The 56,765-nt window shown below is 72.5% G+C and carries 53 protein-coding genes and 1 tRNA gene (1 of these 54 running past the window's edge); 27 read left to right on the top strand and 27 right to left on the bottom strand.

The features are described from left to right. Positions 1-308: the 3' end of a glycoside hydrolase family 6 protein gene (locus ACZ6TV_RS46810; RefSeq protein ID WP_465306615.1), read on the top strand. 1,090 nt of this gene lie to the left of the window's left edge; the window shows 308 of its 1,398 coding nt (coding positions 1,091-1,398); its start codon lies off the left edge, out of view; it ends in the stop codon at positions 306-308. Between the two features lie 56 nt (positions 309-364). Here ACZ6TV_RS46810 and ACZ6TV_RS46805 read toward each other — a convergent pair whose 3' ends face one another. From ACZ6TV_RS46805 to sthA, 3 genes are all read right to left on the bottom strand, one after another. Further along, a complete protein-coding gene (locus ACZ6TV_RS46805) occupies positions 365-1,876 on the bottom strand; it encodes an NTF2-like N-terminal transpeptidase domain-containing protein (RefSeq protein WP_465306613.1) in 1,512 nt (503 codons plus the stop codon). Positions 1,877-1,965: 89 nt separating this feature from the next. Continuing rightward, positions 1,966-2,433 (bottom strand): GNAT family N-acetyltransferase, encoded by a 468-nt coding sequence (locus ACZ6TV_RS46800; protein ID WP_465306611.1) that lies wholly within the window; start codon positions 2,431-2,433, stop codon positions 1,966-1,968. Between the two features lie 31 nt (positions 2,434-2,464). Next, positions 2,465-3,868 (bottom strand): Si-specific NAD(P)(+) transhydrogenase, encoded by a 1,404-nt coding sequence (gene sthA, locus ACZ6TV_RS46795; RefSeq protein ID WP_465306609.1) that lies wholly within the window; start codon positions 3,866-3,868, stop codon positions 2,465-2,467. 62 nt (positions 3,869-3,930) lie between these two features. On the opposite strand from sthA, the gene ACZ6TV_RS46790 reads away from it, so the two are divergent. After that, positions 3,931-4,440, top strand: a complete 510-nt coding sequence (locus ACZ6TV_RS46790; protein WP_465306607.1) for a type II toxin-antitoxin system PemK/MazF family toxin — start codon at positions 3,931-3,933, stop codon at positions 4,438-4,440. A 142-nt stretch (positions 4,441-4,582) separates the two neighbouring features. On the opposite strand, the gene ACZ6TV_RS46785 is transcribed toward ACZ6TV_RS46790, so the two are convergent. The 4 genes from ACZ6TV_RS46785 to ACZ6TV_RS46770 form a co-directional block, all read right to left on the bottom strand. After that, positions 4,583-5,326, bottom strand: a complete 744-nt coding sequence (locus tag ACZ6TV_RS46785) for a septum formation family protein (protein ID WP_465306605.1) — start codon at positions 5,324-5,326, stop codon at positions 4,583-4,585. A gap of 47 nt (positions 5,327-5,373) precedes the next feature. Continuing rightward, a complete protein-coding gene (locus ACZ6TV_RS46780) occupies positions 5,374-6,030 on the bottom strand; it encodes a hypothetical protein (RefSeq protein WP_465306603.1) in 657 nt (218 codons plus the stop codon). 74 nt (positions 6,031-6,104) lie between these two features. Then, positions 6,105-6,857: a hypothetical protein gene (locus ACZ6TV_RS46775; protein ID WP_465306601.1), complete on the bottom strand. Its 753-nt coding sequence runs from the start codon at positions 6,855-6,857 to the stop codon at positions 6,105-6,107. Then, entirely contained in the window at positions 6,857-7,465 is a 609-nt protein-coding gene (locus ACZ6TV_RS46770) for an RNA polymerase sigma factor (protein WP_465306599.1), read from the bottom strand. Before ACZ6TV_RS46770 ends, ACZ6TV_RS46775 begins: the two co-directional genes overlap by 1 nt. Before the next feature lie 119 nt (positions 7,466-7,584). Between ACZ6TV_RS46770 and ACZ6TV_RS46765 the strand changes: the two genes are divergently transcribed. Then, on the top strand, positions 7,585-7,935 hold the full coding sequence (locus tag ACZ6TV_RS46765; RefSeq protein ID WP_465306597.1) for an STAS domain-containing protein: 351 nt from the start codon (positions 7,585-7,587) through the stop codon (positions 7,933-7,935). Positions 7,936-8,007: 72 nt separating this feature from the next. On the opposite strand, the gene ACZ6TV_RS46760 is transcribed toward ACZ6TV_RS46765, so the two are convergent. Together ACZ6TV_RS46760 and ACZ6TV_RS46755 are read right to left on the bottom strand one after the other, a co-directional pair. Beyond that, positions 8,008-8,673 (bottom strand): DUF3159 domain-containing protein, encoded by a 666-nt coding sequence (locus tag ACZ6TV_RS46760; protein WP_465306595.1) that lies wholly within the window; start codon positions 8,671-8,673, stop codon positions 8,008-8,010. A gap of 69 nt (positions 8,674-8,742) precedes the next feature. Further along, complete coding sequence (locus ACZ6TV_RS46755) at positions 8,743-9,888, bottom strand: FUSC family protein (RefSeq protein ID WP_465306592.1); 1,146 nt, start codon at positions 9,886-9,888, stop codon at positions 8,743-8,745. Positions 9,889-9,927: 39 nt separating this feature from the next. Between ACZ6TV_RS46755 and ACZ6TV_RS46750 the strand changes: the two genes are divergently transcribed. From ACZ6TV_RS46750 to ACZ6TV_RS46730, 5 genes are all read left to right on the top strand, one after another. Then, a complete protein-coding gene (locus ACZ6TV_RS46750; RefSeq protein WP_465306590.1) occupies positions 9,928-10,668 on the top strand; it encodes a tyrosine-protein phosphatase in 741 nt (246 codons plus the stop codon). Between the two features lie 62 nt (positions 10,669-10,730). Further along, a complete protein-coding gene (locus ACZ6TV_RS46745; RefSeq protein WP_465306588.1) occupies positions 10,731-12,098 on the top strand; it encodes a DUF2252 domain-containing protein in 1,368 nt (455 codons plus the stop codon). A gap of 77 nt (positions 12,099-12,175) precedes the next feature. Further along, entirely contained in the window at positions 12,176-13,069 is an 894-nt protein-coding gene (locus tag ACZ6TV_RS46740) for a septum formation family protein (RefSeq protein WP_465306693.1), read from the top strand. Positions 13,070-13,139: 70 nt separating this feature from the next. Further along, positions 13,140-14,033 (top strand): septum formation family protein, encoded by an 894-nt coding sequence (locus ACZ6TV_RS46735; RefSeq protein ID WP_465306586.1) that lies wholly within the window; start codon positions 13,140-13,142, stop codon positions 14,031-14,033. 1,389 nt (positions 14,034-15,422) lie between these two features. Next, complete coding sequence (locus ACZ6TV_RS46730) at positions 15,423-16,418, top strand: LacI family DNA-binding transcriptional regulator (RefSeq protein ID WP_465306584.1); 996 nt, start codon at positions 15,423-15,425, stop codon at positions 16,416-16,418. Between the two features lie 89 nt (positions 16,419-16,507). Here the strand turns inward: ACZ6TV_RS46730 and ACZ6TV_RS46725 are convergent, their stop codons facing one another. Further along, positions 16,508-17,635 carry an FAD-dependent oxidoreductase gene (locus tag ACZ6TV_RS46725; RefSeq protein WP_465306691.1) on the bottom strand — a complete coding sequence of 376 codons (1,128 nt, stop codon included), beginning with the start codon at positions 17,633-17,635 and terminating at the stop codon, positions 16,508-16,510. Between the two features lie 27 nt (positions 17,636-17,662). Then, positions 17,663-19,570, bottom strand: coding sequence for a PPC domain-containing protein (locus tag ACZ6TV_RS46720; RefSeq protein ID WP_465306582.1), 1,908 nt, complete (start codon positions 19,568-19,570; stop codon positions 17,663-17,665). A 217-nt stretch (positions 19,571-19,787) separates the two neighbouring features. Here ACZ6TV_RS46720 and ACZ6TV_RS46715 point away from each other — a divergent pair, with 217 nt between their 5' ends. The 3 genes from ACZ6TV_RS46715 (at position 19,788) to ACZ6TV_RS46705 (ending at position 23,822) form a co-directional block, all read left to right on the top strand. After that, on the top strand, positions 19,788-20,753 hold the full coding sequence (locus ACZ6TV_RS46715; protein ID WP_465306580.1) for a phosphotransferase family protein: 966 nt from the start codon (positions 19,788-19,790) through the stop codon (positions 20,751-20,753). Positions 20,754-20,800: 47 nt separating this feature from the next. Further along, a complete protein-coding gene (locus tag ACZ6TV_RS46710; RefSeq protein ID WP_465306578.1) occupies positions 20,801-22,573 on the top strand; it encodes a PAS domain-containing protein in 1,773 nt (590 codons plus the stop codon). Positions 22,574-22,640: 67 nt separating this feature from the next. Further along, positions 22,641-23,822, top strand: coding sequence for a metallophosphoesterase (locus ACZ6TV_RS46705; RefSeq protein WP_465306576.1), 1,182 nt, complete (start codon positions 22,641-22,643; stop codon positions 23,820-23,822). A gap of 154 nt (positions 23,823-23,976) precedes the next feature. On the opposite strand, the gene ACZ6TV_RS46700 is transcribed toward ACZ6TV_RS46705, so the two are convergent. Genes ACZ6TV_RS46700 through ACZ6TV_RS46690 form a run of 3 tightly spaced genes read right to left on the bottom strand, consistent with a single transcriptional unit; the run spans position 23,977 to position 27,242 of the window. Continuing rightward, positions 23,977-24,417 carry a universal stress protein gene (locus ACZ6TV_RS46700; protein ID WP_465306574.1) on the bottom strand — a complete coding sequence of 147 codons (441 nt, stop codon included), beginning with the start codon at positions 24,415-24,417 and terminating at the stop codon, positions 23,977-23,979. Positions 24,418-24,460: 43 nt separating this feature from the next. Further along, the gene (locus ACZ6TV_RS46695) at positions 24,461-25,732 is read right to left on the bottom strand and encodes a cytochrome P450 (RefSeq protein WP_465306572.1); all 1,272 of its coding nucleotides are present in this window, start codon (positions 25,730-25,732) and stop codon (positions 24,461-24,463) included. 37 nt (positions 25,733-25,769) lie between these two features. Beyond that, positions 25,770-27,242, bottom strand: coding sequence for an MFS transporter (locus ACZ6TV_RS46690; protein ID WP_465306570.1), 1,473 nt, complete (start codon positions 27,240-27,242; stop codon positions 25,770-25,772). 219 nt (positions 27,243-27,461) lie between these two features. On the opposite strand from ACZ6TV_RS46690, the gene ACZ6TV_RS46685 reads away from it, so the two are divergent. After that, positions 27,462-29,231, top strand: coding sequence for a galactose-binding domain-containing protein (locus ACZ6TV_RS46685; RefSeq protein WP_465306568.1), 1,770 nt, complete (start codon positions 27,462-27,464; stop codon positions 29,229-29,231). A gap of 75 nt (positions 29,232-29,306) precedes the next feature. Here ACZ6TV_RS46685 and ACZ6TV_RS46680 read toward each other — a convergent pair whose 3' ends face one another. Continuing rightward, on the bottom strand, positions 29,307-31,517 hold the full coding sequence (locus ACZ6TV_RS46680; protein WP_465306566.1) for a peptidase M6 immune inhibitor A: 2,211 nt from the start codon (positions 31,515-31,517) through the stop codon (positions 29,307-29,309). A gap of 244 nt (positions 31,518-31,761) precedes the next feature. Continuing rightward, positions 31,762-32,961, bottom strand: coding sequence for a hypothetical protein (locus tag ACZ6TV_RS46675; protein WP_465306564.1), 1,200 nt, complete (start codon positions 32,959-32,961; stop codon positions 31,762-31,764). A gap of 162 nt (positions 32,962-33,123) precedes the next feature. On the opposite strand from ACZ6TV_RS46675, the gene ACZ6TV_RS46670 reads away from it, so the two are divergent. From ACZ6TV_RS46670 to ACZ6TV_RS46660, 3 genes are all read left to right on the top strand, one after another. Then, positions 33,124-33,831, top strand: a complete 708-nt coding sequence (locus tag ACZ6TV_RS46670; protein ID WP_465306562.1) for a carbon-nitrogen hydrolase family protein — start codon at positions 33,124-33,126, stop codon at positions 33,829-33,831. 73 nt (positions 33,832-33,904) lie between these two features. Beyond that, on the top strand, positions 33,905-34,579 hold the full coding sequence (locus ACZ6TV_RS46665) for a FadR/GntR family transcriptional regulator (protein WP_465306560.1): 675 nt from the start codon (positions 33,905-33,907) through the stop codon (positions 34,577-34,579). A gap of 34 nt (positions 34,580-34,613) precedes the next feature. Continuing rightward, a complete protein-coding gene (locus ACZ6TV_RS46660) occupies positions 34,614-35,456 on the top strand; it encodes a fumarylacetoacetate hydrolase family protein (protein ID WP_465306558.1) in 843 nt (280 codons plus the stop codon). Positions 35,457-35,477: 21 nt separating this feature from the next. On the opposite strand, the gene ACZ6TV_RS46655 is transcribed toward ACZ6TV_RS46660, so the two are convergent. The 3 genes from ACZ6TV_RS46655 to ACZ6TV_RS46645 all read right to left on the bottom strand — a co-directional run bounded on the left by ACZ6TV_RS46655 (position 35,478) and on the right by ACZ6TV_RS46645 (position 39,075). Then, on the bottom strand, positions 35,478-36,374 hold the full coding sequence (locus tag ACZ6TV_RS46655; RefSeq protein ID WP_465306556.1) for a class I SAM-dependent methyltransferase: 897 nt from the start codon (positions 36,372-36,374) through the stop codon (positions 35,478-35,480). Positions 36,375-36,440: 66 nt separating this feature from the next. Further along, entirely contained in the window at positions 36,441-37,592 is a 1,152-nt protein-coding gene (locus tag ACZ6TV_RS46650; RefSeq protein ID WP_465306554.1) for an AbfB domain-containing protein, read from the bottom strand. A 10-nt stretch (positions 37,593-37,602) separates the two neighbouring features. Continuing rightward, positions 37,603-39,075 (bottom strand): family 43 glycosylhydrolase, encoded by a 1,473-nt coding sequence (locus ACZ6TV_RS46645; protein ID WP_465306552.1) that lies wholly within the window; start codon positions 39,073-39,075, stop codon positions 37,603-37,605. A gap of 254 nt (positions 39,076-39,329) precedes the next feature. Here ACZ6TV_RS46645 and ACZ6TV_RS46640 point away from each other — a divergent pair, with 254 nt between their 5' ends. Both ACZ6TV_RS46640 and ACZ6TV_RS46635 read left to right on the top strand, forming a co-directional pair. Next, positions 39,330-40,034, top strand: a complete 705-nt coding sequence (locus ACZ6TV_RS46640) for a winged helix-turn-helix transcriptional regulator (RefSeq protein WP_465306550.1) — start codon at positions 39,330-39,332, stop codon at positions 40,032-40,034. Between the two features lie 49 nt (positions 40,035-40,083). Continuing rightward, positions 40,084-40,746 (top strand): Uma2 family endonuclease, encoded by a 663-nt coding sequence (locus ACZ6TV_RS46635; protein ID WP_465306548.1) that lies wholly within the window; start codon positions 40,084-40,086, stop codon positions 40,744-40,746. Between the two features lie 18 nt (positions 40,747-40,764). Here the strand turns inward: ACZ6TV_RS46635 and ACZ6TV_RS46630 are convergent, their stop codons facing one another. Genes ACZ6TV_RS46630 through ACZ6TV_RS46620 form a run of 3 tightly spaced genes read right to left on the bottom strand, consistent with a single transcriptional unit; the run spans position 40,765 to position 43,001 of the window. Continuing rightward, positions 40,765-41,118 carry a DUF4406 domain-containing protein gene (locus tag ACZ6TV_RS46630; RefSeq protein WP_465306546.1) on the bottom strand — a complete coding sequence of 118 codons (354 nt, stop codon included), beginning with the start codon at positions 41,116-41,118 and terminating at the stop codon, positions 40,765-40,767. After that, the gene (locus ACZ6TV_RS46625) at positions 41,115-41,930 is read right to left on the bottom strand and encodes a DeoR/GlpR family DNA-binding transcription regulator (RefSeq protein ID WP_465306544.1); all 816 of its coding nucleotides are present in this window, start codon (positions 41,928-41,930) and stop codon (positions 41,115-41,117) included. The genes ACZ6TV_RS46630 and ACZ6TV_RS46625 overlap by 4 nt, the downstream gene beginning before the upstream one ends. 48 nt (positions 41,931-41,978) lie before the next feature. After that, positions 41,979-43,001 (bottom strand): lysylphosphatidylglycerol synthase transmembrane domain-containing protein, encoded by a 1,023-nt coding sequence (locus ACZ6TV_RS46620; protein ID WP_465306542.1) that lies wholly within the window; start codon positions 42,999-43,001, stop codon positions 41,979-41,981. 105 nt (positions 43,002-43,106) lie between these two features. Here ACZ6TV_RS46620 and ACZ6TV_RS46615 point away from each other — a divergent pair, with 105 nt between their 5' ends. Then, positions 43,107-43,880 carry a polyphosphate kinase 2 family protein gene (locus tag ACZ6TV_RS46615; protein WP_465306540.1) on the top strand — a complete coding sequence of 258 codons (774 nt, stop codon included), beginning with the start codon at positions 43,107-43,109 and terminating at the stop codon, positions 43,878-43,880. On the opposite strand, the gene ACZ6TV_RS46610 is transcribed toward ACZ6TV_RS46615, so the two are convergent. Together ACZ6TV_RS46610 and ACZ6TV_RS46605 are read right to left on the bottom strand one after the other, a co-directional pair. Beyond that, positions 43,869-44,576, bottom strand: a complete 708-nt coding sequence (locus ACZ6TV_RS46610; protein ID WP_465306538.1) for an SDR family NAD(P)-dependent oxidoreductase — start codon at positions 44,574-44,576, stop codon at positions 43,869-43,871. The genes ACZ6TV_RS46615 and ACZ6TV_RS46610 overlap by 12 nt on opposite strands. A 35-nt stretch (positions 44,577-44,611) precedes the next feature. Further along, positions 44,612-45,115: a hemerythrin domain-containing protein gene (locus tag ACZ6TV_RS46605; protein ID WP_465306536.1), complete on the bottom strand. Its 504-nt coding sequence runs from the start codon at positions 45,113-45,115 to the stop codon at positions 44,612-44,614. Between the two features lie 50 nt (positions 45,116-45,165). On the opposite strand from ACZ6TV_RS46605, the gene lysX reads away from it, so the two are divergent. The 7 genes from lysX to ACZ6TV_RS46570 all read left to right on the top strand — a co-directional run bounded on the left by lysX (position 45,166) and on the right by ACZ6TV_RS46570 (position 53,949). Then, complete coding sequence (gene lysX, locus ACZ6TV_RS46600) at positions 45,166-48,414, top strand: bifunctional lysylphosphatidylglycerol synthetase/lysine--tRNA ligase LysX (protein ID WP_465306534.1); 3,249 nt, start codon at positions 45,166-45,168, stop codon at positions 48,412-48,414. Between the two features lie 38 nt (positions 48,415-48,452). Then, positions 48,453-49,181 carry an IclR family transcriptional regulator gene (locus ACZ6TV_RS46595; RefSeq protein WP_465306532.1) on the top strand — a complete coding sequence of 243 codons (729 nt, stop codon included), beginning with the start codon at positions 48,453-48,455 and terminating at the stop codon, positions 49,179-49,181. Between the two features lie 36 nt (positions 49,182-49,217). Beyond that, positions 49,218-49,700, top strand: a complete 483-nt coding sequence (locus ACZ6TV_RS46590) for a cation:proton antiporter regulatory subunit (RefSeq protein ID WP_465306530.1) — start codon at positions 49,218-49,220, stop codon at positions 49,698-49,700. A 7-nt stretch (positions 49,701-49,707) separates the two neighbouring features. Beyond that, the gene (locus ACZ6TV_RS46585) at positions 49,708-50,883 is read left to right on the top strand and encodes a cation:proton antiporter (RefSeq protein ID WP_465306528.1); all 1,176 of its coding nucleotides are present in this window, start codon (positions 49,708-49,710) and stop codon (positions 50,881-50,883) included. Positions 50,884-51,007: 124 nt separating this feature from the next. Then, the gene (locus ACZ6TV_RS46580; RefSeq protein ID WP_465306526.1) at positions 51,008-51,718 is read left to right on the top strand and encodes a hypothetical protein; all 711 of its coding nucleotides are present in this window, start codon (positions 51,008-51,010) and stop codon (positions 51,716-51,718) included. Positions 51,719-51,823: 105 nt separating this feature from the next. Continuing rightward, entirely contained in the window at positions 51,824-52,252 is a 429-nt protein-coding gene (locus tag ACZ6TV_RS46575; protein WP_465306524.1) for a MarR family winged helix-turn-helix transcriptional regulator, read from the top strand. 2 nt (positions 52,253-52,254) lie between these two features. Continuing rightward, positions 52,255-53,949: an MFS transporter gene (locus ACZ6TV_RS46570; RefSeq protein WP_465306689.1), complete on the top strand. Its 1,695-nt coding sequence runs from the start codon at positions 52,255-52,257 to the stop codon at positions 53,947-53,949. Between the two features lie 92 nt (positions 53,950-54,041). Here ACZ6TV_RS46570 and ACZ6TV_RS46565 read toward each other — a convergent pair. Next, positions 54,042-54,170, bottom strand: a tRNA-OTHER gene (locus ACZ6TV_RS46565). A 149-nt stretch (positions 54,171-54,319) separates the two neighbouring features. Between ACZ6TV_RS46565 and ACZ6TV_RS46560 the strand changes: the two genes are divergently transcribed. Together ACZ6TV_RS46560 and ACZ6TV_RS46555 are read left to right on the top strand one after the other, a co-directional pair. Then, a complete protein-coding gene (locus ACZ6TV_RS46560; protein ID WP_465306522.1) occupies positions 54,320-54,628 on the top strand; it encodes a hypothetical protein in 309 nt (102 codons plus the stop codon). A 314-nt stretch (positions 54,629-54,942) separates the two neighbouring features. Beyond that, positions 54,943-55,662 carry a VOC family protein gene (locus tag ACZ6TV_RS46555; RefSeq protein WP_465306521.1) on the top strand — a complete coding sequence of 240 codons (720 nt, stop codon included), beginning with the start codon at positions 54,943-54,945 and terminating at the stop codon, positions 55,660-55,662. 53 nt (positions 55,663-55,715) lie between these two features. Here ACZ6TV_RS46555 and ACZ6TV_RS46550 read toward each other — a convergent pair whose 3' ends face one another. Next, complete coding sequence (locus ACZ6TV_RS46550) at positions 55,716-56,240, bottom strand: tyrosine-type recombinase/integrase (RefSeq protein ID WP_465306519.1); 525 nt, start codon at positions 56,238-56,240, stop codon at positions 55,716-55,718. Continuing rightward, positions 56,237-56,632, bottom strand: a complete 396-nt coding sequence (locus ACZ6TV_RS46545) for a site-specific integrase (RefSeq protein ID WP_465306517.1) — start codon at positions 56,630-56,632, stop codon at positions 56,237-56,239. Before ACZ6TV_RS46545 ends, ACZ6TV_RS46550 begins: the two co-directional genes overlap by 4 nt. Positions 56,633-56,765 lie beyond the last annotated feature (133 nt).

Raw genomic sequence — 56,765 nt, 5'->3', positions numbered from 1 at the left:
GCGGTGTCGCGTACAAGATCGACAATCAGTGGAACAACGGCTTCACCGCGACCGTGACGATCACCAACCGCGGACCGGCGGCGGTGTCCGGCTGGACGCTCACCTTCGCGTTCGCCGGTGACCAGCGGGTCAGCAACGCCTGGAACGCCACCGCGACGCAGAGCGGCACGGCGGTCTCGGTCCGCGACGGCGGCTGGAACGGCACGATCCCCGTGGGCGGCACGGCGAGCTTCGGCTTCCAGGCGAGCTACTCGGGCACGAACGCGGCGCCGGCGTCGTTCAAGGTCAACGGCAGCACCTGCTCCTGAACCCGCGGCACCACCTGGACCACCTGAACCACCTGGACCACCCGGCCCCTCCGCGTTCAGGCGCGGAGGGCCTTCAGGAACTTGTCGGCGATCGGGCCGGTGACGTCCTGGCCGGCCCCCTCGACGTAGACGCAGTAGGCGATGTCGCCGCTGACCCCGACGGACATGCCCGGCACCGTGACGGGGCCGGTGAGGGCGGGGCCGTCGGCGGCGGGCGGCCCCGGGGACGGCTCGGTGACCAGGACCGGCTGCCGCCAGTGACCGCGGGCGGCGGCCGCGGCGGCGCCCGCGTAGACCAGCGGCGAGCCGACGACGCCCGCGTCGGTGACCCGGCCGGTGAACATGTCCGCGCCGAGCTTCCACGCCGCGCCGAACCCGGCGGCGGCGCCGTCCACACCGAGGGGCGGGCCGGCCACCTCGGCCTGGAACGCGAGGTTGTAGCCGGCCGCGTCGGGGCCGTTGGCGGCGGCGAGGACGGCGCCGTCGCCGACCCGGATCGCGACGAGGGCGGAGCGCTTCGTGGTGGCCGCGAGGGCGGCCTCCGCCGCGTTCTGCGTCCGCACCTCGATGGTCGTGCGGATCCGGGCGCCGTCGGTGGCGGGCGCGGCGTAGAGGACCTTGTCGGCGCTCGTCGCGCCGGCCTTCTCCGCGGCGACGACCTCGGTGCGGGGCGTGCCGCGCAGCGCGGTGTCGTACCGCCGCTGCATGCCGGTGAGGCCGGTGACGTCGCCGGCCTTGAGCGCGCCGCCGCTGCCGTCGATGAGCTCCTTCGTCGCGGGCCCGGACGTGCCGAGCAGCGCCCGGCCGAACGTGCGGGTCAGCGGCAGCGACAGCGTCCCGGTCCTGGTCGCGATCCCGTCGGTGGCGGCGAGGTCCCGCTCGATCTCCTGGTAGTCGCTCTCGCGGAGCGTGACGAGGTCGACGAACGCGTCGGGCTTCGCGGCCGCGAGCCGCCCCGGCAGCGCCGACACGTCGACGTCGACCCGCACGGACCGGAAGACGATGTCGAGGCGCTGGACCAGGGCGTTGACGTCGCGGACCCGGCGCGGCTCGACGCCGATGTGCACGACCGGCAGCTCCGACACGATCGGGGTGCCGTCGGCGGCGAGGATGACGCCCCGCGAGGCGGGCGCGGACCGCAGCGTCAGCCGCCGGCCCTCGGGCAGGTCGGGGTGCACGGTGACGGCGCCGAGGTAGACCGCCCACCGGCCGTCGATCCTGCGGGCGTCGAGGGTCGTCCCGTACGCCCAGTGCCGCCCGTCGGGCAGGGTCCAGTCGACGCCGACCTCGGTGGTGGCGTTGTTCTTGCGGACGGTCGCCGTGCCGCGCCTGGTGAGGACGGGCCGCTTCGCGGCGAGGTCGCCCTCGGCGTCGGCGAGGACCCGCTCGGCGGCGTCGGTGGTCAGCGTCTGCCCGGAGGGGCTGCGCAGGTCGATGCCGTCGAGGTCGGCGCGCTGCCAGCCCGCGACGAACGTCGTGAACGGGTCCTCGGCCTTGTCGCCGGTGCATCCGGACAGGGTCCCGATCAGGAGCGCGGCGGTCAGCGCCCATCGTGTGTGTCGCAGCATCCGTGCCCTAACCCCCGTGTCGCGTTCCCTGCCCACCCTGAGACCTGGTCGGCGGCGCGCAGGGTTGGGCCCGGGCGGTATGACTCAGGTCACACGGTAGCGCTGCGGCGCTCCAGGAGCACGACGTCGCGCCAGACGCCGTGCCGCCGGCCGATCCGCTCCCGGACCCCGACGCGGCGGAACCCGCAGCGCTCGTGCAGGGCGAGGCTGGCCGCGTTCTCCGGGAAGACGCCGGCCTGCAGGGTCCAGACGCCGGCTGCCTCGGTCGAGGCGATGAGGGCGCCGAGCAGCGCCCGCCCGACCCCACGGCCCTGCGCCGCCGGATCGACATAGACGCTGATCTCGACCACACCCTCGTACACCTGCCGCTGCGAGACCGGTGAGACGGCGACCCAGCCGAGCAGCCCCGCGCCGGACCCCACGACGAAGCGGTGCCCCGGCAGGCGCGCGGCGGTGAAGACCGGCCACGGCGGCGCGGTGAGCTCGAAGCTCGCCGCGCCGCTGTCGAGACCGGCCTGGTAGATGCGCAGGACCTCGGCGGCGTCCCGGTCGGTCATCGCCCTGGGCGCCACCGGGTTCAACGGGGGCTCATGCGGTCAGCCGGGACACCGAACGCATCTTGTTCATCGCGTCGAGGGCCGCCACCTTGTACGACTCGGCGAGGGTCGGGTAGTTGAAGACGGCGTCGACGAGGTAGTCGACGGTCCCGCCGCAGCCCATGACGGTCTGGCCGATGTGGACGAGCTCGGTGGCGCCGGTGCCGAAGACGTGCACGCCGAGGATGCTGCGGTCCTCCGGCGACACGATGATCTTCAGCATCCCGTACGAGTCGCCGATGATCTGCCCGCGGGCCAGCTCACGGTAGCGGGAGATGCCGACCTCGAACGGGATGTTGCTGTCGGTCAGGTCGTCCTCGGTGCGCCCGACGAAGCTGATCTCCGGGATGGTGTAGATGCCGATCGGCTGGAGCAGCTGCATGCCCCGGACCGGCTCGTCGCACGCGTGGTGGGCGGCGAGCCGGCCCTGCTCCATCGACGTGGAGGCGAGGGCCGGGAAGCCGATGATGTCGCCGACGGCGTAGATGTGCGGCACCTCGGTGCGGAAGTGCTCGTCGACGGTGATCCGGCCGCGCTTGTCCGCCTCCAGGCCGGCCTTCTCCAGGCCGAGCTGGTCGGCGGCGCCCTGCCGGCCGGCGGAGTACATGACGGCGTCGGCGGCGATCCGCTTGCCGCTGGCGAGGACCGCGACGGCGGTGCGGCCGTGCCGCTCGACGGCGGCGACGGACTCCCGGAAGCGGAACGACACCGACAGGTCACGCAGGTGGTACTTCAGCGCCTCGATGATCTCCAGGTCGCAGAAGTCGAGCATCCGGTCGCGCCGCTCCACGACGGTGACCTTGGTGCCGAGCGCGGCGAACATGGAGGCGTACTCGATGCCGATGACGCCGGCGCCGACGACGACCATCGACCCGGGGATCTTGTCGATGTTGAGGATGCCGTCGGAGTCGATGATCGTCGTGTCGTCGAAGTCGACGCTGTCCGGGCGGGCGGGGCGGGTGCCGGCCGCGAGGATGATCTTCTCGGCGGAGACGAGGGACGAGTGGCCGTGCTCGTCGGAGATCGACAGCGTGTGCGGGTCGACGAACACGCCGGTGCCCTGCAGCAGCTTGACCCGGTTGCGGGCGAGCTGGCTGCGGATGACCTCGATCTCCCGGCCGATCACGTGCTGGGTGCGGGCGCCCAGGTCGCCGACGGTGATGTCGTCCTTGACGCGGTAGCTCTGCCCGTACATCTCCCGCTGGCTGAGGCCGGTCAGGTAGAGCACCGCCTCGCGCAGGGTCTTGCTCGGGATGGTGCCCGTGTTGATGCAGACACCGCCGATCATGTGGCGCCGCTCGACGACGGCGACCTTGCGGTCGAGCTTCGCCGCGGCGATCGCCGCCTTCTGCCCGCCGGGGCCGGATCCGAGCACGAGGACATCGAAGTCGTACATGAACCACAGTGTCCCGTGCCGCCGACGGGCCCGTCCAGATGATCGGGACTATGGTCGTCCGCGTGAAACGACTTCTTCGTGGGATAGCAACCAAGCTCGGCGCCCGGCCCGCGCCCGCGCCCCCCGCGCCCGCTCCCCCGGCGTCCGCGCCCGCCGCGCCCAGGGCCACGCTGCACAAGCCCGGGCCGCCGCCGAAGCACGTCAGCGACAAGCTGCTGGACTACGCGCCGCAGCTGGACGGCGCCGCCGACCCGGGCGAGGTCGTGTGGACCTGGGTGCAGTACGAGGACGACCCGAACCAGGGCAAGGACCGTCCCGTCCTGGTCGTGGGCCGCAAGGGCACCGAGCTGGTGGGGCTGATGCTGTCCAGCCAGAGCGAGCGGGACGGGCAGCGCAACTGGTTCGCCCTCGGCCCCGGCTCCTGGGACCGCGACCAGCGCCCCAGCTGGGTGCGCCTGGACCGGGTCCTGACGGTGGAGGAGCACGGCATCCGGCGCGAGGGCGCGATCCTGGACCGGGACCGCTTCGACCGCATCGCCGCCGAGCTGCGCCGCGGGTACGGCTGGGACTGACCGCCGCGCCGGACCGGCCGGACGGGGCGGCCGGTCAGCGCGACAGTCAGCGCGACAGTCAGCGCGACAGTCAGCGCGACAGTCAGCGCGACAGTCAGCGCGACAGTCAGCGCGACAGTCAGCGCGACAGTCAGCGCGGCAGTCAGCGCGGCAGTGGCGCCGTGCCGAGGCCTTTGACGCTCCCGCGCAGCGTGTCGTGGCGGCCCGCCGGGTCGGCGGGCTCGACCAGCAGGCACAGCGCCCGGTCCCAGTCGAGCCAGCGCACCCGCAGGTCACCGCGCCGCGACAGCTCGTCCTCGGTGAGCGACAGGTGCCCGGCGGCCAGCGCGGGGCAGCCCGCCTCCGGGTCCGCGCCGGCCGGCAGCGCGCCGACGACCTCGCCGGAGTGGGACTCGTCGCAGGTGCCGTACAGCAGGTCCTGGTCCTCGTCCTCGCCGACGGCGCCGACCAGGCAGGTGATCGCGAGCCGCCGGTCGCCGCGCAGGCCGTCCTTCAGGCTGCCGGTGCTGCCGGTCGTCTCCGCCCCGGTGCCGGTGGTCTCGGCGAGGGCGCAGAACAGTCCGCCGCGCATCCGGTCGGTGGCGTCGAGCAACGCGTACACGACCCGGGACTGCTGCCAGGGGCCGCCGAGGAACTCGTCGGCCTTCTCCTCGCACCGGCGCTCGGCACCGTCGGAACGCAGCAGCGAGATGACCTCCCAGTCGTGCGGCCGCCCGCAGTCGGCCGGGGCCACGCGCCCGCTGGTGTCGGCGATGCCGGCCACCGACGGCGCCGAGTAGCAGCCCAGCCCCGCGCCGCCGTCGTCGCCGCGGGACATCGAATGCCACGTCAGCACACCGGCGAGCAGCAGCAGACCGGCGATGTAGTACACGACTCTCCTGGGCACGACCGGGCACGATAGCCGCCGCGGCCGGCGCGATCAACGCCGGTGGATCACGACTGGGTCTGGAAGACCGGCAGCATCCTGGCCAGTTCGTCGCGCATGAGGGTGGCGGCCTCGTCGAAGCTCTCCACCACGGTGGCGGCCTCGTCGGTGCCGTCGCTGCCGACGAAGCGCCACGAGCCGTCGGTCGCCGACGCGAGGGTCGCGCGGGCGGGTGCGGAGCCGCGGGCGACGTCCTGGGCGGTCGAGGTGTTGAACGTGGCGACGGCGGGCCGGTGCCGGTGCAGGAAGCGGTCCGCGATGGCCAGGAGCGGCTCGCGCACGTCGACGTCGGCGCCGATCGGGGTGATGTCGTAGCAGCGGTAGGCGCGGGCCGCGACCAGGAAGCGGGTCATCTCCGCCTCGAACAGCAGCGCACCGTCGGCGTGGTCCTCGGCGGTCAGCCCGACCTGCACGAACGCGCGGGGGCGGTGCAGCCCGGCGGCGACCGCGGCGACGGCCGGCGCCAGCTCCAGCTTCTGCCCGTCGACGGGCGCGGCGAGGTGGCGCAGCAGCAGCGACCCGAGGCCGGCGCTGAGGACCGCGTCGGCCCGGTCGGCGTCGACCAGGCCGAGCAGCCTGGGCGCCTCCCCGGCCTGGCCCCCGCTCGCGAGCAGGAACGACAGCTCGGCGGCGGTCATGCTGAGCTGTTCGGTGGTCCCGTCCATGGCGTCCATCCCGTCGCGCGGTCATCCGTCGTCGTCGTGGTGCTCAACGCCGGGCGGGCGATCACGTCACGCGTTCAGTGGCCGTTCGGTTTTTTCGACCTGTTGTTGCCCGGCGGCCCGCCGGACTGCTGCCCCGGCGGGACCGGCTGCTCGGACCGGCTGGCCGAGGGCGTGGCCGGGGACAGGCCGCAGAAGCTCTCGATGCGGTCCGCGCCGCCGCCGGCGGCGGCGGTGAGGGCCTGCAGGTCGGCGGGGTCCATCGGTTTGCGGGCCGGGTCGTCGCGGACCTTCTGCCACTCCTTGCACAACTTTTTGACGTCCGCGGCGGGTGTACCGGTGTGCGCCACCGACGGCCGGTGCGTCGCGGACGGGGCCGGCGTCTGGGCGCGCACGGTCCGCGCAGGTCTGGGCTCAGGGCCCGCCGGCTCCGGGACCTGCTCGATCCAGTCGTGCGCGGCGCGTTGCAGGGGCGCGGGCAGCCGTCCGGCGCCGGCGGCGACCCCGGTCCCGGCGAGGAACACGGCGGTGACGGCCGTGGCGGCGACCACGACCCGCCGCCCGGACCGCTTCCCCCGCCGCGGCGCGGGACCGTCCCCGGTCCCTGCCGTTGCCGGGGTCGCCGTCGCGGCGAAGGCGCTGTCCTCCTGGCGGGCCGACCGTTCCTGGCGGAAGGCGGCCACCGCGTCGCGCTCCCCCGCCAGTTCGCCGGGGCGGGCCGGGCCGGCGGCGGCACGGAGCAGCCCGGCCACCGGCGAGTCACCGGACCCGCCGTCCAGCAACCGGTGCGCTTCCGACTTCGCCAGGTCCCGGCGCCGCCACCAGGCCATCAGGCACCTTCCAGATGTGCGTGCGGCAGGTCGGTGGCGGTGTCGGCGGACGGGCCGGTGGCCGCGCGGCGGGAGCGGACCTGCGGGTGCGCGGCCAGCCGGCGCAGGCCCCGCATCGCGGCGACGCGGACGGCGCCGGGACGCTTGCCGAGGACCTCGGCGGTGCCCGCGACGTCGAGCCCCGCCACGACCCTGAGCAGGACCGCCTCGGCCTGGTCCTGCGGCAGCTCCCCGATGAGCCGCAGCGCCCATTCGGTGCCGGCGTGCTCGATGACCTCGGCGGCGGCGTCCGGCGCGGGCCGGCCGGCCTCGACGTGGTCGCGGCTCTCCTCGCGGCGGCGCCACACCCGGCGGCCGTCGTCGATGGCCCGGTGCCGGGCGATGCGGAAGAGCCACACCCGGAACGCGGTCGGGTCGCCGGCGAAGCGCGGCAGGTCCCTGACGACCTGCAGCCACGTCTCCGACGCGACGTCCTCCGCCGCGTCGCCGCACACGGCGTGCAGGTACCGTAGAACGGCCGGCTGCAAGGCGCGCCACAGCACGGCGAACCCGGTCTCGTCACCTTCGGCCGCGGCCCGTAACGGGGCGGCGAGGTCGATGTCACGCACCGGTGTCGCCGCCGGGGTGTAACGCATCGCGGGTGCCGGCCGCCCCTTCAGGGACGAGCACCATCCGCGCACCGAAGGGGACCCCTCTTGACGCACCGACCAGCACCGCGGGAGCGGACATGACCGACGCCTTCGCGACCGCGACGGTCGACGGCTGCGCCGTGGTGACGCCCACGGGCGCCCTCGACGTCGCGACGTCACCGGCGCTGCACACGTGGGTCCACCGCTGCCTGGACGAAGGCGCGACCCTGCTGGTGCTGGACCTGTCAGAGGTGGAGTTCATCGACTCCACAGCATTGCGGGTCCTGGTGTCGGTGCACAAGCGCTTGCGGGACACCGAGTCGGGTGGGTTCGCGGTGGTCTGTCCGCATGCCCGCATCCGGCGCATCTTCGACCTGACGGCGCTCGACCGGGTCTTCACCCTGACCGACACCGTCGACGAGGCAGTCATCGCCCTCAAGGCGACCTGACCGGTTCCTGGGCGGGCCTTCACCACCCGACACTACGACGCGGCACCGCGACGGGCACCACGGACAGGCCCGTCACGGTCCGGCGACGTCCGCGTCGGTGGCGGCCGGGGCGGGCCGCGGGTGGCGGATGCCGGGGTGCTCCGGCGGCAGGGCCCGGCGGAACACCCACCAGCTCGCCGCCAGGCACGCCGCGACGAGCGGCCAGGTCAGCACCACCTGGGCCGTGGCGAGCCACACGACCTGCCCCGCCCACCACAGCGGCACGAAGATGACCAGCCTGGCGAGGTACTGGCACACCCACACCCAGCTCGCCGCCTGATACGCCCGCAGCAGCGCGGGATCGCGCCGCCACCGCGTCTTCTGTCCCAGGACGGTGCCGGCGATCAGCCCGAGGAACGGCCACCGCACGAGGACGCTGCCGGCCCAGGCCAGCGCGCTCGCCGCGTTCGTCAGCAGCCTGACCAGGAAGAAATCCTCGGCGCGGCCGGTGCGCAGGGCGACGATCGCGCCGAGGCAGACCAGCAGGAGGCTGACGACGGTCGCGGCCGGGGCCCGGCCCTGCTTCAGCCGCCAGACGGCGACGGCCGCGCCGCCGAGGACCGCGATCCCGGCGCCGAGGGCGATCGACCGGCCGCCGGCGAGCCAGCCCGCCACGAACCCGGCGACCGGCACGGCGCTGTCCAGCGCGGCCCGCCGCCCACCGAGCAGGTCGGCGAGTGACTCGTCCCCGTTGCGCACCGTCCACGTCCTCCGAAACCGATTAACCCAGGTAAGCCTGCCCTATCATGCCCGGCGCGGCGCGGGGAGTCACGATCGCGGCAGGGTGTCCGGATCGATCAGGGCGGTCGCGTCCTCCCCGACGATGTCCTGCCGCAGCTGGTCGAGGCGGCCGAGCAGGCTGACCGAGTCGAGGACGGCGACGGCGCTCGGGAAGACCGTGTGGGTCCGCTCGACCGCCCCGATCAGCGCCGCCCGCAGCGGCTGGTCCCCGGTGTCCATGCCGTCGAGGCGGTCCCTGAGCAGCGCGGCGAGGGAGCGCAGCAGCCCGGCGAGCAGCTCCCGGTCCAGGGCGGGCGGCTGCCCGGCCCGGTCGTAGAGCCGGTCGACGGCCAGGGACACGGCCCGCACCTGCAGGGTGATCCGGACCAGGAACAGCTGCTCCTCGCGCAGCTCGACGACCCGCTGCCGGAGCCGGACCGCGGCGACGTTGAGCCGGGCGGTCTCCTCGACGCCGGCGACCTCCGCGGCGGCCTCGGTGCTGAGGTCGGCCAGGCTCCGGGACGTCTCGATCCAGTGGTGCCGCTCCGCCGGCGGCAGGGCCGGTCCGCCGTCGCGGCGGTCGAGCTCGGCGGCGATGTCGGCCAGGACCGTCACGCAGGTCGCCGCCCAGTAGCCGAGCGCCTCGCGGGCCTGCCGCAGCCGCGGGCGCTCGGGCACGATCACGGCGACCGCGAGGCCGACGACGCTGCCGATGGCGACGTCGATGAAGCGCCACTGGCCGTACCCTCTGGCGACCGGCGCCAGCACGATCACCGCCAGGACCGCGATGGTGAGCTGGTTGCGGGCCAGCGGCGTGTTCGTGACCTGCCGCGCGAGGGCGAGCGCACCGAACGCGGCGAGGGCCAGGGACCACCAGGTCAGCCCGAGCAGCTGCACCCAGCCGATGGCGACGGCCGTGCCGACCAGGTTGGCGAAGAGCAGCTGCAGGCCGGTGGCGATCGAGCCGTACACACTGGCCTGCAGCGTCAGGATGGCCACGATCGGCGCGAAGAGCACCGCGACGTTGTCCCCGAGCTGGCGGGCCAGGACCCAGGCCGTGGTCGCCGCGACGGTGGTCTTGAGAACGGTCAGCCAGCTCGGACGGCTCTTCGGCACGCTCGCCAGCAGGGCGCCGAGCGGCTCGGCGACGAGTGTCCTGGGCCTGGACCTGGGCTTCGGCCGGGCTGGGTCCACGTAACGGGAGCCTACCGGTCCACCCGATAGGGTCGCAGCGTGCGCAGCTACGACCACCCCAACCTGTTCAACTTCCGCGATCTCGGCGGATACTGCGGCGCCGGTGGGCGCACGGTCCGCTGGCGGCGGCTGTTCCGCTCCGACTCGCTGGCCAGGATCGACCCGGCCGACGCCGCGTCGTTCACCGCGCTCGGCGTGCGGACCGTCATCGACCTGCGCCGCCCCCGGGAGATCGCCCGCGACGGGCGGGTGCCGGCGTTCCCCGGCCTCACCTACCACCACCTGCACCCGGAGCACGCCGAGTGGGAGGACGCGACCGACCACGACGAGCCCAGCGACGCCCGCTGGCTGGCGAACCGGTATCTCGACATCGCCTCCGGCGGCGCCGCCGCGATGGTCGCCGCCCTGACGGTCATCGCCGAGGCCGACAACGCGCCCGTCGTCGTGCACTGCACCGCCGGCAAGGACCGCACCGGGGTCGTGACCGCGCTGACCCTCGGCGCGCTCGGCGTCGCGGAGGACGTCATCGCCGAGGACTACGCGCTGACCGCCGGTGCGACCGGCCCCGCGATGGCGTACCTGCGCCGGATCAACCCGGAGATCGCGAACATGCCGGAGCGCTACCTCGCCGCGCCCGCCGAGGCGATGCTGCTCTTCCTCGGCGACCTGCACGCCCGGCACGGCTCGGTCCGCGGCTACCTGCTCGACTCGGGGCTGCCGGAGTCGAGCCTGGCGGCGCTGGAGGAGCACCTGCTGGAGGACTCCGCGCCGCCCGCCTGAGCAGGAACCATGGCCTGAAATCCGACAGCGTCGCGGGGGTCCCCGGCCGTTACCGTATGAGCATGATCGGCTCCACCGGATGGGCGGCCCCCGAAGCACTGCGCGCCGAAGGCGTCCAGCGTCGCGCCAGCACCCCCGTCAAGTCGCTGACCGAGCCGCGGACCGCCGCCGGCCGCGACCCGGTCGCCGTGATCGCCGCCTCCAACGGCGACCGCGTCCAGGACCTGGTGCCGATCCGCATCGGCCGGATGATCAGCTCACCGTTCGCGTTCCTGCGCGGATCCGCGGCGGTCATGGCCGGCGACCTCGCCGCCGGCGGTGCGGGGACCGGGCTCACCGGGTACATCTGCGGTGACGCCCACGCGGCCAACTTCGGCTTCTTCGCCTCGCCCGAGCGGCGGATCGTCATGGACGTCAACGACTTCGACGAGACCGTGATCGGGCCGTGGGACTGGGACCTCAAGCGGCTCACGGCCAGCATCGTCAGCGCCGGCCGCGAGGCGGGGCTGCCCGAGGACGAGTGCCGCGACTCCGCCCGCGACTGCGCCACCGGCTACCGCACGGCCCTCGCCGAGCTCGCCGACATGTCCCTGCTGGACGCGTACTACCTGACCACCGACCACTCGACCCTGGAGCACTTCGGCATCGACGACCTCGTCGAGACGTTCGACCGGGTCCGCAAGAAGGCGAAGAAGAACACCAGCCGCCGGGTGGCGCAGAAGTTCACCTCCCGGATCGAGCACGACGCGTGGCGCTTCACGCCGGCGCCGCCGATCCTGACGCCGCTGGAGTCGGCGGAGGCGTTCCCGGTCATCGAGTCCCTCGACGGCTACGCCGCCACCCTCGAGGAGGAGATCCGCACGCTGTTCGGCCGGTACGCCGTCGTCGACGTCGCCCACCGCATCGTCGGGCTCGGCAGCGTCGGCTACCGCTCCTACGTCGTGCTCCTGCACGGCAACGGCGACGAGGCGCTCGTCCTGCAGGTCAAGCAGGCCCGCCCGTCGTCGCTCGCGCCGTACCTGCCGCCGGTGCCGGACCGGCACGAGGGCGAGCGGGTCGTGCGCGGTCAGCGGTGGATGCAGACCGTCAGCGACGTCCTGCTCGGCTGGACCAGCATCGGCGGGGCGCCGTACCTGGTCCGGCAGTTCCGCGACATGAAGGGCTCCATCGACCCGACGACGCTGCGCGCCGGGCAGCTCGACGACTACGCCCGCGTGTGCGGCGTCGTCCTCGCCCGGGCGCACGCCCAGTCGATCGACCCGCGCACGCTGTCGGGGTACTGCGGCGCCCCGGACACCGCCGACGGCGAGGAGTTCGACCAGGGGTTCGCGACGTTCGCCGCCGCGTACGCCGACCAGACCGAGGCCGACCACGCCGCGCTCGTCGCCGCCGTCACCGCCGGTAAGCTGCCCGCGACCACGGGTGTATGACGGCCGAACCGATTTGTGCGGCCGATCGGCTGCTGACAGACTGCCCTCGCGCACGTTCGCGGGGGAGGCAAAACGTGATGCGGTTCCGGATGGTGGCTGTCCTGGCGTTGACGCTGGTGACGGCGGTGGGGTGCACGAAGAGCGTGCCCTCGGGGGTCGACAAGGACCTCGTCAACGGCTGGGCCATGATGGCCGAGGCCAAGGTGCCCGAGCCCAAGGCCGGCGACTGCTGGACCAGCTCGGCAGGTGACGTCGAGAAGATCGTGATGGTGCCCATCGCCACGACGGCGGTGGCGTGCACCGACCGGCACAGCATCGAGACCGTGCTCGTCGGGCACTTCACCGGCGCCGCGGCCGACGGCGACCTGCCGCCGATGCTCGGCAAGATGGCCGACGTCTATGCCGCCTGCGACGCCGAGGTCACGAAGTTCCTCGGCGGGTCCTGGCAGCTCGGCCGGGCGCGGATGCTCGTGTATCCGCCGACGGCGACCCAGTGGCGCGGCGGCGCGAGGTTCTACCGGTGCGACGTCGCCTCGCTCACGGGCATTTCGGGCGCCATCGAGGACCGCACGGCGTCGCTGCAGGGCAGCCTGCAGGCCGGCGGCGACCGGTTGCACGGGTGCGCGGTCATGGACGGCGGCATCGACAAGTGGACCGAGATGACGCCGGCGGCCTGCACCGCGCCGCACGACGCGGAGTTCATGGGCCTCATCACCTCGAAGTCCGGCACCTGGCCGGCGGACAAGACCGCCGCGAAGGCCGCCTTCGACACCGCGTGCGTCGACAAGATCCGATCCTTCACCGGCGGCGGCATCAACGCGCTCGCGAGCGCCAAGGCGCAGTACTGGTATCCCCGGGTCGCGTCCAGCGCCGAGGAGTGGAATGCCGGCAACCACAACGCCCACTGCTTCGTGATGCTGCCGAAGAAGATCAGCCGGTCACTGAAGGGCAACGGCAGCAAGGCGGTCTGATCACGGCCCTTGCCACGATGATCAACTGCTGGCATGCTGCGTCCGCGCGCGGTCGCGGGGAGGCAGGGACGTGGTGCGTTTTCGGATGGTGGCCGTGCTGGCGCTGGTGCTCGCCACGGCGACCGGCTGCGTGAAGGTGCCCGCCGGCGTCGACAGGGACCTCGTCGACGAGTGGGCGATGATGAGCGAGGCCAAGGTCGCCGAGCCGCGGGCCGGCGACTGCTGGACGACCCAGGCCGGCAACGTGGTCACCCTCATCGCCACGTCGCTGTCCGTGACGCAGACGCCGTGCGAGCTCAGCCACGTCGTCGAGACGGTGCACGTCGGGCACTTCACGGGCCCGCTCGCCGACGCCGACCAGGCGCCGGACCTGGCCGACCTGGCCGACACCTATGCGGAGTGCGACGCGGAGCTCACCAAGTTCCTCGGCGGGTCCTGGCAGGTCGGCCGGCTGCGGATGCTGGTCTACGCACCGACCAGCCGCCAGTGGAAGGGCGGCGCGCGGTTCTTCCGCTGCGACGTCGCCGCGCTGCGATCGGAGCGCGGGCTCCTCGACCCGCGCACCGAGACGATGAAGGACGCCCTGCAGCCCGGCGGCGACATGCTCCTCGGCTGCGGGACCAGGATCGAGTCCGGCGCGAGCTGGACCGACGTGGACCCGAAGGCCTGCACCGCACCGCACGACGTCGAGTTCGTCGGCAACGTGCCCTCCGCGAGCGCCGTCTTCCCGACCGACGTGAAGACCCGCACGGCCGCGTGGAGCACGAGCTGCCTGAACAAGATCCGCTCGTACACCGGCTCCACGGACAGCGTCCTGGCCAGAGCCAAGGTGGCGTACGGCTTCTGGCCGCTCGCCGTCGGCGAACCCGAGTGGAAGGCCGGCAACCACAACGCCCGGTGCTACATCAGGCTGCCGAAGATGGTCACCCGCTCCCTCAAGAACAACGGCAACACGGCCATCTGAGGTCCTCCCCCGCCCGCGCCCCACATGCTCCCCGCGACCGTGCCCGCGGGGACACCCCGTCCGGTGAGGAGCCCGGCCGGCCCCCGCAGCGACGAGTGGACGACGGAACCCGACCACACGCCGGCGCCAGGTGCGGGCCAGGCCCGGGTTCGCCTCGTATTTCACCGCCGGACTCGGCCTCGGCCACTGGGTGAGGACGGACCCGGCCGGGCCCGCCACGCGACCTGCGATGGCCGCCACGTGACCTCGCTCGCCGATGCCGCCAACGACACGGCAACGACGGCGACGGCAACGGCAACGACGGCAACGGCAACGACGGCGAGGCGACGGGCGGCGGCGGAGGCGGCAACGACGGCGAGGCGACGGGCGGCGGCGGAGGCGGCGACGGGCGACGGATGGGTGAGGACGGACCCGGCCTGGCCCGCCACGCGACCTGCGGTGGCCGCCACGTGACCTCGCTCGCCGATGCCGCCAACGACGACGGTGACGGCGGCGAGGCGACGGCGGCGGCAACGGCAACGGCGACGGCGGCGACGGCGACGGCAACGGCGCGACCAACGTCCGCGACATCATCGGCGCCGCGGACGCACCCGCGACAGATGCACCACGACATGCACGCCGTGATGAGCGCAGCCCGACAACGCAGTTGGGCAGGTGCCGGTCGAGCACACGCATCATCGAGAGGGCAGGCCGGGAGGTTGGCCTCCGTCGGGGCCGGTGAAGACAGGCCGCCGACTTGAGCGGGACGGCAAACGGCGGCCCGGGGTCCCGACCGCGCCGCTGGATGCCGCCGGAGAGGGTGCCTGTCACCGGAAGGCGGCGGCAAGGCCGGAAGCGCGGACCGACGATCACAGCCCCGATAGCCGTGACCCGATAGCGGGCCGCGATCGTGGCGGACCAGCCGGCGGCCGGGTGACGGTTGCCGGACCGGCTGTCGCGTGGTCGTTCCGTGCGGTCGGAAGCCGATGACTTCTCAGTGCACCCGTCCGTGGTCGGCCGCCGGGTCGTGGTCACCGCAGACCCGGCGATGGTCGGGGTGAACCCGGCGGCCATGCCACGGCCGGGATGTCAGCGACGGCCGACGGGCGGTTCCGGTCGCGGATGAGTCGACCGTCCGGACATCGGAAGAGGGGCTGTGGATTCGTGCCCACCGCAAGGAAGCCCGCATCCGTTCGGCAGGCGCAACTGCTTGTCGTTCGGGCCCGTCGCGCCGTTGTGTGACCGGTCTCACGGGCGGGTCGGAGGGTGCCGGGTACCTGCCCGTGCAGCTAAACGCATTCAGCGTCATCGAACGGGCGCCGTGCGTGGGCTGGTGCGTCAGGAGTGGCTCGCGATAGGTAAAACTGATGCTTTCCTCTCCTCGGAAGGGGTGGCATGGCGGCCGGGCGGGTGACGCTCCTCGATGTCGCGAGGCGCGCCGGGGTGTCGCGCACGACCGCCTCGTTCGTGCTGACCGGGCGCCGCGACATGCGTATCTCCGCCGACGCCGAGCAGCGGGTCCTGCGCGCCGCGCGGGAGCTCGACTACCGGCCCAACCTGACGGCGCGGAGCCTGCGGACCAGTGTCACGCAGACGATCGGGCTGGTGTCGGACACGATCGCGACGGACGCGTTCGCCGGTGAGATCATCCGTGGCAGCACCGCCACGGCGCTGACGCGGCAGCATCTGATCTTCATCGGTGAGACCGAGGGCGATCCGGCGACCGAGAAGCGTCTCGTGCAGGACATGCTCGACCGGGGCGTCGACGGGTTTCTCTACGCCGCGATGTACACCCGGGAGATCCGCATCCCGGCGGCGCTGCGCGGGCATCCGGTGGTCCTCGTCAACTGCGTCACCGCCGGGCGGCGGGCGGTCGCCGTCGTCCCCGACGAGCTCGCCGCGGGCCGGTCCGCCGCCACGGCGCTGCTGTCCGCCGGCCACCGCGACGGCATCCACATCGTCGGTGAGTCCGCGGCGCACGTGCACGCGGCCCGGCTGCGCCGGGAGGGCATCGACGAGACCCTCGCGGCCGCCGGGACCCGGGTCGCGGGGACGGTCGAGGCGTCGTGGTGGCCGGAGCCGGCCTATGAGGCAGTCCGCGGGTTCCTCGCCGCCGGCCCCCGCGCGACGGCGCTGATCTGTCTCAACGACCGGCTCGCCATGGGCGCCTACCAGGCCGTCGCCGCCGCCGGGCTGCGCATCCCGGAGGATTTGTCGGTGGTCGCCTTCGACGACTCGGACCTGGCGTCGTGGCTGCGGCCGCAGCTGACGTCGGTCGCGCTGCCGCACTTCGAGCTCGGCCGTCTCGCCGTGGAACTGCTCCTGGACCCGGACCGCACGGGTGGTGTCCGGCTGGTCGACATGCCGCTGCGCTCCCGCTCCTCGATCGCCCCACCACGCCCCTGATCCCCCGGCCACGCCGTCACCAAGAAGCAGGACCGCGCGAGAGCCAAGACACGAACCGCGCGAGAGCCGAGACACGAACCGCCCGAGAGCTACGGTAGGGACGCCGCGAGGGACAGGGACCGCGCGATGGAGAGGGCCGCGTCGCGGCCGGCGCGGTTGGCGCCGACGGTGCTGGCGGACGGCCCGTAGCCGATGAGGTGGACGAGCGGCTCGCGGACGGTGGCGGTGCCGGCCATGCGGACGCCGGCGTCGGGCTCGCGCAGGTGCAGCGGCGCGAGGTGGGTGAGGGCGGCGCGGAAGCCGGTGGCCCAGATGATGACGTCGGCGGGTTCGAGCGTGTCGCCGTCCATGACGCCGGCCGGGACGAGACGGTCGAACATGGGGTGCCGGTCCAGGGCGCCCTTGGCGAGGGCGGCCCGCACGAGGGTGGTGTACCCGAGGCCGGTCACGCTCACGACGCTCGCCGGTGGCAGGCCGGCCGTGACCCGGGAGGTGACCTCGGCGATGACGGCGCGGCCGTGGTCCTCGGTGAACTCGCCGTCGTGGAAGACCGGCGGGCGGCGGGTCACCCAGCGGACCGAGGCGGCCACGCCGGGCAGCTCCGACAGCACGTGGACGGCGGAGTTGCCGCCGCCGACGACGATGACCCGCAGGCCGGCGAACTCCGACGGGCCGCGGTAGTCCGCGTAGTGCAGCTGCCGCCCGGCGAAGTCCGAGGCGCCCGGGTAGTACGGGATGTACGGCCGGGTCCACGTGCCGGTCGCGTTGACGATCGCCCGCGCACGCCACTCCCCAGCGTCGGTGGCGACGACGAAGCCGGCGTCGGCGGCGACAGCGAAGCCGGCGTCGGTGGCGACAGCGAAGCCGGCGTCGGCGAAGCCGGGCGCGACGGACAGCACCCGCACGGGGCGGCGCACGTCGAGGTCGAAGTGCCGCTCGTACGCGGCGAAGTAGGTCGCGACCACCGACGCGGCCGTCCCGGTGGCCGGCGGCGTGAACGGCAGGCCCGGCAGGTCGAAGATGCGGTGCAGCTCCCCCACCCCGAGCGACGGCGACCGGTGCTGCCACGCTCCGCCCGGCGTGGCGTCCGCGTCGAGGACGACGTGGTCGAGGCCGAGCCGGCGCAGGTGATACGCCGCCGACAGGCCTGCCTGCCCGGCGCCGATCACCAGAACGTCCGCGTCCACGATGGGGGAAACCCCACCGTGGACGCGGATCTTCCGGTTGGTGAGCTACCTAACGCCTCACTTGGCCTTGCCCTTGGTGAGGCCCCAGGCCGCGGTGTTCAGCGTGTCCTCGATGCCGACGAGACCCTCGTCGGGGAAGAACTCGTCGTCGCCGAAGTCGTAGTCGACGTCGTCCGCGGTGCCGCCGACGTTGTCCGGGCCGACCCCGAAGAGGCCGGGGAACGCGCCGCCGGCGTCCATCAGGCTGGGGGTGCTGTTCAGCGGGTCGGTGTGGAAGTTGCCGTAGAGGTGGCCCGCCTCGTGGGTGACGACGTTGCCCAGCGCCCGGCCGATGAACTTGATCTTGTTGCTGGCCGGGGTGATGTACGTGTTGAGCGACGCCGCCCCGCTCGGGTTGCTGAGCACGTCGAGCAGGACGATGGCGCTGTCCTCGTTCGCGTAGTTGCCCGGGTCGATGAACTGGGCGATGCCGATCGTGTCGATGCCCGACTCCGCGATCGTGCCGCCGACGACGATGCGGTGCACGTTCGGCTGGCCGAACGGGTCCGGGTCGTCGCGGCTGTTGAGGATCTTCAGCCCGAAGCGCGGGTCGGTGCCGCGGTCCTTCATGTCGGTGACGATGCTCTCCTTCACCGACGCGATGACCTCGTTGATCACCTTGTTCTCGTCGGCGGCGGTGAGGCCCCACTTGCCGAGGAACCCGGCGAGCGGCGACAGGGTGCGCACCCCGGGGCCGCCGAAGATGGCGGTGTTGATCCGGGCGCCGTCGAAGTCCAGGTACAGCGTCTGGACGGTGCCGTTGTCCTGCGCCTCGGGGCCGGGACGGTAGGCCTCGACGGTGATGTCGTACAGACCGGCGGAGCCGCCGACCTCGAGGGTGAACCGGCCGGTGGTCGCGGCGACCTGCGACACGACGGCGTTGCCGCCGCCGGGCAGCGGCGAGCTCGGCGCGTAGATGAAGCTGGCGTCCTGCTCGGAGCCGAACACGATGCGCCCGGACGGGTCGCGGACGGTGAGCCGCGTGCCGACCCCGGTCACCGACGCGCCGAGGACGTCACCGGCGGCCAGGTCGACGGCGTAGAGGTCCCGGTCGGGGAAGGCGAGCGTGGCGTTGAGCAGGTACGGGCCCTCACTGCCCGACCCGAGCCCGCTGCCGGAGTCGAACGGGTCGGCGGGGAACACCGTGCCGGTGCCGAAGCCGGCGACCATCAGGTAGTAGGTGCCGGACGTGGTGAACGTGAAGTCCAGCAGGCTGTCCAGCCCCGGCCCGCCGTCGTCGTCGGTGCCGACCAGCACCCCGGCGGCGTCGTACAGGCCGATGACCGTGTCGAGCGGCCCGCTGGGCGTGTCCGTGCCCGCCAGCAGCTGCTGCCCGGCCGTCGCGGTGACCTTGATGAAGTCGAAGTCGCCGGTGTCGTCGCCGGCGCTGCCGTGCGGGCCGTCACCGATGTCGCCGCTGGTCGCCACGCCCTTGCGGCCCGCGCCGAGCAGCACGTCGGAGGCGATCGGGATGGCGCCGTTGTCCTCGGCCGGGGCGGAGACCGTGGACAGGCCGACCGTCTCCGGCGACAGCTGCCCGAGCACCCGCGCCCGGTTGTTGACCTTCTTGCCGGTGCCGAAGCCCTTGATCAGCTCGGCGGTGGCGTGGCTGTCGTTGGAGCCGAACGTGCCGCGGGGCTCGGCCTCGTCGTGGATCAGCGGGGTGGTCGCGGCGGCGGCGAGGGAGTTCTTCTTGAGGTTGGCGCGCGCGGCGGCCTGCTGCTTGGCCACCTCGGACCAGTAGTACTTGTCGACCTTGCTGATGTCCGGCAGCAGGGCGGTGTAGGGGTTGACGGCGTTCTGCGGTGCCTTCAGCGTCGACTGCTGCTTCGGCACGACCTGGACGCCGGCGGCGAGCTGGCGTTTGATGCCGTCGCTCAGCTCCTTGGACGGCGCCGCCGCGGCGGGACTCTGCGGCAGAGCCACGAGCGCCGCACCCACCAATCCGGCGACGGCGACACTCGCTAGCCTTTTCCTCACTTGGCCTCCCCATTGAGTCAGGCGTTTCGTGCACGCTATGGCCTGCAAGGTCGTCTGCACTACCCCCAATGTCTGTCAATACAGGATTTAACAGATGCAATGATCAACGCCTATGTTGATCGAGGGTGCGCGGGGGAGGCCGCGGCTCACCTAGAGTGTCGGTGTGCCGAACGCCGTCAGTCCCACCCAGCGCCTGTACACCGAGCAGGACATGGCCGCGCTGCTGCTCGAGCGGTTCGGCCTGCGGACCGTCCACTGTGGACCGCTGTCCGGCGGGACGTTCGCCGCGGTCTGGCGGGCGACGCTCGCCGACGGGCGCGACGTGGCCGTGAAGGTCGGGCCGCCCGCCGGGGTGCCGCTGCTGCGGTACGAGCGCGGCGTCATCGCGGCCGAGGCACGCTACTACCGCACGGTCGGCGCCGCGACCGGCCACGTGCCGGTCCCGCCGGTGCTGTTCGAGGACGACGACGTCGTGGTCGTCGGGCTGCTGCCCGGCCGGCCGCTCACCGAGCTCGGCGACGAGGCGGCCGGCGAGGCGGTGCGCGAGCAGCTCGGCGTGGCGCTGCGGCACCTGCACGGCGTCACCGGCGAGCGCTTCGGCTACGACGGCGACGGGCGCGCGTCCGGACCGTCCTGGCCGGCCGCGTTCACGGCCATGACCGCCGCCCTGCTGGCCGACGCCCGTGACTGGGCGGTACACCTGCCGCTGACGGACGAGGAGTTCCTCGCGACGATCGAGCGGCACACCGGCGCCCTCGCCGAGGTCGACCGGCCTGCGTTGGTCCACTTCGACCTGTGGGACGGCAACGTCCTGTGCGACGGCGGCCGCCTCACCGGGCTCGTCGACGGCGAGCGCTACTTCTGGGGCGACCCGCTCTACGACTTCGTGTCCACCGCGATCGGCCGCCGGATGGAGGAGCTGCCGGACCACCCGGTCCTGCGCGGCTACTACGGCGGGCCGCACGCGTTCAGCGACGCGCAGCGGCGGCGGCTCATGCTGTACCGGCTGCAGTTCTCGACCCTGCTGCTGGCCGAGATGCCGAGCCGCGGCATGGTCGGCGAAGAGGCCCGCGACCGGCGCGAATGGGTGACGCCACAGCTGCTCGCCGACCTGCGGGATCTAGGTTGATCCGCCACGATGTGATATAGAGGACGCTACATACGGTAAGGATGTCGATGGGCAGACGGCAGGTCCTGATCACCGCGGTGTACGGCGCGCTGATGACCGCGCTCGGCTGCGTGCTGTTCATCGCGCCCGACCTCGACTCCGTCGCCTGGGCCGGGATCGGCCTGTGCGGCGCGGCGGCGATCGTGGTCGGCATCCGGCGGATCCGGCCGCAGCGCTCCGGCCCGTGGTGGGCGCTGGCTGCCGCGCTGGTCGCGATGATGGGCGGCGACTTCCTGTTCGGCCTCGTCGCCGGCGCCGGCACCGACCCGCCGTCCCTGGCCAACCTCTGCTACCTGGCGATGTTCCCGTTCGTGGCGACCGCGCTCATCGGCCTGACCCGCGCCTCGCCGACCCTCGTCGGCCGGGCCGGCCTGCTCGACCTGCTCGCGCTCGGCAGCGCAGCGCTGCTCGCCAGCTGGGTGTTCGTCGTCAGCCCGCGCCTCGCCGGCGGCGGCCTGACCGGCACCGAATGGTCGATCCAGGCCGCGTTCACGCTCGGCGACGTCGTCGTGCTCGTCGTCACCGTGCGGCTCGTGCGGGCCGCGCCGCGCAACCCGTCGGCGATCCTGCTCACCACCGGCGCCATCGGCATGCTGGCCGGCGACGTGTCGTACGGCATCGCCCAGTCCCGCGGCGGGCTGGATCCCGGCGGGCCCGCCGACTTCGCCTATGTCGTGCTGTACGTGACCTGGGGCGCGGCGGCGCTGCTGCCGTCGATGGCCAGGCTCACCGCTCCCCCGTCCACCCCGGCGGCCACGGACACGCCGGACCGCGGGCTCGGCATGCCGTGGCTGCTGGCCGCCGTCGCCTTCGCGCCGCTGGTCCTGCTGGTGCAGGCGATGACCGGTCCCGTGCAGGACGGTCCCGTCATCGCCGCGGTGTCCGGCATCACGCTCGCGCTGCTGGTCACCAGGCTCAACGACGCCGTGCGGCACCACGCCGAAGGGCTGCGCCGCGAGCGGACCCTCCGGCACGCCGGCACCGTCCTGGTCAGCGTCACCGACGCCGGCGCGGTCGCCGTCGCGGTGCGGACCGCCGTCCGCGAGCTGCTGCCCACGGACACGCCGCACATCATCGTCGTCGACTCGAGCCTCACCGACCTCCTGCCGCTCAACGAGCTGTCGGCGCCGCGGATCGTGCCGGTGAGCGCGACCCCACCGCTGTGGCACGACCGGCTGCGCGAGTTCGGCGACGTCCTGGTCTGCCCGCTCGACGCCGCCGTGCTGTACATCGCCGCGGAGCGCCGGGACCTGCGCACCGTCCAGGACGCCGTCACCGTCCTCGCCGGGCAGGCCGCCCTGGCCCTGGCCCGCATCGCGCTCACCGAGGCGGCCAGCCGCCGGGACAGCGACGACTACCTGCGCGCCGTCGCCGAGCACACCAACGACGTCGTGCTCGTCCTCGACGACGACGAGCGGATCCGCTACACCAGCCCCTCGGTGACCGACCTGCTCGGCATCTGGCCGACCCCGTTCGCCACGCTGCGGGAGATCGTCTCCCCCGGCGACCGGGCGCAGGTCGACGCGACCCTCGGCCTGGCCCTGACCAGCGACCGCGACGGCACCCGCGACACGTGGAGCCTGCGCCGCCCCGACGGCACCCGGGTCCTGGTCGAGGTCCACTTCCGGGACCTGCGCGACGACCGCCTGGTCCGCGGCATGGTCATCACCATGCGCGACGTCACAGAGCAGCGCCGGCACGAGATGGAGCTGCTGCGCCGCCACTGGGGGGACACGCCGGGCGCGGCGAACCGGGACAATTCAGCCCGCAAGTATCACTGACCCTGCGGCTGAGGAGCATCACAGGTTCAGCTTCGCCGACCGCTGGCACTGCGTGCCATGCTGAAGTGTGGCTACCACTGAAGCGGTCCCTGTCGAGCGGCGCCGGTCGCTGCTGCGCCCCGTCGTGTTCGCGTTGACACTCACCACCGTGCTCGCCCTGCTCTTCGGTGTGCCGTGGTGGTCACTGGTGCTGTCGGGCAACGCGTGGCCCGTGGGCGTCCAGATCGGCGGGACGGTCGTCTTCGCCGGAGCCGCCGTCGCGTTCCCGGTGCTGATGATGCTCGGCCACGGCCGCCGGCACCTGGACGGGCCGTCCCGGATCGCCGACACCACGCTCGGCGTCGTGTGGCAGCTGTTCGTGTGGGCGGTCGCCGGCGACGTGCTGCGCCTCGGCCTGATCGCCGGCGGCGTCGCCGACCCGCTGCGCTCCAGGATCGTCGCCGCGTTCACCTTCGTCCTGGCGACCGGCCTGCTGCTGTGGGGCTTCGCCGAGGCGATGCGGATCCCGCGGGTCCGCCGCGTCGAGGTCAAGATCCCCCGGCTCGGCGCCGGCCTCGACGGGCTGAAGGTCGTCCTGCTCACCGACACCCACTACGGCCCGATCGACAGGGCCCGCTGGTCGAAGGGCGTCACCGAGGTCGTCAACACCCTCGACGCCGACATCGTCGCGCACACCGGCGACATCGCCGACGGCACCGTCGCCCAGCGCACCGCCCAGTCCGCCCCGCTCGGCGACGTGCGGGCCCGCTACGCCCGCGTGTACGTCACCGGCAACCACGAGTACTACGGCGAGGCCGAGGGCTGGCTGCAGCGGATGGGCGACCTCGGCTGGGAGGCGCTGCACAACCGCCACCTGGTCGTGGAGCGCGGCGGCGACCGCCTCGTCGTCGCCGGCGTCGACGACCGGACCGCCGCGGGCACCGGCCTGCAGGGCCACCGCGCCGACCACGCCACCGCACTGGCCGGCGCCGACCCCGACCTGCCCGTGCTGCTGCTCGCCCACCAGCCGAAGCAGGTCGACGACGCCGTCACGCACGGCATCGACCTGCAGCTGTCCGGCCACACCCACGGCGGCCAGATGTGGCCCTTCCACTACCTGGTCCGCCTCGACCAGCCCGTGGTCCAGGGCCTGACCCGGCACGGCGCCCGCACCCAGCTCTACACGAGCCGCGGCACCGGCTTCTGGGGCCCGCCGTTCCGGATCTTCGCCCCGAGTGAGATCACCGAGCTGACGCTGCGCACCGGCTGACGCCATCCCGGCCGGTGGCTGCGCTCCGCTTCCTGAGCAACCTTAGCCGAGCCATGCAAATGATCTATCCGGTCCCTCACCCATCGTAGTATCCCCTGGCGGGCCACATCGAGCGCCATCACCCTGTGACGGCAGGCTCTCACCCTGAGCAATGTCAGGGGACGACGGTGACGGGCCACTTGCCGGCCTTCACCAGGCGGACCGCGAGGGACCCGACGAAGCGGTGACCGAGGCGGGAGGAGGCGCCGACGACCACCGCGTCGGCGCGCAGCTCCGTGGCCACGCGGATGATCTCGGAGTAGGGGTCGCCGCGGGCGGCGACGAACTCGGCGCGGATGCCGGCGTGCCGCGAGCCGGCCTCGACCTGGCGGCGCATGTCCTCGGTGGCCTCGGTGATGGCCTGTTCGACGGCCGCCGCCGCGCCGGCGACGAAGAGGCTCGCGGTGGGGGCGCCGGCGACGTAGACGACGACGAGGCGGGCGCCCTGGCGGCGGGCGAGGCCTGCGGCATACGCGCCGGCCCGCAGCGACGGGTCGGATCCGTCGACACCGACGACGATGACCTTGGGGCCGTCGGTGCCGAGTTCGAAGCCCACGGCAACAGCATGCCGCATCCGGGGGCGGGGGCAAACAACCGGATCAGACGGTCACCGGCAGCGACGCGTAGCCGCGCAGCACCCGGGTCCGCCGGCGGCGTGGCGCGCCGGCGACGGCCAGGTCCGGGTGCCGGTCGAACAGCGTCCGCAGCCCGACCTCACCCTCCAGCCTGGCCAGCGAGGCGCCGAGGCAGTAGTGCACGCCGCCGGAGAACGACAGGTGGTCCCGGGCGTTGGCCCGGGTGACGTCGAAGGCGGCGGGGTCGGTGAACACCGCCGGGTCACGGTTCGCCCCGCCCAGCATCGGCACCACCACGTGCCCCGGCCGCAGGTCGACGCCGGCGATCATGACCGGGCGCTGGCAGACCCGTGCCGTGCTCTGCACCGGCGAGTCGTGCCGCAGCATCTCCTCGACCGCGCCCCGCCACAGGTCCGGCGCGGACCGCAGCGCCGCGAGCTGCGCGGGGTGCGCCATCAGCAGCGCCGCGCCGGTGCCGAGGAGGTTGACGGTGGTCTCGAAGCCGGCGGCGAGGAGCAGGCCGGCGGTGGCGAGGAGCTCGTCGTCGGTGAGCTGCTCGCCGTCCAGGTGCACGAGCCGGCTGAGCAGGTCGTCGCCGGGCTGCCTGCGGAGGCGTTCGAAGTGGCCGCGCATCCACGCGTTGCTGCGCCGGATGCCGATCTCGGTCCGCCGGTACTGCCGGAAGGTCAGCCCCAGGTCGAGCGTCGGAGCGGCGGCGGTGCCCCACGCGAGGAACTGCCGGCGCATGTCGAGCGGCACGCCGAGGATGTCGGCGATGACGGTGACGGGCAGCAGCGCCGCGTACTGCTCGACGAGGTCGAAGCGCGGTCCCAGCCCGTCGAGCAGCTCGGCGGCGGTCTGCTCGATCTTGGGTCGCAGCGCCTCGATGGCCCTGGCGGTGAACACCTTCGACACGAGGCGCCGATACCGGGTGTGGTCCGGCGGGTCGGTGACGAGCATCGACGGCGGGTCGACCGGGCCGATCGGGGTGGTGCGCCGGCCGAGCCGCCACAGCAGCGCGACGGGTGCGGGCAGCCGCCGGTCGCTGAAGCCGACGCCGAACGCGTCGCTGCGCAGGACGGCGGAGGCGACGTCGTGCCGGGCGGTGGCCCACATGAGGCTGCCGCGCACCAGGGGTGCCTGCTCACGGATGCGGTCGTAGAAGGGATACGGGTCCTCGCGGACGGCGGGGTCGACGAAGTACCGCGCCTGGATGTCGCCCTTGCGGGCGGCGGCGCTGATCCCCATCCGCGCGAACCCGTGCTTGGTCGCCCACCGCAGCGCCGTCCCGCTCATGGTACTAGACGGTACCATGAGCGGGATCCGAAAACGGTCAGCGGGAGATCGCGGACAGCGGCACCGCCACGTCCTCCAGCGACTTGCCCTCGGCGTCCACGCCGAGGAGCCATTCAACGACGCCACCGATGATCATGACCGCGGCGCCGATCAGGTAGCCGATGAAGAGCTTGCCGGGGTCCTCGCCCTCGCCGATCAGCCAGCCGTAGAAGATCGGGCCGATCGCGCCGAAGCACTGGGCGATGGCGAAGAAGACCGCGATCGCCTGGGCCCGGACCTCGAGCGGGAAGATCTCACTGACGGTGAGGTACGCGGAGCTGGCGCCCGCCGAGGCGAAGAAGAAGATGACGCACCAGGCGAGGGTCTGGGTGAACGCGTTGAGCAGCCCCGCGTCGAACATCCAGGCCGAGATCGCCAGGAGGATGCCGGACAGGATGTAGGTACCGGTGATCATCTTTCGCCGGCCGATGGTGTCGAAGAGGTGCCCGAGCAGCAGCGGGCCGGCCAGGTTGCCGAGGGCGAAGGCGATCAGGTAGATCGGGGTCTTCTCCGCGTCGACGTCATAGAACTTCGACAGCACCAGCGTGTAGGTGAAGAAGATCGCGTTGTACAGGAACGACTGCGTGATCATCAGCGTGGCCGACAGCGCGGATCTGGACGGGTAGTGCTTGAAGAGCACCTTGATCAGCGACAGGTAGCCGTGCGACGAGGACGGCTTGATGTCGATGGCGGCCTTCTCGTCGACGGGGGCGAGGGTCTGCCCGGAGCGCTCGACGTCGGCCTCGATGGAGGCGATGCTCGCCTCGGCCTCCTCCTCGCGGCCGTGCATGATCAGCCAGCGGGGACTCTCCGGGAGGTGCCTGCGCAGGTTCCAGATGAGCAGGCCGATGATCGGGCCGATGAGGAAGCCCAGCCGCCAGCTGATGTTCAGCGAGATGTGGTTGAGCAGGATGTACGTGCCGAGGGTGCCGATGATGGCGCCGCCCCAGTAGGTGCCGTTCACGCCGATGTCGACGCGGCCGCGGTACTTCGCGGGCATCATCTCGTCGATCGCGGAGTTGATCGCGGCGTACTCGCCGCCGATGCCGGCTCCGGCGATGAATCTCGTCAGGTACAGGAAGATCAGGCTCAGGGTGCTGTTGCCCCAGGTGAGCGCGGTGAGGGCGTTGCCCGCGAGGTACACGCCGAGGGTGACGATGAACAGGTTCTTGCGGCCGAGGGCGTCGGACAGGCGGCCGAAGAACAGCGCGCCGAAGACCTCACCCAGCAGGTACACGGTGGCGATCGCGCCGACCTGGGTGCTGCTGAGACCGAGGGTCTCCTCCTTGTTCAGCACCGCACCGACGGCGCTCGCGATGGTGATCTCCAGGCCGTCGAGGACCCAGGCGGTGCCCAGCGCCAGCACCATTCTGGTGTGGAACGGGGCCCAGGTCAGCCGGTCGATCCTTGCCGGGATGAGGCTGCGGATGACGCCGCCGGTCGGAGCCGGGGCAGATTGCGTGTCGGACAAGGTGCACCTCCCAGGATTCCCTCAGGAACCCGTGCCCTCATCGGCAACGGTCAAAACGCGACCTCTTGACGAGCCTCGACGGATCGACCACGCTGAGTTCGAGAGAGCGCTCTCTTCCCGCTGTACGACCGAACGCCCGCCAGCACCGGCCACCCGCCCTCCCGGTGTTTCGACGTGGTGCGGCGCCGGTCCACCGTGCCCCCATCCAGGGAGAGACCCATGCACAGAACCATGCCCAGATTGCCGGGCCGGCGCCTCGCCGGCCTGCTCGTCGCGGTCCTGATCGCCGGATACGCCGCCGTCACCGTCACCTCCGAGGCGAGCGCCGCCGGCCCGCTGCTGTCCCAGGGCCGCCCGACCACCGCCTCCTCCACCGAGAACGCCGCGGCGGGCGCTGCGCTCGCGACCGACGGCAACACCGGGACCCGCTGGTCGAGCGCGTTCAGCGACCCGCAGTGGATCCAGGTCGACCTCGGCGCCACCGCCGCCGTCGACCAGGTCGTGCTCAACTGGGAGGCCGCCTACGCCCGCGCGTTCACGATCCAGCTGTCCACCGACGGCAGCACCTGGACGACCGTCTACTCCACCACCACCGGCACCGGCGGCATCCAGACCCTCGCGGTGTCCGGCAGCGGCCGGTACGTGCGGATGAACGGCACCGCGCGGGCCACCGCCTACGGCTACTCGCTGTGGGAGTTCCAGGTGTACGGCACGACCGGCGGCGGCACCGGCTGCGGCAGCGCCAACGCCGCGCAGGGCCGCCCGGCCACCGCTTCCTCGACGGAGAACGCCGCGTCACCCGCGTCGGCGGCGGTCGACGGCAACACCGGCACCCGCTGGTCGAGCGCGTTCAGCGACCCGCAGTGGATCCAGGTCGACCTCGGCGCGACCGTCTCGGTCTGCCAGGTGGTGCTCAACTGGGAGGCCGCCTACGCGCGGTCGTTCACGATCCAGCTGTCCACCAACGGCACCACCTGGACGACGGGGTACTCCACCACCACCGGCACCGGCGGCATCCAGACCCTCGCCGTGACCGGCTCCGCCCGGTACGTGCGGATGAACGGCACCGCGCGGGCCACCGCCTACGGCTACTCGCTGTGGGAGCTGCAGGTGCGCACCACCGGCGGCCCGACGCCTCCGACCTCCCAGCCGCCGACGTCGCAGCCGCCGGGGTCGTTCTGGGGTGACACCTCCTCGATCCCCAACCCGAGCAACGTCGTCATGGTGAAGGTGCTCAACCGCACCAACGGCCAGTACCCGGACAGCCAGGTGTACTGGAGCTTCAACGGCCAGACGCACAGCATCGCCGAGCAGCCCTACCTGGACATGCCCGCCAACTCCGCCGGTCGCATGTACTTCTACCTGGGCAGCCCGAACAGCCAGTACTACGACTTCATCGAGTTCACGGTCGGGGCCGCGGTCTTCAACGGCAACACGACCCGGGTCGACGCGTTCGGGTTGAAGCTCGCGATGCGGCTGCACGCCCGTGACGGCTACGACGTGCAGGTCGGCGAGGACCAGGCGACGTTCGCGGAGAGCCGGGCGGCGACGTTCCAGCGGTTCATCGACGAGGTGCCGGCCCAGTTCGACGTCCTCGCGCAGTCGCAGGCGCCGTACCGGATCATCGCGCCGGGCAGCGACCCGACGTTCCGCGCCGGTGGGGTCAACGCGAACTACTTCACCGCGTACGCGTCGCAGTACGGGATCAACGCCCCGACGTCCGACGTGTTCGGCTGCGCCGGGGTGCTCGCCAACGACCCCGCCAACTGCGCCGCGCTCAACCGGCACGTGCGGCAGCTGCCGCAGTCGCAGTGGTCGACGCCGAGCCTGTACTACCAGGCGGCGCCGGCGAACTACTACGCGAAGTTCTGGCACGACCACGGCATCGACAAGCTCGCGTACGGGTTCCCGTACGACGACTACGCGAACCAGTCGTCGTTCGTGTCGCACGGCAACCCGCAGTGGCTGCTGGTGGCCGTGGGCTGGTAGCTCCGCGCAAAGGGACGGGCACCCCCTCCGGAGGAAGGGGTGCCCGTCTTCTTACGAAGGCGCCTTATGCAGGCGTCAGGAACTGCCGCCCGGCTGGAGCGTGCCGTTCACCGTGAGGGTGTACGGCGCGTACTGCTGGACCTGCTCCGTCGGCTCGTCGTAGGCGACGACCGCCACGACCTTCGGGAACAGCGACAGCAGCGCCAGCTGGATCCAGTTGAGCTGGATGCTGTTCTTGCCGGTGAACTCGAACTGCCACGCGAAGTGGTTGCCCTCGTCGATGCCGACGAGCTTCACGTGCCAGTTCTTGACCTTGACCGGGGTGATCTCCGTCGGCGACTTGAACGGCGCCAGGCTGGAGCCGTCGCTCAGCGTGGTGCCGCCGAGCTTGATGTCGTCGACGAGCAGGCCGCCCTCGTTGACACCACCGTCACTGACGTAGCGGATGCCGAGCAGGATCGACTGGCCCGCGTACGCGGACAGGTCGAAGCTGTGCGGCTCGAAGCCGGTCGTCGTGCCGTTCAGGCCCGGCCCGAGCGGCGCGTCGACGGTCCGGTCACCGGGGATCGCGGTGTAGGTCGTGCCACCGTCGGTGGAGACCACGACGTAGCCGTAGTCGTAGCCGAGCTCGGCGCCGTACTTCGCGAGGAAGGTCAGCGTCGCGTTGGAGGCGGGGACCGTCACCGGGATGACCGCGGTGTTGTCGGTGTTGTTGGCGTTGCCCGAGAACAGCACCGAGTTGCCCGGCCGGTCGGGGTCGTTGTTGACGAGCGTCCAGGCCAGCGGGATCGCCGGCAGCTGGGCCGCGCCCGAGAACTTCAGGGACCGCAGGTCCTTGCCCTTGATGGCCGTGCCGTTCTTCTGCAGCAGCACGTAGTCGGCGCCGTTGGGCGCCGCTCCGGGCACGCTGTAGCTCTGGGTGTTCGCCAGGTTCACCGAGGAGCGGACGCTCTTCGACGTGACCTTGGACTTGTCGGCGCCGAGCACGAGGCTCCAGCGCGAGTCGTCCAGGAGCTTGTCCAGCAGCACCGACGACTGGTAGTCGTGCAGCACCGTGTAGACGTCCTTGGCGCCCTCGGCCTTCACCGCGGCGTCGAGGCTCTTGAGACCCTGCAGGCTCGCGTCGCGGTGCAGCTTCTCGATGATGTCCTGACCGTAGTGGTCGTAGAGGTACAGCATCAGCTGGTATGCGTTGCCGTAGTCGGCGAGCACACCGGCGCCGCTGCCGCCCTCACCCCAGAGGTTGAGCGAGTTCTGGGAACCACCGCAGTCACGGGGGTTGGGGTTGAAGGGTGTCTGCACCGGGCCGTAGCCCTGGAAGCAGTACAGGTGGCTGTCGCCGCCCTTGTCGTAGACCGTCTTGGTGCCGTCGACGTACCCGGTGAGCGTCTGCGCGAAGTCGGACAGACCCTCGTTCATCCAGGTCGTCTCGTTCGGGTCGACGTAGGACAGCAGCAGGTGCTGCCACTCGTGCGCGAACGTGCCCTCGTAGAGTGTCGGGCGCGCCGGGCGGCTGGTGCAGACGTCGCTGGACGGCGCGTCGGCGGGGTTGGCACCGGTGCGGTGCTCCCAGTCGTACGCGTCGATCGTCATGACGTTGCGGTCGAACAGCTCGTTGAACTGGGTGGAGAAGAAGCCCGCGATGTAGGTCGAGTTGGCCGGGAAGTCGTAGTAGTTGTCGTCCCGGACGTTGTCGACCAGCGTGACGGTCTTCTCGCCGCCGCCGCTGTACACGCCGCCGTTGCCGTTGGCGTCCGGGCCGAGCAGCGCGTTGCTGCCGTCCCGGTCCGGCGGGGTGCTGAAGGCCGCGGTCTCCTTCGGGTACATGTTGGTGTCGAACTCGTGGATGAAGTTCGCCACCTGCGCGTCGGTGACCGTGGTCGTGTTCGGCACCGCGTTACGGCAGTCGCCCGCCGGGAACGAGGTGTCGACCGCGACCCAGACCTCGATGTGCTCGCCGACCCCGCGCAGCTTGTAGTCCTTGCGGTACAGCCGGCCCTGGTAGTCGTCCGAACCCAGCCACTGACGGACCGTGCCGACCTCCGGGGTCTCCCCCGCGGCGAGCGAGCGCTTCTGCGCCGGCTTCGCCATCTTCGACGTGTCGACCAGCTTGCCGTCCAACGTGAACTGGGTCCGCGTCATGTGCCGCGTGTCGGACGTCTTGCTCGCACTGGACGCCGCAGGCGCCTTGACCGGGGCCGCCGACGCCGGGGAGCCCGGCAGGGCGACGAGCACCGGCGCGGCGAGGACGACGACCGCGGTCGTGACCAGGCGTGTTCGCACCATGAAGCCTCCTAAGTCGGCCTGCCGCACCGGGCGGGGGTGACCGCGACCGGAAACGGGCAGACCGCCCGTGATGATATTGACAACGCACACTATCGCCGCGGCACCCATCGGCGACGGTCGCATCGAAGTGCGAGGGTATGGACGAGGGATACCTGCGCATTCAGCGGCATCAATGCACTGATTCCGTGGAGCGCATTCGGCTCCACCGTGGATCCGTGATCGACGCCGGCGCGCCGGCGACCGCTCAGCAGGCGGGCGCCGCACCGCCGGACGTCGAGGAGATGTAGGCGTGGCTGACGTACTGCCCCGCGCCGACCCGGTCCCAGCGGGTCGTCGTGCCGAACGGGCCGGCGATCGACTGGCCGGTCACCCAGCACTCGATCGGCACCTGGGCGTAGGCGGCCGCGTAGCCCTTGCCGGCGAAGCTCGAACCGGCGCCGGAGCGGATGTTGAGCGGGCCGCTGCCGACGACGCCGCGCGGGCCGCCCGCGGTCCACAGGTAGGCGACGTCGACCCACGAGTTCGTGGTGAGCTGCAGCCCGTCCCAGAAGACGCCGTCGCCGAGGTCGATCCCGGCGGGGTTGGCGACCGTGCGCCCGAACTGGTCCTTGCCGCCGTTGTAGCCGTTCTGGTACGCCGCCTGCGCCTCGGGCCGGCCCTGCGGGAGGTCCTTCCACGACTGCCGGGTCGCGGGCGGGTTCCAGTAGTCGTCGGTGGTGTTCCACGGGCCGACGTCCCAGACGGGGGCGAACTCGCACCGCGCGCCGCTGGTCGTGCAGACCCGCACGGTGTAGTCGCCGGTGCCCTTCGGCGACAGGCCGCGGCGCGACGGCAGCGCGACGAAGTGGTCCCGGGACGTGATGACGTGACCGTTCGCGGTGGTACCGCCGACGAGCCCCTCCCTGGTCGCGTACACCCGGTGCACGTTGCCGACGGCGGCGAGCCCGGCGGGCCCGGGCGTGGCGGCGCCGGCCGCGAGCCGGACCGAGGTCACCGTGGCGGCGCCGGTCAGCACGACCCGCACCTGGACGTCGCCGACCGCGACCGGCAACGGCTGCCCGGCCGACTGCCACTCGGTCCACCCGGCACCGGCGGCGGACGGCAGGCCGCGGTACTCGACGTCGACCTGGCCGGTGCCGGCGACCGCCGCCGTGACCAGGTTCGCCGGGGCGGGCAGGACGTGCCCGGCGGTGAGGAGCATGCCCTGCGCGACCGGCGGGCGCTGACCGCCCGGTGGCGTGGCCGGATCGGCGAGCCGCAGCGCGGCGCCCGGCCCGGTGCCGGTCCAGGCGACGTTGACGTCGTCGCCGCCGACGGCGCGCAGGTCGGCGCTCCAGGCGCTCGACGCGACCGCCTCCGGCTGACCCGGGGTGGCGTGGGCAGGGGCGGCGCTCAGCAGCACGAGGCCGCAGACCGCGATGGCGGTGAACCGGCGGTACGACACCCTGGCAGCCAACCAGAGACATCGATGACCGTCAAGGTCTGTGGCGCGGGCCGGTCCACCGCCGCCCGGGGCGGGCGCGGACCGGCGAGGAGGGGCACGCCGGCCCGCGAATGATGCACCGCGGTGCATCGGGGCAGCCTGCCGGGCGTCTAGGATCGATGGATGCGGGAGCCCTTGACCGTCGCGGTCGCACAGCCGGAATGCGACGCCTATGACGTGGCGGCCAACGCGGCCACCCACGCCGCCGTGGTCCACGCGGCGGGCGCGCGGGTGGTCGTGTTCCCCGAGCTGTCCCTGACGGGCTACGAGCTCGACGCGGACGTCGTGCCGCCGGAGCACGAGGCCCTCTCCGAGCTGCTCGCCGCGTGCCGGGACACCGGCACCCTCGCGCTCGCCGGCGCCCCGGTCGACGGCGACGGCGGGCCGTACATCGGGATGCTCGCCGTGGACGGCCTCGCGGGCGCCGTCACCGTCGCCTACCGCAAGGTCTACCTGGGCGAGCACGAGCAGCGCCGCTTCCGGCCCGCGCCCGGGCCGGCGGTCGTGACCGTCGAGGGCCGGCGCCTCGGCCTGGCCCAGTGCAAGGACACCGGCGTCCCGCGGCACCAGGCCGACACCGTGGCGCTCGGCATCGACGCCTATGTCGCCGGCACCTGCAGGTCCGCCGAGGAGGCCGACGAGCAGGCCGAGCGCGGCGCCCGCATCGCCGTGGCGCACGGGGTGTGGGTCGCCTTCGCCAGCTTCGCCGGCCCGACCGGCGACGGCTACACCGAGACCGCCGGCCGCTCCGCCATCTGGTCCCCGGACGGCACCCCGGTCGCCCAGGCCGGCAGGGACCCGGGCGTCTTCACCGTCGCCACGTTGCCGTGACCCGCGATCCGGTGTGCGAGGTCCACCGGATCATGAGCGGCACACGGACCGGACGTGCCGTAGCGTGGTGGCGGTGAGCGGGGCCGACTTCGTGAAGCTGCGGCGCACCTCGGCGGCCGCGGACGCGGCGCGCGCCATCCAGGAGATGATCGTCGACGGGCGGCTCACGCCCGGGCAGCGGCTGCCGCCGGAGCGGGAGCTCGCCGAGCTGCTCGGCATCAGCCGGCCCACGCTGCGCGAGACGATCCGCTCCCTGGAGGGTCTCAACATCCTGGAGAGCCGGCACGGCGCGGGCACGTTCGTCGCGGCGCTGTCCACCGCGACCCTGCTGGAGCCGATGCGCTTCGTGATGGCTCTCAACGAGCGCACGATCGGCGAGCTGTTCGAGGCGCGGCTGCTGCTGGAGCCCGCGCTCGCCGCCCTCGCCGCGCAGCGGGCCACCCCCGGGCAGGCCGCCGCGATGCGGGCCGCGATCGGCGGCGACGACCAGGTCGAGGCGGACGTGCTGCTGCACCGGCTGATCGCCGAGGCGGCCGGCAACGCGCTGCTGACCGCCATGTTCGAGTCGCTGTCCGGCCTCGGCAGGTCCAGCCGGTCGATCACGGCGGGGCGGCCCGGGGTGCACCGCCGCACGGCGCACGACCACGAGGCGATCGTCGCCGCCGTCGAGCGGGGCGACCCCGCCGCCGCGCGGACCGCGATGACGGCCCACCTCGAACGCATCGCCGCCGTGGCGGGATTGGCTTGACCACTTGGCCACTGCGTCCGTACCGTGGCAGCCCATGAGACTTGCCCGGCTTGGACCGTCCGGTGCCGAACGACCCGTGGTGCTCGACGCGGAGGACGTGCCGCGGGACGTGTCGCGGCTGACCTCGGACATCGACGGCGTGTTCCTCGCGGCCGACGGGATCGCCAGGGTCCGCGACGCCCTCGAGGCCGGCACCCTGCCCGTGCTGGCCGACCCTCCCGCCCGCACCGGCGCGCCGGTCGCGCGGCCCGGCAAGGTCGTCTGCATCGGCCTCAACTACCGGGCGCACGCCGCCGAGTCCGGCGCGGAGCCGCCCGCCGAGCCGGTCGTGTTCATGAAGGCGTCCGACACCGTCGTCGGCCCCGACGACGACGTGCGCGTCCCGCGCAACAGCGTCAAGACCGACTACGAGGTGGAGCTGGCCGTCGTCATCGGCCGGCAGGCCCGCTACCTCGACAGCCCCGCCGACGCGCCCGCCTGCGTCGCGGGGTATGCGATCAGCAACGACGTCTCCGAGCGGGAGTTCCAGCTGGAGCGCGGCGGCCAGTGGGACAAGGGCAAGTCGTGCGAGACCTTCAACCCGCTCGGGCCGTGGCTGGTGCCCGCCGAGGGACTGACCGTCCCGCAGCTGCGGCTGCGGTCGTGGGTCAACGGCGAGCCCCGCCAGGACGAGCTCGCCGGTGACATGATCTTCGACGTGCCGCACCTGATCTGGTACCTGAGCCAGTTCATGGTGCTGCGCCCCGGCGACGTCGTGAACACCGGCACGCCGGCCGGGGTGGCGATGGGCCTTCCCGGCCAGCCGTACCTGCGCGCCGGCGACGTGGTCGAGCTGTCGATCGACGGGCTGGGCCGGCAGCGCCAGCGGGTCGTCTAGGCCCCGCGGGGCCCTGGCCGTCTACGCCCTGCGGGCCACGAACAGCAGGTACTCCCACTCCATCGCGCCGCCGCCGAGGTCGTGCGCCCGGGCCAGGTCCAGCAGCGCGGCGTCCAGGGCGGCGACCGCCGCGGGGTCACCGGCATTCGCGGCGTACACCGCGATGGTCGGCCCGTAGGTGCGCTTGAAGAACTCCAGGAACGCCTCCGCGGACGGGAACGCCTCGACGCGCAGCATCCGCCGCTGCGCCACGACGCCGGTGACGGCGTCGCCGAACAGGTCGCGGACGTGCGTCTCGCTGCCCCACAGCGGGGGCGGCTGCGCGCCGGGCGGCGGCGGGGGCGCGTAGGGCTTCATCGTCGCGAACATTCGCCCGATGAAGCCTTCCGGCGTCCAGTTGACGAGCCCGATCGTCCCGCCGGGGCGGCACACCCGGACCAGTTCGCCGGCGCCGGCCCGGTGGTGCGGGGCGAACATCACCCCGACGCAGGACATGACGGCGTCGAACGCGGCCGCCTCGAACGGCAGCGCCTCCGCGTCGGCGGCCTCCCACGCCAGCGTCGCGCCCCGCGCCGCGGCGAGCCGCTCGCCGGCCTGGAGGAGTTCGGGGGTGAGGTCGGTGGCGACGACGTCGGCGCCGGCGAGCGCGGCCGGGATCGCCGCGTTGCCGGATCCGGCGGCGACGTCGAGGACCCGGACGCCGGGTCCCGCACCGACCGCCTCGGCGAGGACGGGGCCGAGAGCGGGGATCACGTCGGCGGCGACGGCGGCGTAGTCACCCAGCGCCCACATCACCCGGTGCTTGCTCTTCAGCGCCCTGTCGGCGGCCCGGTCGGCGGCCCGGTCGGCGGCCCGGTCGGCGGCCCGGTCGGCGGCCCGGTCAGCGGCCTGGTCAGCGGTCATGGATTCGGTCTGCATGTCTCGACCGTAGGAACCGCCCGGCGGGCCGGACCAGTACAGGATCTGTACTGGTCCGGTTCCCGACTACGGGGTCCAGGGGGCGGTGAGGGCCCAGACCGTGTCCGGCGCGAAGCTGGTCGCGTTGTCCCAGGCGCTCGGCCCGGCCGGCGTCGCGAGCCAGACCTCGCTGTTGATGTGCCGCAGGTACGAGCCGGGGAAGTTGAACGCGGCGAGCCGGACCCCGCCCTGGGCGGCCCGGGCGCACCAGGTGGCGTCGGCCCGCATCAGCGCCGAGCCGTCGTCCGCGCTGATCCGCACCCGGGCGTTCTGGTGGCGCAGGTAGTACCCGGGGAAGTTGCGCGACTCGAAGGACGAGCAGCCACCGGCCGCCAGGCCCGGCACCACCCGCCAGGTGGCGTCGTCGCGGGCGAGCTGGTCGGCGATGGGCGAGGTGACCGCCAGCCCGTTCTGGTGGCGCAGGTACCGGTCGGTGAAGCCGGGCGTGGTCACCCGCAGCGACGCGAGCCCGTTCGGCAGGCCGACGGGTCCGCCGGCCGGTCCGGCGCTGCCCGGCACGCCGGCGAGCGCGGCGGCCCACCCGGCGGCCATCTTGTCGTAGCCGGTCCGGTTGGGGTGCACGCCGTCGGCGAGGTCGCCGGTGCCGAGCTTCGCGTGCATGTCCACGAAGTGCACCCGGGCACCCTTGCCGGCCACGATGCCGGGGATGGTGGCGTTGAACGCGTTGACGTTCGCCTCCCGCGCCGGGTCGGTGAGCGGGGTGATCGAGGCGACGAACACGTCGGCGCCCGGCGCGGCGGCGGTGATCCGGTCGATCAGCTGCGACAGCCGGCCGGGCGCGCCGGCGAGGTTGTAGTTCTGGATCACGTCGTTGGTGCCGATGTGCAGCAGGACGGTGCGCGGCGCGGTCGCGGCGACCCAGCCGGTGACGTTGGCGGAGATCTCGTCGATCCGCCAGCCGGGGTGGCCCTCGTGGTCGTGGTCGGGCAGGTCGCCGGGCCCGTTGAACTGCCCGCCGACGAAGTCGGTGAGCTGCCCGCCGGCGGCCAGGGACCGCCACAGGCCGATCCGGTAGCCGCCGGGGACGTTCCACCCGTCGGTGATGGAGTCGCCGAGCGGCATGATCCTGGTGCCGCCGGTGTTCTCGGCGTGCGCCGGGACGCTCAGGCTCAGCGCGGCGAGCGCGCCGAGCAGCAACGCGGTGAAGGGTCGTCTCACGGGGTGCCTTTCAGGGGGCCAGGGGCGCTTCGACGCGCCAGGTGATGTCGGCGGCGAAGGAACCGGGACCGTCGCCGGGCTGGGTGCCGCCGTCGGCGCCGATCCAGACCTGCGCGTTCGCGTGCCGCACGTACCGGTCGGGGAAGTTCTTCGACCGCAGCGCGACGCCGGCACCGGCCGGCCCGGTCACGGCGCAGAAGGTCGCGTCGGCGGCGAGCAGCGCGGAGCCGTCGTCGCCGGACAGCCGGATCCGGTAGGCGCTGTGCCGCAGGTACAGGCCGGGCAGGTTCGTCGACTCGAACGAGTAGCAGGCGGGGTCGGCGAGCCCGCGCCGGACCCGGAACGTGGCGTCGTCGCGGGACAGCTGGTCGGTGACGGGTGAGGTGACCCCGAGCCCGTTCTGGTGGCGCAGGTACCGGTCGGTGAAGCCGGCCGTGGTCACCCGCAGCGACACGAGCTGGTCGACGGGCAGGGAGGCGCCGCCGCTGGAGGGTTCCTCGACCGGGACGCCGACCGGTCCGGGCCGGCCGAGGTCCGGGGTGCCGTCGGCGTTCCAGTCGACCCGCTGGGCGCGGGCGGAGCGGTCACCGCCGCAGCTGCCGGCGGGGTTGCCGGTGGCGTGGTACAGGTTCCACGTCTGCGTCCCGTCGGGCGAGGTGAAGAAGCTGTTGTGCCCGGGGCCGTAGACGCCCGCCGCGTCGTTGCGGGTGAAGACCGGCGCCGGCGACTTGACCCAGGAGGCCGGGTTCAGCGGGTCGCCGCCGGTGTGGGTGAGCATGCCCAGGCTGTAGTCCGCCGATCTGCACTGGCTCGCCGAGTAGACGATGAAGGTCCGGCCGCCGTGCTGCAGGACCTCGGGTCCCTCGTTGACGGCACCCTCGACCCGTTCCCAGGCGTACGTGGGGACCGACAGCTTCACGCGGTTGCCGGACACCGTCCACGGGTTGGCGAGCGCGGCGATGAACAGGTCCTGCCCGTCGGGCTCCCACGCCGACCACAGCAGGTACCTGGCGCCGCCGAGGGTCAGGACCGAGGCGTCGATGCCCGGGCGGTGGTCGGCCGCCCGCAGCTCGCCGCGGAACGTGTAGGGATCCAGGGGGTTCGCGCCGCCCTCGAGGACGAACAGGTGGTGCTGGCCGATGTCGGCGGTGTAGTAGAGGTACCAGCGCCCGTCGAACCGGTGCAGCTCCGGCGCCCAGATGTCGCAGCAGCGGTAGGGGTCGCCGTCGGCCCAGACCCGCCGCTCGGGCGCGGTCCGCAGCCCGGCGAGGGTGGGCGCGGCGACGATCCCGATGTGGTCGACCTGGGTGTACACCAGGTAGTAGCTGCCGTCGAAGTAGGTGATGTGCGGGTCGGCGGCGCCCTCACGGACCGGGTTGGTGAAGGTCGCGGGCGCTGCCCGCGCCGGCTCGGCCGTCAGCGGCGTCAGCGGCGTCAGTGCGGCGCAGAGCAGGAGCAGCACGGCGAGCAGTCGTCCGGGCATGGCGGGTCCTTCCGGGACACCTCGCCGGCGGGCGGGTGCCGGATGAGCGATCGTGGTGGATCGCGATCGACTATGGCGGTTTGTCGATGGTGTCGCGATCCTAGGCAGACGCCTTCACCGTTGTAAATACCCCGGAGTCGATGCCCGGTGCCCCGCCGACGCTGTTCGAATCTGTCGCCTTCCGTGCGAACGCGGCCGGTCGGCTCGCCGACACCACCCGGCGCCGTGCCCCGCCGGGCGCATACGGTGCGGGCATGGGTGCGTCGTACTACCAGTTCTGCCCGGTCGCCAAGACCATGGAGCTGCTCGACGAGCGCTGGACCATGCTCGTGGTCCGCGAGCTCGTCGGCGGCGACCGGCACTTCAACGACCTGCGCCGCGGCCTGCCCCGGATGTCGCCGACGCTGCTGTCCAAGCGCCTGCAGCACCTCGTCGCCGCGGGCGTCGCCGAACGCCACAAGTCCGGCGTCGAGGTCCGCTACCGGCTCTCCCCCGCCGGCCGGGAGCTGGCCCCGATCGTCGCCGCGCTCGGCGAGTGGGGCATCCGCTGGATCGGCAACCTCGGCGACCGCGACCTCGACCCGAAGCTCCTGCTGTGGGACATGCACCGCCGCGTCGACCACGACGCCGTCCCGGCCGGCCGGACGGTCGTGCGGTTCGACTTCCCCGCCGTGCCACCGTCACAGCGGACCTGGTGGCTGGTCCTCACCCCGACCGAGGCCGACGTCTGCGACGCCGACCCCGGCTTCGACGTGACCGTCCAGGTGACCGCCGACCTGCGCAGCATGACCGAGGTCTGGCTCGGCGACCTCGACTGGACCGACGCCCTGCGCTCGGGCGCCGTCACCATCGAGGGCCCGCCGGACCTGCGCCGCGGCGTCCCCGCCTGGTTCAAGCTCATCACCTTCGCCACCGTCCCCCGCGCCGATCGGGACCGGCGTCCGATCAATTCGCGCTGAAACACCGATCAAGTTGTACTCTTAAGCGTTCATGTGGCAGGGTCAAGGCATGACCCTTCTGAGCGAGCCCGTCGTCGATGGCCGCGTCGCATGGCAGCCTGGTGACAGCAGCCGGCGGAAGGTGTGTGACCTCATGAGCTTCAACCCGCTCGACCATGAGGGCCCCTGGCTCGAGGCCGACTATCTCGCCCTCGAGCCGACCACGCGTCATCGCATCGAGTTGCTCGACGGGAGTCTGCTGGTGAGCCCGGCACCGAAAACCCGGCACCAGCGCCTGTCCTCGCTGTTGTGGGCGGCACTTGACGACCGGGCCTCCGAGGCGGGCTTGCTGGCCGTGGAGGCGGTCAACGTCCGGCTCGGATCCGGCCGCATCCTCATTCCCGACATCGTCGTGGCCGACGTCGACTGGGACCAGGATATGATCGACGCCGCCGATGTCGTGCTCGTCGCCGAGATCGCCTCACCGAGCACCGCGGGCGTGGACCGCGCGGTCAAGCTGCCGCTGTATGCGGCCGCGGGGATCGCCTGGTATCTGATCGTCGAGCAGGAGCCGTCCGGAGCGGTCACCATGCGCGTGCACCGGCTGGAGCACGGGCAGTATGCCGAAGACGCGAAGGTCGGGCCGGGTGAGACGCTCGCGCTCACCGAGCCGCTGGACGTCGTCCTCGATCCGGATGCGCTGCTGCGCCGGATGTCGCGCCGCACCGCCTGAGCGACCCCGCCCGCACGGTCACGGGGCGGGGATGTCGGTGACGGTGGTGTAGACGGGTTTGCCCTCGGTGCGGGCCTGGGCGACCATCTCGTCGGCGCCCGCGGAGGGGCCGCCGATGCGCAGGACGGCGTCGCAGCGGTTGAGGAGGCGGGCGGAGATCGGGTGGAAGATCTCGTCGAAGACGGGGTCGCCGACGGCCGCCGAGCCGGCGCGTTCGATGAGGGGCAGGGCCAGCGCCTCGCCGGTGACCGGGAGGTGGCCGGCGCGGAAGAGGTCGACGGCGGCGTCGTTCATGGCGTCGACGTTGGCCCGCAGCAGCGCGGGGTCGTCGCCGGTGCCCGAGCGGTAGGGGCCGGCTACCAGGATCATCATGACAAGGGCTCCTCAGGGTTGTCGGTGGTGATGACGTCGACGCCGGCGGTCCGCACGGCCTCGAGGGTCTCCGCGGCGGCACCCTCCGCGCCGGCGAGGCCGGACGTGACGAGGGTGTCGGCGGCGTCGAGGGGGGCGACCCTGGCGAACGCCTGGACCCCCAGCTTCGTGGCGTCGGCGACGACGACGGTGCGGCCGGCGCGGCGCAGCGCGGCGCGTTTGACGGCGGCGTCGTCGAGGTCGAACTCGGACCAGCCGAGGTCGTGGTGGACCGCGCCGATCGACATGACGAACGTGTCGAAGCGCAGCTGGTCCAGGGCGCTCAGCGCGAGGGGGCCGACGAGGCTGCGCTCGCCCGCGCGGGACTCGCCACCCAGGACGATCAGCCGGATGCCGGGCTGGTCGGCGAGCCGCACCGCCGCCTGCAGGCTCAGCACCGCGACCGTGAGCGGCGGCGACGAGCCGCCGAAGCGGGCGGCCAGGGCGGCGGCGACGGCCGCGGTCGTCGTGCCGGCGTCCAGCAGGACGGTGCTCCCGGGGGCGACCAGCGCGGCGGCGGCCGACGCGAGCCGGGACTTGGTGGCGGCCTGCCATTGGGCGCGGACGTCGAAGCCGGCCTCGTCGGCGGGCACGTCGAGGGCGACGGCGCCGCCCCGGACCCGGCGGACCAGGCCGTGGCTCTGGAGCTGGTCGAGGTCGCGGCGGACGGTCATCTCCGAGACGCCGAGGCGGTCGGCGAGGTCGGCGAGGGTCAGCCGGCCGCTGCCGCGGACGAGGCGGAGGGTCAGGTCGAGGCGGTCCGGTGCGGGCACGCCACCGAACTTAACAGGAACTTGTGAAGTTTGAAAGATTCGTGTGAGTTATGCGACCGGGGTCGGCTGCCGGGAGGTCGGCTCCCGCGTGGGGGACGTGCGGCGGCGCAGCGTGGCGTAGGCCAGCGCGCCGAGCGGGATGATGATCCAGCAGGACAGCAGCCGGTAGACCAGCATCGCGGCGGCCGCCGCGTCGTGCCCCGCGCCGGCCGAGACCAGGCCGGCGAGCAGGGCGACCTCGACCACGCCGATCCCGCCGGGGCTGATCGGCACCTGCCGGAGCAGCTGCACCGTCAGGTACACCGTGGCCAGCCGCACCAGGCTCACGTCGATGCCGAACGCGGCGGCCGTCGCGGCCAGGCAGGCGAAGTCGAGGCCCCAGTTGACGGTGGCGTGGATCAGCGACAGCACCCACGAGCGGCGCGGCAGGCGGCGCAGGTCGGCCACGGTGCGGGCCACCGCCGCCCGGCCGCGCCGCAGCAGCCCGGAAGGAGGCGTCTCCTCGTCGTGCTCCGGCAGCGCGGGCACCGGCACGGTCCGGCGCGACAGCAGGTAGTCCAGTCCGAACACCACGGACGCGGTCACCAGCAGGGCGAGGACCAGCACCAGCGTGTCGGCGTTGCCGGTCGCGCCGCCGCGTGGGATCAGCACGACCGCGCCGTACATGAGCACCAGCGCGACACCGGACAGCACCGACGACAGGACGGCCACGGCGCCCGCGGTGCGGCGGGTCGCGCCGGCCGTGCGGAACTGGCGGAAGGCGAACCCGGCCGACATCGCCGAACCGGCCGGCAGGCTGAACGAGATCGCCGAGCGGGTCATCGTGACCGCGACGGCGCGCGGCACCGACATCCGCACCCCGAAGCCGGCCAGCAGGCGGCGCTGCTGGAGGGCGAAGTGCCGCAGGGAGGTCAGCTCGGCGACGGCGGCGAGGACCAGCCACCACGGGCTCGCCGAGGCGATCGTGGCGGCGATCTGCCCCGGGTCCGGGATCTTGTCCTTGAGCGTGAACGCGGCCACGCCCAGCACGACGAGCAGTGCGGCGATCCGCAGTGCCCGTTTCGTGCTCATCCGAACACTGTCCCACCTCAGGGTTGCGATGCGCCCGCGCCCGTGCAAAGGATCTGCGTTGCGCACATCACGCGGACCGGGCGGAGCCGTGCGAGGCTTGCAGGCATGAAGCGGCTGGCGAAGGTCGACCTCGACGACATCCTGTCCAAGGACGAGGCGGCCCGCCGCCTGGAGCGGGCCCAGGAGCGGCTGCTGCGGCTGCGGCTCACGCTCGGCGGCCAGATCGGCGGCGAGCGGGCGAAACTGGGGCCGCCGTTGTGCGTGGTGTTCGAGGGGTGGGACGCGTCCGGCAAGGGCGGCTCGATCAAGCGGCTCGTCGACCACCTCGACCCGCGGCACGTGCGGGTCGCGCAGTTCGCGGCACCGACCTACGACGAGAAGCGGCACCACTTCCTGTGGCGGTTCTGGCCGGTGCTGCCCGGCTGGGGCGGGATGACGGTGCTGGACCGGTCCTGGTATGGCCGGGTCCTCGTCGAACGCGTCGAGGGCTTCGCGACCGAGGAGCAGTGGTCCCGCGCCTACGACGAGATCACCGAGTTCGAGCGGACCCTCGCCGCCGAGGGCATGATCCTCGTCAAGTTCTGGATGCACATCTCCAGCAAGGAGCAGCTGCGCCGGTTCAAGAGCCGGCAGGACGACCCGCTGCGCTCGTGGAAGCTCACCGACGAGGACTGGCGCAACCGGGAGAAGCGGCCCGCGTACAAGCGCGCGGTCGAGGACATGCTGGAGCGCACCGACCACCCGGCCGGGCCGTGGCACGTCATCCCCGGCGACGACAAGCCCACGGCCCGGGTGCTGGTGGTCGAGCAGGTCTGCGCGGCGGTCGAGGCGGCGCTCGTCCGCCACGGCCAGGAGCTGCCGGGCGAGCTACCGGGCTGAGGCGCCGCCGTCGACGTACATGATCTCGCCGGTCATGAAGCTGGCGGCGTCGGATCCGAGGAACAGCACCGCCTTGGCGATCTCCTCGGGGGTGGCCGGGCGGCCCAGCGGCACCCCTGCCACCAGGTCGGTCCCGCCGGAGTTCTTCTCGTACCGTTGCAGCATCGGCGTCTGGACGGGCCCCGGCGCGACCGCGTTGACCCGCACGCCGCTGCCGGCCGCTTCGAGGGCCGCGGACCGGGTCAGCCCGTCGACGGCGTGCTTGCTGGCGACGTAGACCGCCGACCCGGGCGCGCCCTGATGGCCGAGGACGGACGAGACGTTGACGATGCTGCCGTGGCCCTGCTCCGCCATGACCCGCAGCTCGTGCTTCATGCTCAGCAGGGTGCCGAGCACGTTGGTGTCGAAGGTCTTCGCGTACGTGTCGGTGTCCTGCTCCAGGACGGTGCCCGGGGTGCCCTCGGTGCCGGCGTTGTTGACCGCGACGTCGAGGGAGCCGAAGCGGGTCACGGTGTCGTCGACGAGCTGCCGGACGTCGTCCTCCTGCCGCACGTCGGCGTGCATGAAGACGGCGCCGGCGGGCAGCTCGGCGTCGTGGCGGCCGGCGACCACCACGTCCGCGCCCTGGCCGGCGAACGCCGCGGCGGTGGCCCGTCCGATGCCGGTGAGACCACCGGTGATCAGCACAGTTGTCATGCGCCGGTAGGTCCCCGGTTCGAAACCTGATATGCCTAGCTGTTGTCGCGGATGTACTGGGCGGGGTCCTTGTCGCGGAACGTGAGGCCCTTGCCGCTGGGGTGCTCGCCGTAGAAGGTCAGCCACTGCGCGCCGAGCGACACCCGCAGTTGCATGCCGGCGTGCTTGCGGAAGTCGGGCAGGACCTCGTCCTCCTCCTCGGTCAGATGCTCGCTGTTCTCGGTCCGCGCCTCCCACACGGCCTTCCACCAGCCGTCGGAGCCGACGTCGTGGGCGCGGGCCGCCTCGATCGCGTCGCGGATCTTGTTGTGGTCGCGGATCGCGTCGTCGGTCTCTTCCTCGGCGTCCTCGGAAGGAGCACGCTTGAGCAGGTGCGGGTACAGGATCCGCTCCTCCGCCTCGGCGTGGATCTCCAGGTGCAGGGCCAGGGACTCCCACACGGCGGTGAGCTGCTCCTCGCCGCGGGCGTCGTCGAGACGGGCGAACCCCCGGCGGAACGCGGCGTGATCGTCCAGGATGAGCGCGGTGATGTCGTCCATGCAGCCATCATCACCCGGTGCGGATGTTCTGAAACCAGGCAGGCGATGATGTGCCGGTGAAGACGCTTCGCGACAGGCTCCCGGACTGGTTCGCGGGCGGGCTGCTGGCCGTCGCCGTCCTCTGCGCGGTCGCCGCCGTCTCCGCGGCGCTCGGCTCGCGGGTCCACCCGGTGCGGGTCACCGTCGACGCGCTGCTGCTGCCGGCGCCCGCGAACCTCGGCTACGCCGCGACCCTGGCCACCCTCGCCGCCGCCGTGCACAACCGCAAACGCGTCACCTACTGGATCCTGCTGCTGTTCCTCGGCGCGCAGGCGCTGTTCGACGTGTTCGTGCTGCTCGGCGGCGCGGAGCGGGGCGAGGAGGCACGGGAGCTGCGGCTGCCGTGGCACGGCGCCGCCGCCGGGCTCGCCAACGTGCTCATCACCGCGGTGCTGCTGGCGCTGCTGTGGCTGGCCCGCGCCGGGTTCTCCGCCCGCGTCCAGCGGGCCAGCCTCGCCAAGGCCCTCGCCACCCTCGGCGCGCTGCTCGTCGCGTTCACGCTGCTCGGCTGGGGGCTTGTCGAGCTGTTCCCCGGGTCGCTCGGCCCGGGGACGGGACGCCTGGCCTACAGCGTGAAGACCGTCCTCGGCGGGGCGTTCGGCTTCGACGTCGGCCGGCACGGCAGGGCCCCCGGCTGGGTCAACCTGATCCTCGGCGCGTTCGGCGCCCTCGCCCTGTTCTCGGCGCTGTTCGCGCTGCTGCGCTCGCAGCGGGCCACCGCCTCGCTGGACGCCGACGAGGAGCGGCGGGTCCGGCAGCTCCTGGCGGCGAACGGCCGCCGCGACTCGCTCGGCTACTTCGCGACCCGCCGGGACAAGGAGGTCGTGTTCTCCCCCACCGGTCGCGCCGCCGTCACGTACCGGGTCGTCTTCGGCGTCTCCCTGGCCAGCGGCGACCCGCTGGGCGAGCCCGACGCGTGGCCGCCGGCGATCGAGGCGTGGCTGCGGGAGGCCCGCGACTACGCGTGGACCCCGGCGGTCATGGGCGCCGGTGAGGAGGGCGCGACCGCGTACGCCCGCGCCGGGCTGCGGGTCATCGAGCTCGGCGACGAGGCGATCCTGCACGTGCGCGACTTCGACCTCGAATCGCCCCGGCTCCGGCAGGTCCGGCAGGCCGTGCACCGCGTCGAGCGCGCCGGGTACACCGTCCGCATCCGCCGGCACGCCGACATCGGCACGCAGGAGATGGCGCGGATCATCGAGCTCGCCGCCCGCTGGCGCGACACGGAGACCGAACGCGGCTTCTCGATGGCGCTCGGCCGGCTCGGCGACCCCAACGACGGCCGCTGCGTCCTCCTCGAGGCGTACGACCGCGACGGCCGCGAGGTCGCGCTGCTGTCGTTCACGCCGTGGGGCGCCGACGGGCTGTCCCTGGACCTCATGCGCCGCGACCGGGCCTCGGACAACGGCCTCGTCGAGCACATGGTCGCCACGCTCATGCGGGAGGCGCCCCGGCTCGGCGTCGAACGGGTCTCGCTGAACTTCGCCGTGTTCCGCGCCGTGTTCGAGGAGGGCGCCAGGATCGGGGCGGGACCGGTGCTGCGGCTGTGGCGGGCGCTGCTGCTGTTCGCGTCGCGCTGGTTCCAGCTGGAGTCGCTGTACCGCTCCAACGTCAAGTACAACCCGCAGTGGCTGCCGCGGTTCCTGTGCTTCGAGGACGTCCGGGACCTCGCGAAGGTCGGCCTCGCGTCCGCGGCCGCCGAGGGGTTCCTGGTCGTGCCGAACCTGCGGACCCTGCTGCGGCGGGGCACGCCACCGGCCGACGACGGGCCGCGGGAGCTGATCGCGGTCGAGGCGCCGCCGGAGGGCAAGCCGCTGCCGGAGCAGGTCCGGGTGCGCCTGGCCAAGCTCGACGCGCTGCGCCGGGCCGGCGTCGACCCGTATCCGCCGGGATTCGGCCGCACCCACGACCTCGCCGGCATCCGCGCCGCGCACGCGGACCTGCCGCCGGACACCCGCACCGCCGAGCGGGTCAGCGTCGCCGGGCGGGTGGTGCGGCTGCGCGACCACGGCGCCCTGTGCTTCGCCACGCTGCGCGACTGGTCCGGCGACCTGCAGGTCATGATCAGCGGCGACCCGTCGTTCGCCGCCACGGTCGACCTCGGTGACCACGTCGGTGTCCGCGGCTGCGTCGGTACGACGAAACGCGGCGAACTGTCCGTGCTCGCCGAGGACTGGCGGCTGACCGCGAAGTGCCTGCACCCGCTGCCGGACAAGCATCGCGGGCTCGCCGACCCGGAGGCGCTCGTCCGGCAGCGGCACGTCGACCTGATCGTCAACGCCACGCCCCGCGACATGGTGCGGCTGCGCTCCGCCGTCGGGTTCGCGCTGCGCACCGCTTTGCACGGCCGCGACTTCGTCGAGGTCGAGACCCCGGTCCTGCAACGGGTGCATGGCGGCGCCAACGCCCGGCCGTTCGTCACCCACTCCAACGCCTACGACATGCCGCTGTTCCTGCGGATCGCGCCGGAGCTGTACCTCAAACGCCTGGCCGTCGGCGGTGTCGAACGGGTCTTCGAGATCGGCCGGAACTTCCGCAACGAGGGCGTCGACGCCACCCACAACCCCGAGTTCACGATGCTGGAGGCCTACGAGGCGTACGGCGACTACACGACCATGCGGGTCCTGGCCCGTGACCTGATCCTCGCCGCCGCGACCGCCGGTCCGGGTCCCGTGCTGCGCCGCGGGTCCGTCGAGGTCGACCTCCGCGACGAGTGGCCCGTGGTCCCGGTGTACGAGGCGGTGTCGCGGGCGGTCTCCGCGGCGGTGACGCCCGGCTCGGCGGCGGAGGACCTGCGGGCCCTGGCGGACCGGCACGGCATCGCGTGGCAGGACGGCTGGACGCACGGCCAGCTCGTCCTGGAGCTGTACGAGCACCTCGTCGAGGGCGCCACGGTCCGGCCCACGTTCTACACCGACTTCCCCGTCGACGTGTCGCCGCTGACCCGGCAGCACCGCGACGACCCGCGCCTCGCCGAACGCTGGGACCTCGTCGCGTTCGGGATGGAGCTGGGCACCGCGTACACCGAGCTGGTCGACCCCGTCGAGCTGCGGGCCCGGCTGACCGCCCAGTCGCTGCGCGCCGCCGCCGGCGACCCCGAGGCGATGTCGCTCGACGAGGACTTCCTCGACGCGTTCGAGTTCGCGATGCCGCCCAGCGGCGGGCTCGGCCTCGGCGTCGACCGGCTCGTCATGCTGCTGACCGGCCGGACGATCCGCGAGACGCTGCCGTTTCCGCTCGTGAAGAATAATTCTGGTTGAGATGTTTGAAGCTCGCGCGATTGGGAAACCCGGACCTAATGCCCATCACTGATGAGAGCCCGACCCTCGATGTGCTCGAGCGCCTGGCGGCCGCCACGGACCGGGTGACCTTCGAGTCGCTCCTGCGCCAGCTCGGGCTTCCCGAGGGGGTGCTCCGCGGCAGGCTGCGCAGCCTCGTCGAGCGCGGCTGGGTCGTCGCCGAACCCGACGACAGCTACGCGATCGGGGTCGGCGCGCTGCGCCCGGGCAGTGCCTACCTGCTGACCGACCGCACCGTCCGGCTGGCCGCGCCGCTCCTGGCGCAGCTGCGGGACAGGCTCAACGAGGCGGTGCGCCTGGTGCGGCTCGACCCGCCCGGCATCGTCTGCATCGCCAGCCGGGAGGCGCCGCAGGACACCGCCGGCTCCGCGGTCGGCCGGCGGATGCCCGCCTACGCCACCGCAAGCGGCAAGGCCATCCTCGCCGGGCTGCCCCGGGACCGGGTCGTCGCCCTGCTCGACCTCGGCGTCGTCGCCCACACCAGCGAGTCCGTCGTCGACCGGGCCGCCCTGTTCGAGGAGCTCGCCGAGACGAGGGCGCGCGGCTGGGCGTACGAACGCGGCCAGTTCCAGCCCGGCGTCGGCTGCGTCGGGGCGGCGGTCCCCGGCACCAGGGACGCGATCAGCGTCGGGGTGCCGCTCGCCCGGCTCACCGACGAGCACGCCGTCGAGATCGCCGTGAACCTCGTACGCACCACGGAGGAACTCGGCGAGGCGCTGCGCCGCTGACGCTCTGACAGAGATCCATATCCGGTACGATGGGGTATGAACGTCGAGCGCACCGACCTCCCCGGCATCGGCACGAGCCACGTGGTGACCACCGCAAGGGGACGCCGCATCGGCATCGTCTCCCACCGCAGCGGGCGGCGCGACCTCGTCATCTATGACAAGGAAGACCCAGATACCAGCGTGGTCTCCGTGGCCCTGTCCGCGGAGGAGTCCAACACGGTCGCCGAATACCTCGGCACCGCGCGCATCGTCGAGCACCTCGCCGAGCTCCAGCGGCAGGTGACCGGGCTCGTCACCGAGCAGCTGGTGATCGCCCCCGGCTCGCCGTACGACGGCCGCACCCTCGGCGACACCCAGGCGCGCACCCGCACCGGCGCGTCGATCGTCGCCGTGCTCCGCGGCGGAAACGTGCACGCCAGCCCCCGCCCCGACTTCGGCCTGCGGGCCGGCGACCTGATCGTCGTCGTGGGCACCGCCGCCGGCACAGAGGGCGTCGCGACGCTCCTCACCGACGGATAGGGGCGCCGTGCATCACGACACGATCCTCATCGAGCTCGGTGCGGTCATCCTCGCCCTCGGCCTGCTCGGCGCCCTGTCCCTGCGGTTCTCGATCTCCCCCATCCCCCTGTACCTCCTGGCCGGGCTCGCGTTCGGCGCCGGCGGCGTCCTGCCGCTGACCACCAGCACCGAGTTCATCTCGGCCGGCGCGGAGATCGGCGTCATCCTCCTGCTGTTCACGCTCGGCCTGGAGTACACCGCTCCGGAGCTCGTCGGCACGCTGCGGTCCTCCGCGCCCGCCGGCCTCATCGACCTCGTGCTCAACGCCGCGCCGGGCGTCGCGGCCGCGCTCATCCTCGGCTGGGGACCCGTCGCCGCCGTCGCGATGGGCGGCATCACGTACGTGACCTCCTCCGGCATCACCGCGAAGGTCCTCGGCGACCTCGGCTGGCTCGGCAACCGCGAGACGCCGGTCGTGCTGTCGCTGCTGGTGTTCGAGGACCTGATGATGGCGCTGTACCTGCCGATCCTCACCGCGCTGCTGGCCGGCGTGGGCCTGCTCGGCGGCACCGCCACCCTCGCGATCGCCGCCGCGACGATCAGCGCCATCCTGCTCGTCGCGCTGCGCTACGGGCACATCGTGGAGCGGTTCGTCGCCTCCGACAGCGACGAGGTGCTGCTGCTCAAGGTCCTCGGCCTCACCGTGCTCGTCGCGGGCGTCGCCGAGCTGCTGCAGGTGTCCGCGGCCGTCGGGGCGTTCCTCGTCGGCATCGCGCTGTCCGGGCCCCTCGCGCACACCGCGCGGGAGCTGCTGACCCCGCTGCGGGACCTGTTCGCCGCCGTGTTCTTCGTCTTCTTCGGCCTGCAGACCGACCCGCGGGCGCTGCCGCCGGTCCTCGGCATCGCGGCGCTGCTCGCGCTCGCCGGCATCGTGTCGAAGATGGCGACCGGATGGCTCGCCGCCCGCCGGGCCGGGGTCGCGATCACCGGCCGGGTCAGAGCCGGCGCCGCGCTGCTGCCGCGCGGCGAGTTCAACATCGTCATCGCCGGCCTCGCGGTCGCCGCGGGCACCAACGCGAAGCTCGGCCCCCTCGCCGCCGCCTATGTGCTCATCCTCGCCGTCGCCGGGCCGCTCGTGGCGCGCGCCGCCGAGCCGCTCGTCCGCCTGTACCTGCGACGGCGGGCCAAACCTGCGACGACGTAACGGCTGACAAGTCTGCCCGAAATACGGAATTTCCTCCAACTGTCCGCCTTTGTGCAGGTCACCGTGTTTGGCTCTGCGCGGAGGTTGCCACGGCAGCGGAGCCGTGGCGGACAGGGGGATCACCATGTTGAAGACCCGCATGCTGCCGGTGGTCGGGGCCGCCGCACTGCTCGCGACGCTCATCAGCGCGCCGCCGGCGTCGGCCGCCGGGGCAGGCAAGCCCGGCGGCTCCGGCACCGCCGGCATGGCTGGTTCGTCGGGGAAGAAGGCCGCGCCCGCGGCCATGTGCAAGGAGCTGACCACCGACGGCGGCTTCGAGCAGCCGAAGGTCAAGGGCGCGGACTGGATGCTGTTCGACGAGGACGACGTGCCCGGCTGGCGCACCGACGACCCGGACGGCCAGATCGAGATCTGGCGCAGCGGCATGGACGGCGTGCCGGCCCGCTTCGGCAGCCAGTTCGCCGAGCTCAACGCCACCGGCTCCGGCAACTCGATCTACCAGGACATCAAGACCAAGCCGAACACGAAGATCTACTGGTCGTTCTGGATCCGCGCCCGGGACACGTCCGACGCCAAGGACGTCGACGCGACCCAGATCCACTTCGGCCGCACGCCGAGGAACGACGGCAGCGTCAACGGGGTCGGCTCGACGTTCGCGTACATGAACACGGCCACCGACGTGTCGTGGCGGCGGCTGTCCGGCTGGTACCAGACCAGCGCCAACCAGACCTCGACCCGCGTCACCCTGACGGCGGTGGAGAGCGCCTCCACCGACGAGGGCATGGGCAACCTGGTCGACGGGCTCACCATCGTCGACAACAAGAAGTGCATCTGACCGTTTCCGCGGTCTTCGGGGGGCGTCACCTTTTCGGGCGGCGCCCCCTTTTCCTGTGACCTGATACATAACGAGCTTTTATAAGCGAGTGATACAACTTGGGGTATGCCTCTTTCGTCCCCGCCGGCGCTCGACGCCGCGCAGCTGGCGACCGCGGTCGAGCGGCTGTTCAGCCTGATGCGGCAGGGCAACCCGCCCAATGACGTGAGCCTGACGGCCGCGTCCACCCTGCGCCGGCTGGAGCGGGAAGGGCCACGGCGGCTCACCGAGCTCGCCGCCGCCGAGGGCGTCACCCAGCCGGCGATGACCCAGCTCGCGCAGCGCCTGGAGCGCGACGGCCTCGCCGAGCGCACCACCGACGCCACCGACGGCCGGGTCGTCCTCGTCCGCGTCACCAGGGCCGGCCGCGACCTGCTCGACCGCCGCCGCGCCGTGCGCGCCGCGCACCTCTCGGCGCTGCTCGCCGACCTGCCCTCCGACGACCAGGCACTGATCGCCGCCGCACTGCCCGCGCTGGAAAGGCTCGCACCGTGACCATGCTTGCTCTGCGAGGCGCACTGACGAGTGGCACCGACCACCCGCACTACAAGTGGGTCGCGCTGTCCAACACCACGCTCGGCATGCTCATCGCCACGATCAACTCCTCGATCGTGCTCATCTCGCTGCCCGCCATCTTCAACGGCATCCACCTCGACCCGCTCAGCCCCGGCAACGTCAGCTACCTGCTGTGGATGCTCATGGGCTACATGCTGGTCAGCGCCGTCCTCGTGGTCACCCTGGGCCGCCTCGGCGACATGTACGGCCGGGTCCGCATCTACAACGCGGGCTTCGCGCTGTTCACGGTCACCTCGGTCGCCCTGTCCCTCGACCCGTTCGACGGCGGCGGCGGCGCCCTGTGGCTCATCGGCTGGCGCGTCCTGCAGGCCGTCGGCGGCGCCATGCTCATGGCCAACTCCGCCGCCATCCTCACCGACGCGTTCCCCGCCGCCCAGCGCGGCATGGCCCTCGGCGTCAACATCGTCGCCGGCATCGCGGGCTCGTTCATCGGCCTCGTCCTCGGCGGCCTCCTCGCCGAGTGGAACTGGCGCGCCATCTTCTGGGTCAACGTCCCCATCGGCATCATCGGCACCCTGTGGGCCTACCGCTCCCTGCACGACACCGGCCTGCGCCGCCCCGGCCGCATCGACTGGTGGGGCAACCTCACGTTCGCCGTCGGGCTCACCGCGCTGCTGGCCGGCATCACGTACGGGATCCAGCCGTACGGCGGCCACAGCCAGGGCTGGACCAACCCGTGGGTCCTCCTCGGCCTCTTCGGCGGCGCCCTGATCCTGGCGCTGTTCGCCTGGATCGAGACCCGCGTGAAGGACCCGATGTTCCCGCTCGGCCTGTTCAAGATCCGGGACTTCGCCTCCGGCAACATCGCGGGCCTGCTCGCCTCGATCGCCCGCGGCGGCCTGCAGTTCATGCTCATCATCTGGCTGCAGGGCATCTGGCTGCCCCTGCACGGGTACCGCTACGAGGAGACCCCGCTGTGGGCCGGCATCTACCTGCTGCCGCTCACCGTCGGCTTCCTCGCCGCCGGCCCGATCGCGGGCCACCTCTCCGACAAGTACGGCCCCCGCCTCTTCGCCGCCGGCGGCCTCCTCGTCATGGCCCTGTCCTTCGGCGGCCTGCTCATCCTGCCGACCGACTTCAGCTACTGGGCCTTCGCCGCCCTCGTCTTCCTCAACGGCCTCGGCGGCGGCCTCTTCGCCGCGCCGAACACGTCCCTGGTCATGTCCAGCGTCCCCGCCCACCTGCGCGGCGCCGCCTCAGGCATGCGCGCCACCTTCCAGAACGCCGGCATGGTCCTGTCCATCGGCGTCTTCTTCTCCCTCATGGTCGCGGGCCTGTCCACCTCGCTCCCCTCGACCCTGGACGGCGGCCTGACCGCTCAGGGCGTGCCGGCCCCGGCGGCACACACCATCGCGAACCTGCCACCGGTGGGAACGCTGTTCGCGGCGTTCCTCGGCTACAACCCGATCGCCGCGCTGCTCGGCCCCAACCTGCTGGGCCAGCTCCCCGCCGCGAACGCCGCCACCCTCACCGGCCGCGAGTTCTTCCCGCACCTGGTGTCCGGCCCCTTCCACGACGGCCTTGTCATTGTGTTCTGGCTGGCGATCGCCATGTCAGTCGTCGGCGCCCTGGCCTCCCTGGTCAAGAGCGCCGCCCGCGAACGCGTCGCCGGGTAAACGCCACGGGCCCGGCGGCCCCCGGCGGACGGGCCGGCACCTCTGTGGGGAGGTGCCGGTCCGTCCGCATTAAGAGCTGATCAGGAAGCCGGCGGACCGGAGGGGATTCGAACCCCCGGTGGGGCATGGCACACCAGCGGCCCCACGCACCTTTTGAGCCGCCCGTGCGTGCCCGGCCTTCGACTCTGGGCGCTGCGATAACCCGGCTCTGCCACCGGTCCACACGCAGTATGGTTCGCCCTCGCCGAGCAGGCAGGCGGGTTTTCCGACGGCACTGCAGGCCGCCTGCGACTCCCGGCGTTGCGGCCCTTCCTGACATCATGGCCCGCTGCACGCCCTCGCCGGCCGGCAAGCACGCGAAGATGGTCGGGTGAAGGCGATCTACCCGGACAACGGCGAGGGCGACCCGGATGCCGTACCCGGCGTGTGCCCCGACACCAAAGGCACGGCCGACGTCCGGTCACTCACGCTTGAAGTCGACGGAGAGCTGTTCGCCCTCAGCCCGAACGCCTTCGGAGGCACCGATTACGCGTGGCTGAGCGGACCGAACCCCGGCTACGGATTCGGCGTGAGTCCGACCCCGGACCTGTCGCTCGACGAGCACTCGGAGATCATCCGCGACTTCCTGGCCCAGATCGACCCCGCCACTGGATACATCGAAGACGACCTCACTCCTTGACGTCGCATCCGGCTGAACCGCGGGCAACCCGGCACGTCCACTGGTCACAGCACGCGTGCACAGCCGCAGCAATGACGAGCCCGAACAATCCGCGAACCGTGCCTGGGAGCGCAGCGGCCGCCCCAGCGGCCGCGCACAATCAGCGGCAGATCCGGGCGCCTGATCTTGGCGAGCCGTACGGCAGCCAGGAAGGCACCGCCGACGGCTCGGCTCGGCGGTGTTGCGTTCAGGGGCATCAGCCGATCGGATGGCTGAAGGCGACGATCGGCTATTTCCATGTGCGGCGGGTACCCTGCGGCGCTTAGGAAGGAGGCATGGCCAGCGAGGTGACTGTTCCCCTGCTGCCGTGCGCATCCGTTGACGACATCGAAGCCTTCTACGGAGTTCTCGGTTTCCGCACCACGTACAAGCAACGCAAGCCCAACGCGTGTGTGGGGGTGCAGCGGGAAGACCTGCAGCTGCAGTTCTTCGAGATCGCCGGGTTCGACCCGGAGCAGTCCTATGGCTCCTGTCTCGTGCTCACCGCGGACATCGAGGGACTGCACCGGGCATTCGCAGCCGGCATGCGCGCCGCGTACGGCAAGGTACTGGTGTCCGGAACGCCGCGGATGACCCGGCCCAGGGCGCGGAAGAACGCCGACGGGGTGGGCGGATTCAGCGTCATCGACCCGGGCGGCAACTGGATCCGCGTCTTCCGGAACGCCGCCACCGCGCCTCTGCCGGACACTACGCCGGCCGGGCGGCTGGCCAAGGCCCTGGCGAATGCTGTCGTGCAGGCCGATTCCAGGGGAAGCGTCGGACAGGCCGTTCGGATCCTCGACAGCGCGCTGGCCCGCCCGCACGCCGGCGACGACCCGGTCGAGCTGGTGGAGGTCCTGGTCTACCGCGCCGAACTCGCGATGGTGCTGCACGACCCAACGACCGCGGCCGAGATGCTGGCCCGCGCCCACTCCGTCACGCTCACGAAAGACGAAACCGAAAGGGCAGCATCCGCATTCGACAACGCCACCGAACTCGCAACAGCACTGCGGTGACTCACCATACGAACGCCTCTCTCATCTCGGCAAAGTCGTGAGCCGCCCCATGGTCATGTGCCTGAGGCCATGTAAGCCGCGAGGATGTAGTTCGGGTGCCGGTCGAGGTTGTTGCGTGCGCGGTCGTACCGCATAGTGGTTCGTGGGTCGGCGTGGCGGGCGGCGATCTGGACGTCGCGGAGGCTGACGCCGGCGTCGAGCATCGTTGTGACGAATGTGTGGCGCAGCATGTGCGGGTGCATCCTTGGCATCCGGACGCCGGCAGTCGCCGCCAGGTGTTTGAGGCGGCGGGTCGCGGCGTGCCGGTCCATGCGGGTGCCGACGGTGCTGCGCAGGATCGGCCCGTCGGTGCGGTCATCGACGGCGCGTTCGATGGCTCGGGCGACGGCCGGCGGTAGCGGGATGAGCACGACCCTGCCGCCCTTGCCCCGCACCCGCAGGACGCGGTGACCATGTTCTTCGCCGAGATCGCTGATGCTGGCCGCGCAGGTTTCGAAGATCCGCAGTCCGAGTAGGCCGAGGAGCGCGATCAGGGCGAAGTCGTTCGGGTTGGTCGACAGCCGTGCCGTGGTGATCAAGGCCTCGAACTGCAGGTGCCCGAGTCCGAGGGTCGGTGACTCCGCGGGCACGGTGGGCCGGCGGACGTAGTCGGCTGGTGAGTGGGCAGGATGCTGTCGATGACGCAGGTCCGGTAGAAGCCGACCACGACCGACAACCGCCGCGACACCGTGGACGGTTGGTACTGGCGCACATCCTGTAGCCAGCGCAGGTACCGCTCAATGTCCACCCGGACCGCTGCGAGCGGTTCAAGGTCTTGGTCGGCGCACCAGCGCAGGAAGACCCGCAGGTCCGACTCGCTGTGCAGCCGGGTCTGACCGCGGTAGCGGCCGAGGTATGCGGCGGTCGCCGCACGCAGTACGAGCTCGTTCGGGGACCCGCCGCTGACGGCTGGGACGGTGATGGCAGCCATACATCACCGTGCGTCAGCCGCAACGATGAACACCAGTGCGCTCGCCGCGGCAGATGAGCATGTGTTCAGAGGTGTTAGAGGCGCTCCACGCGGTCGGCCTGCGGGCCCCGGTCGCTCTGACGCACGGTGTACC

It is taken from the genome of Dactylosporangium sp. NPDC051087 (assembly GCF_055586325.1).
Note: the sequence above shows the minus strand (reverse complement) of the source record. Positions and strands in the feature narration are given on the sequence as shown.

Coding starts and splice junctions, on each gene's coding strand:
- ACZ6TV_RS46775 (WP_465306601.1), bottom strand. CDS start 6,857: ATGGCCTGGTGGCGGCGCCGGGACCTGGCGAAGTCGGAAGCGCACCGG.
- ACZ6TV_RS46745 (WP_465306588.1), top strand. CDS start 10,731: ATGATCGGCTCCACCGGATGGGCGGCCCCCGAAGCACTGCGCGCCGAA.
- ACZ6TV_RS46575 (WP_465306524.1), top strand. CDS start 51,824: ATGCCTCTTTCGTCCCCGCCGGCGCTCGACGCCGCGCAGCTGGCGACC.
- ACZ6TV_RS46590 (WP_465306530.1), top strand. CDS start 49,218: ATGAACGTCGAGCGCACCGACCTCCCCGGCATCGGCACGAGCCACGTG.
- ACZ6TV_RS46635 (WP_465306548.1), top strand. CDS start 40,084: ATGACCCTTCTGAGCGAGCCCGTCGTCGATGGCCGCGTCGCATGGCAG.
- ACZ6TV_RS46610 (WP_465306538.1), bottom strand. CDS start 44,576: ATGACAACTGTGCTGATCACCGGTGGTCTCACCGGCATCGGACGGGCC.
- ACZ6TV_RS46740 (WP_465306693.1), top strand. CDS start 12,176: ATGCGGTTCCGGATGGTGGCTGTCCTGGCGTTGACGCTGGTGACGGCG.
- ACZ6TV_RS46660 (WP_465306558.1), top strand. CDS start 34,614: ATGAGACTTGCCCGGCTTGGACCGTCCGGTGCCGAACGACCCGTGGTG.
- sthA (WP_465306609.1), bottom strand. CDS start 3,868: ATGTACGACTTCGATGTCCTCGTGCTCGGATCCGGCCCCGGCGGGCAG.
- ACZ6TV_RS46805 (WP_465306613.1), bottom strand. CDS start 1,876: ATGCTGCGACACACACGATGGGCGCTGACCGCCGCGCTCCTGATCGGG.
- ACZ6TV_RS46605 (WP_465306536.1), bottom strand. CDS start 45,115: ATGGACGACATCACCGCGCTCATCCTGGACGATCACGCCGCGTTCCGC.
- ACZ6TV_RS46710 (WP_465306578.1), top strand. CDS start 20,801: ATGGGCAGACGGCAGGTCCTGATCACCGCGGTGTACGGCGCGCTGATG.
- ACZ6TV_RS46685 (WP_465306568.1), top strand. CDS start 27,462: ATGCACAGAACCATGCCCAGATTGCCGGGCCGGCGCCTCGCCGGCCTG.
- ACZ6TV_RS46630 (WP_465306546.1), bottom strand. CDS start 41,118: ATGATGATCCTGGTAGCCGGCCCCTACCGCTCGGGCACCGGCGACGAC.
- ACZ6TV_RS46670 (WP_465306562.1), top strand. CDS start 33,124: ATGCGGGAGCCCTTGACCGTCGCGGTCGCACAGCCGGAATGCGACGCC.
- ACZ6TV_RS46645 (WP_465306552.1), bottom strand. CDS start 39,075: ATGCCCGGACGACTGCTCGCCGTGCTGCTCCTGCTCTGCGCCGCACTG.
- ACZ6TV_RS46800 (WP_465306611.1), bottom strand. CDS start 2,433: ATGACCGACCGGGACGCCGCCGAGGTCCTGCGCATCTACCAGGCCGGT.
- ACZ6TV_RS46620 (WP_465306542.1), bottom strand. CDS start 43,001: ATGAGCACGAAACGGGCACTGCGGATCGCCGCACTGCTCGTCGTGCTG.
- ACZ6TV_RS46640 (WP_465306550.1), top strand. CDS start 39,330: ATGGGTGCGTCGTACTACCAGTTCTGCCCGGTCGCCAAGACCATGGAG.
- ACZ6TV_RS46595 (WP_465306532.1), top strand. CDS start 48,453: ATGCCCATCACTGATGAGAGCCCGACCCTCGATGTGCTCGAGCGCCTG.
- ACZ6TV_RS46555 (WP_465306521.1), top strand. CDS start 54,943: ATGGCCAGCGAGGTGACTGTTCCCCTGCTGCCGTGCGCATCCGTTGAC.
- ACZ6TV_RS46570 (WP_465306689.1), top strand. CDS start 52,255: ATGCTTGCTCTGCGAGGCGCACTGACGAGTGGCACCGACCACCCGCAC.
- ACZ6TV_RS46545 (WP_465306517.1), bottom strand. CDS start 56,632: ATGGCTGCCATCACCGTCCCAGCCGTCAGCGGCGGGTCCCCGAACGAG.
- ACZ6TV_RS46655 (WP_465306556.1), bottom strand. CDS start 36,374: ATGCAGACCGAATCCATGACCGCTGACCAGGCCGCTGACCGGGCCGCC.
- ACZ6TV_RS46680 (WP_465306566.1), bottom strand. CDS start 31,517: ATGGTGCGAACACGCCTGGTCACGACCGCGGTCGTCGTCCTCGCCGCG.
- ACZ6TV_RS46615 (WP_465306540.1), top strand. CDS start 43,107: ATGAAGCGGCTGGCGAAGGTCGACCTCGACGACATCCTGTCCAAGGAC.
- ACZ6TV_RS46780 (WP_465306603.1), bottom strand. CDS start 6,030: ATGGACGGGACCACCGAACAGCTCAGCATGACCGCCGCCGAGCTGTCG.
- ACZ6TV_RS46580 (WP_465306526.1), top strand. CDS start 51,008: ATGTTGAAGACCCGCATGCTGCCGGTGGTCGGGGCCGCCGCACTGCTC.
- ACZ6TV_RS46765 (WP_465306597.1), top strand. CDS start 7,585: ATGACCGACGCCTTCGCGACCGCGACGGTCGACGGCTGCGCCGTGGTG.
- ACZ6TV_RS46695 (WP_465306572.1), bottom strand. CDS start 25,732: ATGAGCGGGACGGCGCTGCGGTGGGCGACCAAGCACGGGTTCGCGCGG.